General features: G+C 38.5%; 46 protein-coding genes and 1 pseudogene (1 of these 47 running past the window's edge). 32 read left to right on the top strand and 15 right to left on the bottom strand.

Annotated elements, in window-relative coordinates; all coding sequences use genetic code 11:
* From I6E85_RS09770 to I6E85_RS09755, 4 genes are all read left to right on the top strand, one after another.
* A protein-coding gene (locus I6E85_RS09770; protein ID WP_197236896.1) for a nuclease domain-containing protein crosses the window boundary here: on the top strand, window positions 1-495 show its 3' end. It extends 2,079 nt beyond the left edge of the window; the window shows 495 of its 2,574 coding nt (coding positions 2,080-2,574); the start codon falls outside the window, past its left edge; its stop codon occupies window positions 493-495.
* 214 nt (window positions 496-709) lie between these two features.
* Window positions 710-1,942, top strand: coding sequence for a hypothetical protein (locus I6E85_RS09765; RefSeq protein WP_197236895.1), 1,233 nt, complete (start codon window positions 710-712; stop codon window positions 1,940-1,942).
* 124 nt (window positions 1,943-2,066) lie between these two features.
* On the top strand, window positions 2,067-3,041 hold the full coding sequence (locus tag I6E85_RS09760) for a WYL domain-containing protein (RefSeq protein ID WP_231621037.1): 975 nt from the start codon (window positions 2,067-2,069) through the stop codon (window positions 3,039-3,041).
* Between the two features lie 74 nt (window positions 3,042-3,115).
* Entirely contained in the window at window positions 3,116-4,207 is a 1,092-nt protein-coding gene (locus tag I6E85_RS09755) for a cell division protein FtsZ (protein ID WP_197236894.1), read from the top strand.
* A 429-nt stretch (window positions 4,208-4,636) separates the two neighbouring features.
* On the opposite strand, the gene I6E85_RS09750 is transcribed toward I6E85_RS09755, so the two are convergent.
* Entirely contained in the window at window positions 4,637-7,846 is a 3,210-nt protein-coding gene (locus I6E85_RS09750) for an AAA family ATPase (protein ID WP_024590866.1), read from the bottom strand.
* A 259-nt stretch (window positions 7,847-8,105) separates the two neighbouring features.
* Here I6E85_RS09750 and I6E85_RS09745 point away from each other — a divergent pair, with 259 nt between their 5' ends.
* Window positions 8,106-8,513: a hypothetical protein gene (locus I6E85_RS09745; protein ID WP_024590867.1), complete on the top strand. Its 408-nt coding sequence runs from the start codon at window positions 8,106-8,108 to the stop codon at window positions 8,511-8,513.
* 293 nt (window positions 8,514-8,806) lie between these two features.
* A complete protein-coding gene (locus I6E85_RS09740; protein WP_024590868.1) occupies window positions 8,807-10,057 on the top strand; it encodes a sodium:proton antiporter in 1,251 nt (416 codons plus the stop codon).
* 122 nt (window positions 10,058-10,179) lie between these two features.
* Here the strand turns inward: I6E85_RS09740 and I6E85_RS09735 are convergent, their stop codons facing one another.
* The gene (locus I6E85_RS09735) at window positions 10,180-10,710 is read right to left on the bottom strand and encodes a hypothetical protein (RefSeq protein WP_029769897.1); all 531 of its coding nucleotides are present in this window, start codon (window positions 10,708-10,710) and stop codon (window positions 10,180-10,182) included.
* A gap of 379 nt (window positions 10,711-11,089) precedes the next feature.
* On the opposite strand from I6E85_RS09735, the gene I6E85_RS09730 reads away from it, so the two are divergent.
* From I6E85_RS09730 to I6E85_RS09720, 3 genes are all read left to right on the top strand, one after another.
* On the top strand, window positions 11,090-11,497 hold the full coding sequence (locus tag I6E85_RS09730; RefSeq protein WP_024590869.1) for a hypothetical protein: 408 nt from the start codon (window positions 11,090-11,092) through the stop codon (window positions 11,495-11,497).
* Between the two features lie 558 nt (window positions 11,498-12,055).
* Window positions 12,056-13,354: a porin gene (locus I6E85_RS09725; protein ID WP_010553489.1), complete on the top strand. Its 1,299-nt coding sequence runs from the start codon at window positions 12,056-12,058 to the stop codon at window positions 13,352-13,354.
* Window positions 13,355-13,611: 257 nt separating this feature from the next.
* Entirely contained in the window at window positions 13,612-14,538 is a 927-nt protein-coding gene (locus I6E85_RS09720; RefSeq protein WP_010553490.1) for a LysR substrate-binding domain-containing protein, read from the top strand.
* Between the two features lie 116 nt (window positions 14,539-14,654).
* Here I6E85_RS09720 and I6E85_RS09715 read toward each other — a convergent pair whose 3' ends face one another.
* Entirely contained in the window at window positions 14,655-16,340 is a 1,686-nt protein-coding gene (locus I6E85_RS09715) for a BCCT family transporter (protein WP_196812472.1), read from the bottom strand.
* A gap of 371 nt (window positions 16,341-16,711) precedes the next feature.
* Between I6E85_RS09715 and I6E85_RS09710 the strand changes: the two genes are divergently transcribed.
* The 13 genes and pseudogenes from I6E85_RS09710 to I6E85_RS09655 all read left to right on the top strand — a co-directional run bounded on the left by I6E85_RS09710 (window position 16,712) and on the right by I6E85_RS09655 (window position 31,850).
* On the top strand, window positions 16,712-17,902 hold the full coding sequence (locus I6E85_RS09710; RefSeq protein ID WP_010553492.1) for an aromatic ring-hydroxylating dioxygenase subunit alpha: 1,191 nt from the start codon (window positions 16,712-16,714) through the stop codon (window positions 17,900-17,902).
* Window positions 17,902-19,326, top strand: a complete 1,425-nt coding sequence (locus tag I6E85_RS09705; protein WP_024590871.1) for an aldehyde dehydrogenase family protein — start codon at window positions 17,902-17,904, stop codon at window positions 19,324-19,326. The genes I6E85_RS09710 and I6E85_RS09705 overlap by 1 nt, the downstream gene beginning before the upstream one ends.
* Before the next feature lie 99 nt (window positions 19,327-19,425).
* Window positions 19,426-19,587, top strand: a pseudogene (locus I6E85_RS20985) (rubredoxin); the annotation flags it as partial.
* A complete protein-coding gene (locus I6E85_RS09700) occupies window positions 19,576-20,838 on the top strand; it encodes an FAD-dependent oxidoreductase (protein ID WP_306790321.1) in 1,263 nt (420 codons plus the stop codon). The pseudogene I6E85_RS20985 and the gene I6E85_RS09700, both read left to right, overlap by 12 nt.
* Before the next feature lie 3 nt (window positions 20,839-20,841).
* Window positions 20,842-22,164, top strand: a complete 1,323-nt coding sequence (locus I6E85_RS09695) for an FAD-binding oxidoreductase (protein ID WP_010553495.1) — start codon at window positions 20,842-20,844, stop codon at window positions 22,162-22,164.
* Entirely contained in the window at window positions 22,161-22,511 is a 351-nt protein-coding gene (locus I6E85_RS09690; RefSeq protein WP_024590873.1) for an ethanolamine utilization protein EutQ, read from the top strand. Before I6E85_RS09695 ends, I6E85_RS09690 begins: the two co-directional genes overlap by 4 nt.
* A 305-nt stretch (window positions 22,512-22,816) precedes the next feature.
* Window positions 22,817-23,164: a hypothetical protein gene (locus I6E85_RS09685; RefSeq protein ID WP_231621036.1), complete on the top strand. Its 348-nt coding sequence runs from the start codon at window positions 22,817-22,819 to the stop codon at window positions 23,162-23,164.
* 555 nt (window positions 23,165-23,719) lie between these two features.
* Window positions 23,720-26,833, top strand: coding sequence for a pilus assembly protein (locus I6E85_RS09680; protein ID WP_197236893.1), 3,114 nt, complete (start codon window positions 23,720-23,722; stop codon window positions 26,831-26,833).
* 592 nt (window positions 26,834-27,425) lie between these two features.
* Window positions 27,426-28,919 carry a hypothetical protein gene (locus I6E85_RS09675; protein ID WP_024590875.1) on the top strand — a complete coding sequence of 498 codons (1,494 nt, stop codon included), beginning with the start codon at window positions 27,426-27,428 and terminating at the stop codon, window positions 28,917-28,919.
* Window positions 28,920-29,154: 235 nt separating this feature from the next.
* Window positions 29,155-29,493 (top strand): hypothetical protein, encoded by a 339-nt coding sequence (locus tag I6E85_RS09670; protein ID WP_008137861.1) that lies wholly within the window; start codon window positions 29,155-29,157, stop codon window positions 29,491-29,493.
* Window positions 29,486-30,826 carry an SPFH domain-containing protein gene (locus I6E85_RS09665; RefSeq protein ID WP_010553499.1) on the top strand — a complete coding sequence of 447 codons (1,341 nt, stop codon included), beginning with the start codon at window positions 29,486-29,488 and terminating at the stop codon, window positions 30,824-30,826. Before I6E85_RS09670 ends, I6E85_RS09665 begins: the two co-directional genes overlap by 8 nt.
* Before the next feature lie 152 nt (window positions 30,827-30,978).
* Window positions 30,979-31,245: a YrhK family protein gene (locus I6E85_RS09660; RefSeq protein WP_197236892.1), complete on the top strand. Its 267-nt coding sequence runs from the start codon at window positions 30,979-30,981 to the stop codon at window positions 31,243-31,245.
* A gap of 89 nt (window positions 31,246-31,334) precedes the next feature.
* Window positions 31,335-31,850 (top strand): M23 family metallopeptidase, encoded by a 516-nt coding sequence (locus I6E85_RS09655; RefSeq protein WP_024590877.1) that lies wholly within the window; start codon window positions 31,335-31,337, stop codon window positions 31,848-31,850.
* A gap of 111 nt (window positions 31,851-31,961) precedes the next feature.
* Here I6E85_RS09655 and I6E85_RS09650 read toward each other — a convergent pair whose 3' ends face one another.
* Both I6E85_RS09650 and I6E85_RS09645 read right to left on the bottom strand, forming a co-directional pair.
* Window positions 31,962-33,131: an MFS transporter gene (locus I6E85_RS09650; protein ID WP_024590878.1), complete on the bottom strand. Its 1,170-nt coding sequence runs from the start codon at window positions 33,129-33,131 to the stop codon at window positions 31,962-31,964.
* 565 nt (window positions 33,132-33,696) lie between these two features.
* Window positions 33,697-34,644, bottom strand: a complete 948-nt coding sequence (locus I6E85_RS09645; RefSeq protein ID WP_024590879.1) for a sodium-dependent bicarbonate transport family permease — start codon at window positions 34,642-34,644, stop codon at window positions 33,697-33,699.
* A gap of 151 nt (window positions 34,645-34,795) precedes the next feature.
* On the opposite strand from I6E85_RS09645, the gene I6E85_RS09640 reads away from it, so the two are divergent.
* Window positions 34,796-35,740 (top strand): LysR family transcriptional regulator, encoded by a 945-nt coding sequence (locus I6E85_RS09640; RefSeq protein WP_024590880.1) that lies wholly within the window; start codon window positions 34,796-34,798, stop codon window positions 35,738-35,740.
* Window positions 35,741-35,759: 19 nt separating this feature from the next.
* Here the strand turns inward: I6E85_RS09640 and I6E85_RS09635 are convergent, their stop codons facing one another.
* The 3 genes from I6E85_RS09635 to I6E85_RS09625 form a co-directional block, all read right to left on the bottom strand.
* Window positions 35,760-36,761: a LacI family DNA-binding transcriptional regulator gene (locus tag I6E85_RS09635; protein WP_010553502.1), complete on the bottom strand. Its 1,002-nt coding sequence runs from the start codon at window positions 36,759-36,761 to the stop codon at window positions 35,760-35,762.
* 75 nt (window positions 36,762-36,836) lie between these two features.
* Complete coding sequence (locus I6E85_RS09630) at window positions 36,837-38,363, bottom strand: MFS transporter (protein WP_197236891.1); 1,527 nt, start codon at window positions 38,361-38,363, stop codon at window positions 36,837-36,839.
* Window positions 38,364-38,395: 32 nt separating this feature from the next.
* A complete protein-coding gene (locus I6E85_RS09625) occupies window positions 38,396-39,724 on the bottom strand; it encodes a GH1 family beta-glucosidase (RefSeq protein ID WP_024590882.1) in 1,329 nt (442 codons plus the stop codon).
* Window positions 39,725-39,904: 180 nt separating this feature from the next.
* On the opposite strand from I6E85_RS09625, the gene I6E85_RS09620 reads away from it, so the two are divergent.
* On the top strand, window positions 39,905-42,481 hold the full coding sequence (locus I6E85_RS09620; protein ID WP_024590883.1) for an exo 1,3/1,4-beta-D-glucan glucohydrolase: 2,577 nt from the start codon (window positions 39,905-39,907) through the stop codon (window positions 42,479-42,481).
* A gap of 340 nt (window positions 42,482-42,821) precedes the next feature.
* Here I6E85_RS09620 and I6E85_RS09615 read toward each other — a convergent pair whose 3' ends face one another.
* From I6E85_RS09615 to I6E85_RS09605, 3 genes are all read right to left on the bottom strand, one after another.
* Window positions 42,822-44,309, bottom strand: coding sequence for a tryptophan halogenase family protein (locus tag I6E85_RS09615; protein ID WP_197236890.1), 1,488 nt, complete (start codon window positions 44,307-44,309; stop codon window positions 42,822-42,824).
* Complete coding sequence (locus I6E85_RS09610; protein ID WP_197236889.1) at window positions 44,302-45,852, bottom strand: tryptophan halogenase family protein; 1,551 nt, start codon at window positions 45,850-45,852, stop codon at window positions 44,302-44,304. The genes I6E85_RS09615 and I6E85_RS09610 overlap by 8 nt, the downstream gene beginning before the upstream one ends.
* 102 nt (window positions 45,853-45,954) lie before the next feature.
* Window positions 45,955-48,921: a TonB-dependent receptor gene (locus tag I6E85_RS09605; protein ID WP_197236888.1), complete on the bottom strand. Its 2,967-nt coding sequence runs from the start codon at window positions 48,919-48,921 to the stop codon at window positions 45,955-45,957.
* Window positions 48,922-49,354: 433 nt separating this feature from the next.
* Here I6E85_RS09605 and I6E85_RS09600 point away from each other — a divergent pair, with 433 nt between their 5' ends.
* From I6E85_RS09600 to I6E85_RS09565, 8 genes are all read left to right on the top strand, one after another.
* Complete coding sequence (locus I6E85_RS09600) at window positions 49,355-50,263, top strand: MBL fold metallo-hydrolase (protein WP_197236887.1); 909 nt, start codon at window positions 49,355-49,357, stop codon at window positions 50,261-50,263.
* Between the two features lie 76 nt (window positions 50,264-50,339).
* Window positions 50,340-50,999: a hypothetical protein gene (locus tag I6E85_RS09595; RefSeq protein ID WP_231621035.1), complete on the top strand. Its 660-nt coding sequence runs from the start codon at window positions 50,340-50,342 to the stop codon at window positions 50,997-50,999.
* 3 nt (window positions 51,000-51,002) lie between these two features.
* Window positions 51,003-51,677, top strand: coding sequence for a Crp/Fnr family transcriptional regulator (locus tag I6E85_RS09590; RefSeq protein ID WP_197236885.1), 675 nt, complete (start codon window positions 51,003-51,005; stop codon window positions 51,675-51,677).
* A 71-nt stretch (window positions 51,678-51,748) separates the two neighbouring features.
* On the top strand, window positions 51,749-52,156 hold the full coding sequence (locus I6E85_RS09585; RefSeq protein ID WP_197236884.1) for a hypothetical protein: 408 nt from the start codon (window positions 51,749-51,751) through the stop codon (window positions 52,154-52,156).
* Between the two features lie 84 nt (window positions 52,157-52,240).
* The gene (locus I6E85_RS09580) at window positions 52,241-52,744 is read left to right on the top strand and encodes a DUF962 domain-containing protein (RefSeq protein ID WP_002961846.1); all 504 of its coding nucleotides are present in this window, start codon (window positions 52,241-52,243) and stop codon (window positions 52,742-52,744) included.
* Window positions 52,745-52,804: 60 nt separating this feature from the next.
* Complete coding sequence (locus I6E85_RS09575) at window positions 52,805-53,596, top strand: SDR family oxidoreductase (protein WP_197236883.1); 792 nt, start codon at window positions 52,805-52,807, stop codon at window positions 53,594-53,596.
* Between the two features lie 61 nt (window positions 53,597-53,657).
* A complete protein-coding gene (locus I6E85_RS09570) occupies window positions 53,658-54,251 on the top strand; it encodes a DUF2238 domain-containing protein (RefSeq protein WP_007375475.1) in 594 nt (197 codons plus the stop codon).
* Window positions 54,252-54,333: 82 nt separating this feature from the next.
* A complete protein-coding gene (locus I6E85_RS09565) occupies window positions 54,334-54,786 on the top strand; it encodes a GNAT family N-acetyltransferase (protein ID WP_197236882.1) in 453 nt (150 codons plus the stop codon).
* Between the two features lie 56 nt (window positions 54,787-54,842).
* Here I6E85_RS09565 and I6E85_RS09560 read toward each other — a convergent pair whose 3' ends face one another.
* From I6E85_RS09560 to I6E85_RS09545, 4 genes are all read right to left on the bottom strand, one after another.
* Complete coding sequence (locus I6E85_RS09560; protein WP_169060304.1) at window positions 54,843-54,983, bottom strand: hypothetical protein; 141 nt, start codon at window positions 54,981-54,983, stop codon at window positions 54,843-54,845.
* 87 nt (window positions 54,984-55,070) lie between these two features.
* Complete coding sequence (locus I6E85_RS09555; protein WP_197236881.1) at window positions 55,071-56,078, bottom strand: DUF4062 domain-containing protein; 1,008 nt, start codon at window positions 56,076-56,078, stop codon at window positions 55,071-55,073.
* Between the two features lie 643 nt (window positions 56,079-56,721).
* Window positions 56,722-57,009, bottom strand: coding sequence for a hypothetical protein (locus I6E85_RS09550; RefSeq protein ID WP_197236880.1), 288 nt, complete (start codon window positions 57,007-57,009; stop codon window positions 56,722-56,724).
* A 232-nt stretch (window positions 57,010-57,241) separates the two neighbouring features.
* A partial coding sequence (locus I6E85_RS09545; RefSeq protein ID WP_197236879.1) for a transposase occupies window positions 57,242-57,671 on the bottom strand: 430 nt, incomplete at its 5' end.

The raw sequence follows: 57,671 nt of genomic DNA, 5'->3' as shown, positions 1-57,671 counted from the left end.
ACTGTTTTTATTATTCATCCTGTTAAATCAGCAATTACTAAAAAAGTATCTCCGCAGTCATGGGGGAATAATAGTTATTACGGCGAGTTAGCTTTGTTTGATTGGGATAAAAACAGAAAGGAGTATTTTCATCAATACGGTGCTATTTGTGCTAACCCTATTGAAAGGCTGAATTACTTAGATGAATTTCAGCGTATGATAGGGATGTTCCTACAGTACGGTATTGAGAATAATACGTTAAATGGCAAGGTTGATGATGTCGAGTCACTAAACTTTTGTATAGCATGTGGCTCACACGATCTAACGCTAAAAATAAACAACAGAGCAAAATCAGCGTGGTATGAATGTAACCAATGTAAGCACTTTACAACATATAACCACTGTAATAGCTGCGATACTAGATTAATTAAAAATGGGGACTATTGGACTTACCACTCACAAATGCCAATGGAGCCGCTAAATATAAAATGTCCATCATGTGAGAGTTTGTTGTAGTTAGATTGCGAGATATTAGATTTTATCTGAGCACTATTTAAATAAGCTGAGAATGTAGTTGAATATAAAATTATTATTTAAGTTGTTAGTCGTCTTTTCGTTGGCCTTTTCTTTTGTTGTTTTGGCAAAAGAGGCAAGTGGTATCAGCCTACTAATATAAGTGCTTTTCGTAAATACTAATTATTAGGTGAGTTTCAAAATAATAGGGAAATATATGTTAAGAAAATTAACAGCTGTACATTTTATTGAAAAGAAAGATGAAGATAAGAAGCTTAAAGAAATTAACGCAAAAAGCAACTTATGGGAAAGCGGCGATTGGAGTGTTTCAGAAGCTAGAGCCCAAGAACTTGTTGGCGGGAGAATATACATTCATAAGGCGCAAAGGTTACCATCACATAAAGGTGGAACAGTCCAATCCTATGAAAAAGTAAGTGATACAAGATTTAAATTTGTCTTCGTTGCCGAGGAAGGTTGTGAGAATGTGACAGAGGTCAATTGGCCTGCAGGTGAAAAAAAGTTTATATGGAGTGAAGTGCCTAATTATTATGTGATTGGTAGCAAATATGGCGGAAATTCGAACTCATTTAAGGATGTTTTACCTTTAATGATAAAGAGTAATGTTATTGCTGTTGGTTTTAATTTCTCTGAAGACATGAGTGAGTTTTTGGGGAAATCACAGAATGAAATCGTTGAGTATTTGAAAAATAAAAATGAGCCTAAAGAGTCGTACTCTACATTAAAGCACTTCTTGAGTTTAAAGCCTGGAGATCTTATTGCAGTAAAACTACATAGTGCCCCTCAAGGAAATAGACCTAGATTAGTTATTGGTGCTTATGCTGTTGTAAAAGGCATTGAAAAGCCTCTTTACCGTCATTCAGCTGAATTGGGTCATACAATAGAAGTTGACTTTATAGATACTGAAATTAATTATGAAGTTCCGTTTGGATATGGTGGAACAATTCATAAAATAGAGAGCGTCGACCGAATAAATGCTATCTTTTCACATTATTCTGCAGAAGCAGCTACATCAGAGGAAGTAGAAGTATCTGATGTTACAGATATTGATAATGTTTTAATTTCTAGATCAGCAAGATATATATCTCGTAGGGTACACAATAGAATACAAAAAAAATTACTTCATGAATTAAGAAATAAATATGGTATCAGTGCGGTTAAGCCCGAGGTTAATTACATAGATATTCTTGTAGAGCTTGAAGATAAATATATTATTTTTGAAGTTAAATCTTCACTTTCAGCGGAACGATGTATAAGAGAAGCTCTAGGCCAAATTTTGCAATATGGTAGTGAGCTTTCAAAGACTACAAATAAGACTATTGAATATGTTGTAGTTGGACCTAATACAATCGATGATTCTGCAGAATCATATTATAAATTTGTAGTAGAAAATATTTCAATCCCTTTAAGTTATACTTCTTTTAGCGCATAGCGCTTATGATGGTGATAAATTTAAATTTCTCGCCATCATAACTCAATTTATTGGCAAAATTTCATGTTTAGTTTTGCTTTATTAAAGTAGGAAGATTTTAACCTTAAACTTGATTAAGTCATTAATGAATTCAAATCGTCATTTATTTATTCTCGAGCTTGTGCCAATGGGGCCAAGCTCTATCTCGACACAACAATTACAACAGCAATTAATTGAACGAGGTATTGTTTTATCAACTCGGATGCTCCAGCGAGACCTACAATCACTTTATGAGCAAGGTTGCTTTGGGCTTGAAAAAGATGCCCGCAGTAAGCCCTATGGCTGGTCTATCAATGCGCAGTGGCGAGGTGGTAATACAAAAGTAATGAGCAGTGAAATGGCTGAACACTATTTGCTGTTGGAGCAGTTATTACCGCAATCAGTCCCGAGTGACGTTAAGCAGTCAGTGCATATTAAAGCAGAGCAGGCTCTTAAACGTTTTAATGGCCATGTACCTGACTGGCTTTCAATCCTTCCAAAGTCGTCGTTAAAAGTGAATATTGATAATCAGCTAGTTGAGCAAATTGAGCATGTGATTAAGCATAAGCGTGCAGTGAGCGCTGAGCTTTATAGAGTACTTTACGATGAGGCACATTGGTTAAAGTTTGCTGAGTTGAGTTTTTATAACATAGTTGAGCAAGGCGGTGTGTTAATGGCGCAGTTTATGGTGGGGACGCTTCACGATAAGTGTTACCAGATGCCGGTTTACCGCATTCGTAATGTACACATTTTGCAAAAGACACGACGTGAGCCAAGTGCCGAGCAATTAAAATCGTTACGTAGTGCTATTAACAAAGGCATGTCGCAAGAAACTATCGAATTAGTAATAAAAGTACCTACCCATTCGGCTGTTAATCAAGAGTTTATTGAGCTTGGCGAGCTGACTGATAAGCAATATATTGACGATAAAAACGTATTACTTACCTACCAGACTATTGATACCGAGCAATTAACCGATGAGTTATTTAAATGTGCTCATTGGCTGGAAGTTATTAAACCTGAAAAGCTGCGACAAAGAATTGTTAGCAAGCTTAAAGCGGCTACAGCAAACTACCTTTAATTGATTTAAAGCTTAGGTGCGTCAAAAATTGACGCAACCGTTTGCTATGCTCCTTTAAAAGTTAAGGAGTAGTTATGTTTCAATTAATTCAGCAAAATGATGGTTTATCAATCGGTGTATTTGGCATTGGTGGGTGTGGCTGTAATACGCTTAACAGTATTTTTGAACAGCGCGAGTCTGAGCAGGCGCACTTGTACAGCGTTAATACCGACAAAGTGGTACTTGAGCATACGCAAAGTGATGAAGCGGTACTTATAGGTGCAGAGCTCACTCATGGTTACGGTGCTGGAGCAGACCCTAAAGTTGGGCTGCAAGCAGCGGAAGAGAGTAAGGAGCAGCTTTTAACGCTTATTAATGGCTGCGATATAATACTGTGTGCAACAGGGTTGGGTGGCGGTACTGGGACTGGCGCTAGCCCGTATATTGCAGAGCTTGCGAGTGAGCAAGGTAAGCCCATTATATTTGTTGCTACATTGCCATTTAGTAGTGAGGGGCAGTTTAGATGCAATATAGCGCAAACCGGCCTAAATGATCTAAAAGATCATGCTAATGCTGTTATTACACTCCCAAACGATCAACTGATTGAAGTGCTTGGTAACGATATAGGATTATTCGATGCGTTTAAACATTCAAACCAAATACTCCATTCACTGATAAAATCATTAATCGATATGCTGTGTTTTCAAGGACTTATTAATGTTGATTTAAACGATTTTGCGAAAATTATGGATTGCCAGGGTGATGCAGTACTAGGTGTTGGTAAATGCGATGAAGAAAGCGAGCTTACTACTGCACTTGATGGGGCACTTAACAATCCTCTGGTTAATCAAGTTGATATGTCATCTAGTACCGGTGTGATAATACAAGTGAACTGTAAAGATGAAATTTCACTAGGTAGTTATAACCTCATTACCGACACCGTTCGCCAGCAGGTAAGCCCAAACGCGTTAGTTATTTGTGGTGTTTCAAAAATAGAAAGCCTAGCGACTAACTATGAGTTAATGGTAATTGCTACGGGAGCCAGTACTAAAATGGTTACTGATGACTTTAGTAAAGATAAAAAGCCTGAGGAAAAAGCTAACAAAGCTAGGCCAAAGCCATCTGATATTTTTGACATCCCTGCTTATATCAGGACAAAATCGCCAGCCCCACGTAAACAGTTATAAAATTTTCTTATAACTCTTATTTTGTAAAGTTTACAGCTCTAAGTAGCTCTAAAATTGTTAAAAATAATTCTGCGTACAGAAATGTGTGCAGAAATTACGTATGGCCCTTGAGGTGCTTATTTTTATTGGGGGTCTCATAATCGTGCCAATAGATTGTTGCTTGATTTTGCTCTTGATATGCCATGCTGAAAACCCTGAGTAGTTAACTTAAAATCGCCTAAATGCGCGCCAAGTTACTAAAATAATGAATTATTTAGATTATGGCATATGGGCGAGGGAGTTTATAGGTTTGGGAGATAAATGATGTGTTATTGGAGGCTGATTAACTGTAAAGTCAATTTTTTAACTTTACAGTTAATCAGAGCAATTTATCAATACAATTGCTCGTTTATTTATTGCAGAATTATTTCTATGTTTATTAACTGGAAACTAATGTTTTACTCTTTCAAATAATGGTTTCCACTGATTGTTACCTCTTCCTGATGAATGCAAAACGGGTAAAGAGTTGTTAGGGCAGTTTCTAGAAAATACAACTAATAAGCCTTGTTCTTCATATCCTAAAGGTCGTTGTTTATCTATTTCGCTGCCTAATCTCATGCAAAGCTCTTTGGCTTGGAGCATCTCTTCATTATTTTCCCAAATTGTATTATGTTCATTAAAAGCATAGTGTGTGTTAGAGATTGTTTCACATACGATTAGGTCAGAATTTTCATCTAGATCTGTTAATACTTTACGTACTTTATCTTCCCCTTTGGTTGTTGCACATACAACACCAAGGAGAATAGTAGTATTAGCGTCATGCAACACTGAGCCATTCCTTTGATAAAAACTTTTGATATTTTCAGATAAGCTTGTTCCACTACCTATAAAATCATCAACAATTAATATTGTTGATATTTCCTCTGGAACGGCTAATTTTTTTTGTAAAATATGATCAATTTCAGTAATGTCTTTAACACATGTAGAGCTAATTAAATTCTCTTCTGCATAACAGGCTGCGAATTGAGAGCCACTTTTACCAGCACCATCTACGTAAGTAATCCATATATCTTTTCTGCGCTGGGACTTACTTTTTTGGACTACGACGTCTAGCTTCCTACGGACTTTATTGTGTAGATCTTTCAATGAACTTCTTATTTCAGATTCTTTATAGAACCTGGTATGTTTAAGTAACTTAAATAAGAGCCTTTGATGTATGTGACTAGGCACTTGTGAAAGCCAGTCTCTAATTATGTGATTAGAGAATTTAATTCCTCTGTAATCAGGCCATAAATCTAATAGACTATGAATTTCTTCATCCTGAATATAAGCATCATCTTCTTCTATTTGTCTTCTTTCTGCTAATTCGTCACCTAATTTATCAGCGATTAAGCTATTAAATCCATGGTTAACAAGCCATCGCTCAAAAAGAGGTATTATTATTTTATATTCACTATTTAATTCTTCCATAATTCCGCGACGGCAAAAATCGCTTAAAATGGGTAAAATCTCCGCTTCTTGGATTTGTCCAGAATACACTTGGCTCTTAATATGCTCTACATTAGCATCTAAGTTTAATCTTTTCGCTCTTGCGTATCCTACCAGTACCCTACATCGTTTAATTGTAATGATCTCAATTTCATCTAAATCACTAGAAATACCATCTCGCCAGAAGTGTTGAAAAGCATTCACATCTAACTCAGGAATAAGTTTTAGAATCGCTGTTTCCACTTCCGCGTCAGATATTTCAGAGTCTTTAGAGATCACCGCATTATCAAATACTTTTGAGCATATTTGTTTTGTAAAATATGGATGACCATTAGAATAGTAATAAATTCTTCTAATGGCATTGTCTAGCCAAGTAATACTTTCTCCAATATTAGCTTTAATTAGAGCTTCATAATCTTGCCATTCAGTTTCTTGATTAAATTTATCAATTGGCTCTCGTGTAAACTTATTTAGTTTTTCACCTTGTGATGACATAACAAATGACATCCTTTCTGCGCCAATGAGGCAAAAACAAATATTTCTTTTCCTACTTATTGCACGTAAATTTAAGAAAAATGTTTCAGCTATCTCACTGTATCGATATAAATCTTGGTTAATTTCATCAAATTCATCGATAATTATTAAAAACCGCTTTTTAGGGGCAAATCTTTCTAACTGGGTAACTAATCTAGATATAGGGGCTAAAGATCCATTCATTTCTTTCGCTTCCCATTTCGCCTCAATGGGTAAATGTTGAGATAAGAACTCCTCAATTTCATGACCTAAAGCATTTACAGTTTCGACTGCAGATGGGTATTTAAAATCCCCGCATTCAATATTTAGAACAAAACAATCATTATGTGATTTTATAATTTCTTCTTCATATGCCTTAGCTAATGAGCTTTTACCAACTCGGCGTTGACCTGTTATATAACTAGATTGCATTTTACCTGCAGCAATTAGTGAAAATAGGCGAGCAATTTTATCTTTTCTACCGTAAAAATCATTACCCATAGCAATATCTAAATTATATGGACTGATGTCTCTGATCGTTTGCCAATCAATATTAGACGATTGAGAACCTACTCTTACAGTCAATGTATACATTTCTTCTGATGACTGACCAATCACATTCCAAGTGATTAATATTTCGAAAAATATTTCCTTTTGAGGTTCAGTTAATAAAAAAGAAAGTGGAATAACAAAATCTCCCATGGAAACACTTCCAAGATCTATCTCTTCATTTATTAATTCTGCATTAGTGCAGCTTATATGGGCAATGACTCTATCTGCCATTCCAGGTCCAACATTGTGGACTGGAATTACGAGCCTTATTTCCTCATTTACTTTGTGAAGTGGGTATTTTTTATCTAATGTGAATTCATTTCCTTTTCTACTATTAATTTCACATTTAAATTGCTCATAAGCTTTTTCAGCTTCACTTTGTATAATTTCATCAATTGAACATAAAAAAGGTCTAAAATAATTTATTGTAATAATTGTAGGATACAAATCACAATATTGAATTTCATCTGAAATCAGATCTCTTAAGTCTTTCAAACGCCGTGTGAAATTGTTGTTATTAGTTTTTGAGAACTCCAGAACTTGAGTTAATACCGCTTCTACTGATGCTCTAATTCTAGAGTAATCATAAGAAGCGAAATAAGATTTTACAGTGTTATCACCAAGAGCTTTTAATATTAATTGCTTTTCAGCGGATATGGTTTCTATTTTCGCATGAACATTTAATAAGCATTTTAGTTTTTCACAGCAGAAATCATGGACTTCATATAATTTATCCAACTTGAGATAGGTCTGATCTTGTCTATTTATGTCAAAACGTTTGTAAAAATCGGATAATTTTGGTTCTATCAAAGATATAATTTTAGCGTCTGCATTATTCCCACTCGTTTGTTTTGGAAAAAAATGTGGGACAGCTGTTAACCTTAAAATTAAAATAGATATATGTCTTAAACTAGCACTTGCACCATTGTCTGAAATCTCTTGAATTGTTTCAACTAATGTCAGAGATGTGTCTAAATTAACTGCGGAGTATTCTTGCAGTATAGATCTGACGCCTAGTCTTGCTAGTTTTAAACTATCATCAGTTGACGTTGCGGTTATGCTATTTATTATTCTTTCTACAGCTAGTGTAGCCTCAAAGTCATTCAATTTAATATCCCTTTTAAATGTCACTCAGTTCTTTTTATTTAATACAACTACAATCGATGACCATATATTATTTCTTATTTAGATTCAATTGTTTACTAAATTTAGTATAGATACGGACTTTTATTTATTGTTAGACTAAAGTCTATAGGTTAGATTTATTCACTTATTAGGTTTGTTTTAATCGTTTGTCGGTTTTGTGTTAATTCTCTAAAGTTCAGTTGTCGGCAACAAGCACGGCTTAACCAACAGGACTACGACCATGAAACTTACTCTTATCAAAACTATCGCTCTTAGCTCACTACTTACATGTTCAGCTGCTGCAATGGCTGAGCAAAGTGATTACAAATTAATGGTTATTGAAACTGCAACAGCGCCACAGCCACTTGAGCAATCATTTAATAGCTGCGCACTGAATGTTAAGTCAAAAAATTACGCTGAGGCTGAAGCAATTTGTACTAAAGCAATCGCACTTTTAAAAGACGCAGATGGCCCTAAATTTAAAGTACGCCAACTTACATCGTTTGCATTAAGCAACCGTGGTGTTGCACGTTTAAAAGCGAATAACGACACTGCAGGCCTTGCTGATTTATACGAAGCAAACCAAATGTCTACAAGTACAATGGTATCGCACAATTTAACTCGCGCTAAAGAAGATCTTTCTTTATAAGTATTTTATAAATGCTTTTATAAAGTGCTTACCAAAATCATGTTATAAAATAGCGAGAGTAAAAAAACCCATGTTAGGTTAATTCCTAACATGGTTTTTTTTGTTTTATTTAACGCGTAAGTTAATACCTTAAATACGTTAATAGAGTAGGGTGTGTATTTATAATTAATATTTTGGGTATGCTTGTTTAGGCTACGCGAATATAATGCGAGATAACCGTATAAAAAATAATAACCCTTCTGCTTTGCTTATTTTGAGTAAGGCATCATTAAATAAATATTGAGATTTAAACCATGGCACCAGGAACCAGCCTAAGCGTACTTGAAATAAGTGCGATATTTTTATCAATTACCGCGTTACTCACCTATGTAAACCATCGCTTTATTGGCTTGCCAACAACCATTGGCGTTATGGTTATTTCGATGCTTTTATCTATCGGCGCTATATTTTTGGGCTTTTTAGGGTTTGATGATCTTATAGATTACGAAGTGAGCTTGCTCGATCAGTTAGATTTTACTGAAGTTTTGCTCGATGGCATGCTCTCTATGCTGCTTTTTGCTGGGGCGCTACATGTAAATGTTAGCGATTTAAGGCGCTATAAATTGCCAATAGGTATTTTGGCCTGTGTTGGTACGTTGCTATCAACGGTTATTATTGCTGGTGCGCTTTATTTAGTACTTCCTTTGCTTGGTTTTGATTTAGCGTTTATTTGGTGTTTACTATTTGGCGCATTAATTTCGCCAACTGATCCTATTGCGGTAATGGGAATTTTACAATCTGCGGGTGCGCCTAAAAGTATTGAAACCGTGATTGCGGGTGAATCGTTGTTTAACGATGGTATCGGCGTGGTTATTTTTGTGCTTTTATTGGGTGTTTTATCAAGTGGTGATATTCCTACAACCTATTATGTAGCGCACACGCTGGCGGTTGAAGCCGGTGGCGGTATTGTTTTTGGTTTGGTATTAGGTGGTATTTTATATTACTTACTCAAAAGTATTGATAGTTACCAAGAAGAAGTACTACTTACTTTAGCGGGTGTTATTGGTGGTTATGCACTTGCAAGCCATTGGCATTTGTCGGGCCCACTTGCAATGGTAATGATGGGGCTAATGGTGGGCAATCATGGTCGTAGTATGGCTATGAGCGACAAAACACGCCATTACGTTGATTTATTTTGGGAGCTGATTGACGAAATTTTAAATGCCATTTTATTTGTACTCATAGGGCTTGAAGTCGTCATGATTGCATTTTCGAGTAATTTATTTATTGCTGGTGGCTTAACAATTTTAATCGCGTTACTCGCACGTTTAATTGTTGTGGGTATAACAACCACTACATTTAATAAGCAATTAGAGTTGCCATCTGGCGCGTGGAAAGTTTTAACCTGGGGTGGCTTGCGTGGTGGTATTTCGGTTGCACTGGTATTGCAATTACCTGATGGGAACGAGCGCGATATTTTGTTGGCTCTTACTTATGCGGTTGTGGTGTTTTCTATTTTAATTCAGGGTTTGAGTATTGGTAAAGTAGCCAAAACTATCCGTTAAATATAAATTGGTTAGATCAAACCTGTTAAATGTAATTTTTTAAAAAGCGTGTGAAATAGCTGTATCTCACACGCTTTTTATTTTTCTTATAAAACAAAAGGGAGTTAAAACGTAAAACTGAGCTACACACCGCTGTAAATATGTTCTTGTGCTTCCCAGTAGTCGCCATCTATTTGGCGTGCTCGAGTAAATACTTCTATTTTAAATGGCTTAAAGTGATAACCCGCACCTATACCTGCGTAACCGTCTATGTCGTTGTTCGATTTTTCTATTTGGTAGGTGTTATCGCCCCTATCGTTTTTAAAGGCGAGTTCGAACAGATCTAAGCCAAGCTCGGCGTATATAAAAAAGTCATTGAAATAACCAAGCTTCATGCCATTGTCCCACGTTATAAATTCTTCTTGCTCGCCTTGTTTATTATCGATTACTGCCGCGCCAATTGCGCTTGTAAAAACAACACCAAAGTTACTGTAATTTTGCTTAACCATCATTTCTACACCTGTAGATGTAATGCTGCTATCGCCATTGAATTCTGACTTTATAAACATACCGGTGTTAGGCATGTTGTTACCGAGCAAAAGCCTTGCGTTAGCATTTTGGCTAAATGATAAAAGCGTGCTTAATAAAACAAAAAGAGGAAGTATGTGTTTCAAAAAAGTTAACCCATTAATGATGAAAAGTTACCAGAGCCGTAATTATAAATACATAACTTAGTATTGCATGTAATTAAATGTATAAATTTGTTTGATTGTTACTCAGCTATGCAAAAGCAAGGTGCTTAAAATAAAACCGATTAAATAAAAGCATAAATAATTATATGCATTTTAAAATGCAAAGTAGCGATTTTAGGCACGTAAGATAGTGCGTAAGTTATTTAAATATATAGAAAAAGTTTAAACGTATTAGACTAAGGTCTATAGGTTAATTTTTCTCACTTATTAGGTTTGTTTTAATCGTTTGTCGGGGTTGTGGTAATTCACTAAAGTTCAGTTGTCGGCAACAAGCACGGCTTAACTAATCAGGAATATGACCATGAAACTTACACTTATCAAAACTATCGCTCTTAGCTCACTATTAACATGTTCAGCTGCTGCAATGGCTGATCAAAGTGATTACAAATTAATGGTTATTGAAACTGCAACAGCGCCACAGCCACTTGAGCAATCATTTAATAGCTGCGCACTGAATGTTAAGTCAAAAAATTATGCGCAAGCGGAAGAAATTTGTACTAAAGCAATCGCACTTTTAAAAGACGCAGATGGCCCTAAATTTAAAGTACGCCAACTTACGTCATTCGCATTAAGCAACCGTGGTGTTGCACGTTTAAAAGCGCATAACGACACAGCTGCACTTGCTGATTTATACGAGGCATCAAAATTGTCTAACAGCTCAATGGTATCGCACAACTTAACTCGCGCTAAAGAAGAGTTATCGTTATAAAAAACCTTTATAACGCGTTTTATAAAGTACTTACTAAAGCATGATATAAAATAGCGAGAGTAAAAAAGCCGATGTTGGGTTAAACCCCAACATCGGCTTTTTCGTGTTTATAGCATTGATAAAATGCATTACATACATCATCACAATATAAAAGTAACACTCCTCATATAACGCCCAGCATCCCTTGTGTTTTAAATCTGTGCACTTATAGCCTCGCTTAGAATTAATTGATGATTAATTCTCATGGTGACCTATCAAAAAAGTAGTTTGTTTGTTGCTGAAATGTTAAGCAGAATTTGAGAGCTAATTTTAATAAATAATAAATGTGGTTAATAATTATTAGTCATATTTAATATACCGAAAAACATCTGTTTTTATTAGCATTATTGCTTTTACGCGGTTGGTTTTAACGTGTGATTAGGCTTACTTTTTAATGGAATTATTGTTTTTTTTGTAATTGTATTATTGCCTGTTTACGTGAATACAAAGCTAAAAGTAATAAAAAAACGAGTAATGCTACACATAATAAAACATCAACACGGCACACAAGGACACACAATGAGAGCTTTTAAACTATCGGCTTTAGCCGTTGCTATGGGGGTTGTTACCTGTAGTGCTAATGCAAGCGATGATCTAGACACAGTTAAACAGCAATTAAGCGAATTACAGCAACAGGTTGAAAATTTACAGCTTAAGCTTGCAAACGCCAATAAAAATGAAATAAATGCCATAAAACGCAATACTGAAAAACTATCAAATAGTGGCGAGGCGCAAGATGTTGTAGCTGAGCAAAAAGCAGGAGGAATAAAAGTAGGTGGGGCTGTTCGTACTAACTACAGTTATACGTCGTACGAGGATGGCAGTAAAAACAGAGGTGGGGATTTTGATTTTGATATTTTTAGGATAAATTTTACAGGCGATGTAGGCGGTGTAAAACTAAATGCCGAGATCCGTTTTTTTGATTATATGACCGCAGTTAAATATGCTTATGCAGCATATGATTTTGCTGACATTTGGCAAGTACAAGCCGGTATTACAAAGGTACCATTTGGTAATTGGCCTTATAATTCGCACAGCTATTTTTTTAGTACTAATTACTACATTGGGCTCGAGGATGACCACGATTTAGGGGTGATATTTAAACGTAAAATAGCAGATAATTGGCAGCTTGATTTAGGCTTTTTTAAAAATGATGAGCTAGGTGGCATAGATGGCTATGTTGATAACCGTAGTGATCGTTATTCATATGATGTAGTGGGTTTTAGGGGCGCACAGGAGGGGACATACGCAGAGCTTGATAATCCACTTGCTGAATATAATACATTTTCCGCGCGTTATGGCTATCATATTGAACACGATAAAGGGAAGACTGAGGTTGGCTTTTCTGCTTTAAGTGGTGGATTACATGATGGTGTAGACAGAGCGGGTGATTATTATGCGTGGGCAGTGCATGTGAATAGTAATTTAGGGCCGTGGAATTTACAGTTTCAACATGGCGAATACAATTACGATATAGAAAACGCAAACACCATGGCTGTAGGTGCGTACTCGTTTTATGACAGTATTGCTGCTGAGGCGACTACAACCAATGCAAATATTGCTTACAACTTACCTGTAAAATGGGGGCCTGTAACCGCTTTGCAGTTTTATAATGATTACGGAGTAATTTACGATAAATCTGATAGCAGTGCAGATACTTGGATGAACGTAACAGGGTTTTCAGTTGCTGCCGGTGGATTGTTCACCTATTTTGACTTAGTACACGCTAAAAACCAGCCGTTTGTTGGTGGCTCAATTGCTGGTGACAGCGATGAAACTGAGCGCCGTTTTAATATTAATATTGGTTATTATTTTTAAAAAAGAAGAGCATAAGCTTTGCTTGAAATAAGTTTATGCTCTTATATTACTTTTTATAATCGGTTACAGTGAATTAGTCTATTTGAGATGATAGGTTGCTGGCAATCGACTTGGTAGAAAAACTCAAGCGAACAATGAGTTGACCACAACAATTACCTGCAAATTACTCACCTTAATTTATACCTTATAAACGTGTATGTATTCTCAAATTGGTTGGTCAGTCGTTTCTATTGAGTAGAGACAAAGTAGGAAGCTATATGAAAATTAATCCGTTACCGCCGTTAAATAGTTTAGTGGCATTTGAAGCGTCTGCACGACATTCAAGCTTCACTATTGCTGCAAAAGAGTTAAATGTGACGCAAGGGGCAATTAGCCGTCAAATTCGACAATTAGAAGAGTACTTAGGTAAGGCTATTTTTATTAGAGCAAGCCGAAGTATTCATTTAACACCAACGGGGCTTCAATATTATCAGGCAATCAGCCGCTCTTTAGTTGATATTGCAGATATAACTGGGCAAGTTAAAAAATGGCAAGGTGATAAAAAAATAACTGTAGCAACAACAAATGCCATGGCTTCGTTATGGTTGTTACCTAAAGTCGCCGAGTTTCAAAATTTACACGATGATATTGATTTGCGTATTTTAGCCTCCGATAACGAGGTTGATTTAAACCGCTTGGAGTGTGATCTCGCTTTATTTTACTGCAGAACCCAACCTGCCAATATGAATATAACAACGTTGTTTTGCGAAGAAGTTTTTCCGGTGTGTAGCCCTTCTTATTTAGAAAAAATAGGCAGTCCAACTAAACCGGAAGATATTTTTACTAAAACAATTTTACACCTAGATGAAACACAAATGGGCTGGGTTAACTGGGAAGAGTGGTTTGCGGGTGTTGGGCTTGAGCAACTTGAGCCAAGAAACCGTATAAATATTAATAACTACCCAATGCTTTTACAAGCTTCAATTAACGGTCAAGGCATTGCATTAGCGTGGGGGTCACTAGTTGATGAATACTTACAAAGTGGAGTATTGATCCGGCCAACAGAACATGTACTTACTACAGGTTCTAAGTTTTCTATGATAGAACCTAATAATCGTGGTCGTATGCCAACAAGCGTTAAGCACTTTAGAGAATGGTTGTTACAACAAATTCCAGATGAGGTAGGTGAACGAGGACTCGTTTAATTACCCTCTGTTGTAAGGTTAGAATTTGGCGTTTAGATTCTGATATTTAATAGTATGAATGCGCTGCCTTAGAAGCAAACCTAAGAGCAGCGCGTATTTTTTGATCATTTAGCAGATTAGTTGATTGTATTAGTATGCTTTATTGGTTCATCGAGTTGATCTTTACCAGGGCGAACATGTTGTGGAAGCATTGCCCAAGGTTTTGGCTCGCGTCGAATGCTATAAAATAGCGTTACACCCATCATTAAAATAAAAATCGAGATAGGAAAACCAATAATAATGGAGGCAAATTTAATTGCTTGTAATCCACCTGCATAAATTAATACCCATGAAATTACCGCAATTGCAACTCCCCATAAGACACGTATAGATTTAGGTGGTTCTGTATCGCCTGCGGCATCAAGTATGCACAGGACTAACGTTCCTGAATCTGCAGAGGTGATAAAGTAAGTTGCGAGCAATATACACGCTAGAATACTGAGTATCGTCCCTAATAAACCTTCATCTAAGTTATTAAATAATGTAAACAGTGCGCGCGTGCTATCTTCTTTTGTGGCCTTAAGGACTGTTCCACCTATAAATACATCTTGCTTAATTACTTGCTCTGAATTGCTTACTTGAGCTGCAACGTTATTTTGTTCAAAGGCGTTTCGCTCGTCTTGCTCTATTTTTAATGCACTGCCACCAAATACAGATAACCAAAGAAATGCAATGGCTGTCGGTGCTATCAGTGCACCGCCTATAAGTTCACGAATTGTGCGACCTTTAGATATACGGGCAATAAACATGCCTACAAATGGCGCCCAGGTCATCCACCATGGCCAGTAAAAGCTAGTCCACGAACTTTGCCAATTGGTGTCTTTTTGTGTGTCGGTCCATAATCCCATTTGCACAATATTTTGAAGATAGTTACCAGTGCTTTCGAAAAAAATATTAAAGATGTATCGAGTAGGTCCAATCGCTAAAACAATTAATACTAATAATAGAGAAAGCAGCATATTCCACTGCGATAATAAACGAATACCTCGGCCAACCCCTGAAAGCACTGAGCCAACAGCGATGGTACATAAAGTAACAATTAAAATAGTTTGTGTTGTTAGGCTTATATCAATACCAAAAGTTTGTTGTAATCCGGAGTTTATTTGTATAACACCGAGGCTTAAAGTTTGGGCTATACCAAAGGCAGTTACAGCAACGGTAATAATATCGGCAATATGACCAATTGGGCCGTAAATACGTTCCCCTACGATAGGATATAAAATAGATCTAAAAGTGAATGGTAGGCCTTTACGATAAGAAAAGTAAGAAAGGGCTAGTGCGACAATAACAAAAAGTGACCATGGATGAAGACCCCAATGATAAAAAGTTAGCTGCATTGACATTGAGGCTGATTCGTCGGTTAACCCTTCGGTAAATGGATTATCTGCGTAATGCCACATAGGCTCTGCGACTGACCAAAAAACTAAACCTATTCCCATCCCGCCTGAAAACAACATTGAAATCCAAGCCCAAAAACTAAATTCGGGCTTGTCGTTATCGTTTTCGCTTAATCTAATATGGCCATAACGACTAACCATAAGATAAATCAAAAAGGCGACCACGAGCGAAACTAAGCCAATAGAAAACCACTTCATATTATAAAGTAAGAAAGTAGCGAGAGTTTCAAAGTAGTGACCTGCTTTATTAGCGAGTATCACAATAAATAAAATGAAGGCGATTAAAATTACTTTGGAAGCAATGGTAACCGTGGGGTTGAGTCCCTTAAAAATTCCGGACTTAGCTCTTATTGTGGAGTGTGTCATGTGTTGTCCTGTGAGTGTGTGTTTTTATTGCTTTTTGTTAAATAGTGTTTGAAAACTAGAAAATTTACCACCTCATTACAAATTATAAATTCTCATCAATCCATGAGTTTTAGTTATACATGAGATTTAGTGCTATTACTCTAAAGCCTTTTCAGGTGTTAAGTTCAACAATTATGCATGATAAAAACTCATCGATAGGTAGCGCAAAAATCGTTTGTTTAGTGCGCTGTTGTTAATCAAAATCAAGTCAGTTGATAACAAAATGTAGTTATGACCTGAGAGTTTAATTTAAATAAAAACGCTTAATTTGTTTTTCTTAAATTAAAAGTTAGGACTTATCTTTCATCACACACACCGTTTGGAGAAATAGCATGAGCAATGTAAAACAAAAAATAATCCCTATTCAGCAGATTGATCGTGTACTTAATCCTATTCATGAGGCCACAGGGATGCCTAATGAGGCTTATACCAATCCAGAGTATTTTAAATTTGAACGCGATCAGGTTTTTGGCAGCACATGGGTCTGTGTTGGTTTCGCTTCTGATTTGACAAAAAATGGTTACGTAAAGCCAATTAACTTTATGGATTTACCACTTTTACTAATGAAAAACCGCCAAGGCGATGTGCAGGTTTTTCATAATGTATGTAGTCACCGAGGCATGAAGCTGATTCATGAAGAGGGTGAAGTACAAGGCATGATCCGCTGCCCTTATCATTCTTGGACATACGATCTGGACGGTAACTTAAAGGGGACTCCTCATATTGGTGGTATTGCAAAGCATAAAGACGAGCGCTTTAAGTGTGAAAATCATGGGTTAAAAGCACTGCGCTCAGCCATTTGGATGGATATGGTTTTTGTTAACTTGTCGGGCGATGCTGCAAGTTTTGAAGAGCACATTGCACCGCTTGAAAAACGTTGGGAACAATTTATTGGTAATGACGGTTTAGATTTATTGCGTCGCGTAAATATGAGCGGACACATTGAAATAGAAGTAAATAGTAACTGGAAACTAACAATAGAAAACTTTTGTGAAGCCTACCACTTACCTTGGATACACCCCGCTTTAAATAGTTACTCTAAGTTAGAAGATCATTATAACATTATGTTTAATGAGCATTTCTCTGGTCAGGGTAGCTTAGCGTATAACCTTTCTGATACCGCCGGTACACACTTACCTAAATTCCCTAACTGGCCTGAGGACAAGTTACGTCAAGCCGAATATATTGCGCTATTTCCTAATGTTTTAATTGGCATTCAAGCCGACCATGCATTTGCGATGATGATTGACCCGGTAAATACCGATAAAACAGTTGAGCGATTACGCATTTTTTATGTGGGTGACGAGGCAATGAAAGATGAATATGCGGCATGTAGAACGTCGACCGTTGAGTCTTGGCGCGTGGTATTTAGCGAAGACATTATTGCGGTTGAAGGCATGCAGCAAGGACGTTACTCTCCTGGATTTGGTGGTGGTGCTTTTTCTCCGGAAATGGACAAGCCAACTCACTTTTTTCAAACATGGTTAGCAAAACAAGTTAAATCGGCGACGGAGCAAGAGTGATGGCACATTACCTTAATTATATAGGCGGTCAATGGCTTAATGCTGATACCCATATAGATGTAATTAATCCTGCATCTGGGCAGTTATACGCAACAATTGCCAGTGCGACGATTAACGATGCAGATAAAGCGATGGCAGCGGCTAGACAATGCGTTAATAGCGGCGAGTTAAACGATATACGCCCTGCGATGCGCACACACTGGATGCTCAATGCGGCGCAAGCAATAAGAGATATTGCTGATGAAGGGGCGCTCGAGCTATGTCGCGAAAATGGTAAATCTTTGCAAGATGCTAAAGACGAATTTTTAGAATCGGCTCGCTATTTTGAATACTACGCAGGTATGGCGGATAAACTCGAAGGTACCTCTATTCCGCTTGGTAAAGACTACATTGATTTTACTCAATATGTGCCTATGGGTGTATCGGTTCAAATAGTGCCTTGGAATTTTCCAGTGTCTATTTGTGCACGCTCTTTAGCCCCGGCGCTTGCTGCAGGTAATGCCGTAGTTATTAAATCCCCTGAAATATCACCAGTAGGCATGGTGTATTTAATTAGGGCACTTGAAAACTGTGGTTTTCCTAAGGGATCAATAAACTTACTTTGCGGAAAAGGCTCAGTTATAGGTAACCATTTAGTTGAACACGCTGAAGTAAATCAAATTGTTTTTACGGGTTCAGTGCCTACAGGGCAGCATATTCTTAAAGCATCTGCTGCGAGAGCAACACCTTCAGTAATGGAATTAGGCGGTAAATCTGCCGCTATTGTTTTACATGATGCTGACTTACAAAACGTTGTAAGTAGTGTACGCAGCGGGATATTTTTTAATGCTGGACAAGTTTGCTCTGCTATGTCGCGTTTATTAGTACATAAAAGCCGTTATACAGAAGTGAAAGACGCAGTGGTAAAAATGGCTGAAAGCTTATTGATTGGCTCTGGCGAAGAGCAGGCTGATTTAACGCCTGTTGTCTCAAAAGCGCAGCAAATCAGTGTTATGGCAATGATCGAGCAAGCTAAAAAAGAAGGCGCAAAAATCATCACCGGTGGCTATATACCTGATATGCCTGGCTACTTTGTAGCACCAACCATAATTGAAGCAACGCCAGAAATGACAATAGCGCAAGAAGAAGTATTTGGCCCTGTACTTGTTGTTATGCCGTTTGATACAGACACTGAAGCTGTTGCTATTGCTAATGGAACCGACTTTGGTTTAGTTGCGGGTGTGTTTGGTGAGGGCTTAAACCATGTATTTAATGTTGCTCAGCAACTTAGAGGTGGCCAAGTGTTTGTTAATGAATGGTTTGCCGGTGGTATTGAAACCCCTTTTGGTGGTGTGGGCTTGTCTGGCTTTGGGCGAGAAAAAGGCCAAGAAGCAATTTATAGCTATGTTCAAACCCGCAATATTGCGATTCGTTTGCATCATTAAAACAATATTTCGGCTTGTTACTCGCATTCACTTCTTATTTTTTTATTCAATAAAGTGAATGCAACAGGTGTTTTAAATAAAGTCAGTAGGATGAGAGATATGAAAAAATGGCTCTGTATTATTTGTGGTCTTATTTACGATGAGGCTCAAGGCTGGCCAGCTGATGGCATTTTACCAGGCACTCGTTGGGAAGATGTACCAGAAGATTGGGTCTGCCCAGATTGTTTAGTAGGTAAAGCTGATTTTGAAATGATGGAGATCACACAAGACGACGTTCAAGTAGCGAGTCATGTGGAGCTAATCGAGCAGGCTCAACCTATTGCAGCACAAGACCTAAAATCAGACATTACTTTAAAACCGATTGTTATTATTGGCAGTGGGCATAGTGGTTATCAAGTAGCGGCAGCACTTCGTAAGCAATCTTCAACGGTCCCTATTACTGTTATTACTGCTGATAACGGCGCGCTTTATAGTAAACCGGCACTATCTAATTCATTTGCATTAGGTAAAAGTTGTGACGATTTACAAAATGAAAGTGCGTTAGAGTGGGAGCAAAGGCTTAATATTCGTGTCTACCCTCATACTCGAGTAGAAAAGATTGATAGGAATAAGCAGACCCTAAATACTAATATTGGCAGCTATGAATATAGCAAGTTAGTACTAGCCACTGGTGCTTCTGCTATTAAAATCCCGATTGCTGGCGATTGTAGTAATGTATTAAGTATTAATGATTTAACAGACTATCGCTGTTTTAAAAATGAGCTTACAGGAAAAAAACGCATCGCTATTCTAGGTGATGGTTTAATTGGCTGTGAATTTGCCAACGATTTGAGTGCAAGTGGTTATGACGTGAGTGTAATTGGTTTAGGTAAATGGCCAATTGAGCGCTTAATTCCACAAATATTAGGAGAGCGTTTAAAGAAATCATTGACCGATATTGGGGTTTCTTGGTTTTTAGAAGACAGTATTTCTCATATTGACGCTGAGCCTGATGGAAGTTCTCAATTACATTTACAAAGTGGAAAAGTAATTGAAGCTGATTTAGTTATATCGGCCGTTGGCTTAAAAGCAAATACAGCATTAGCAGAGCAAGCTGGCCTTGAAGTTGGCCGAGGTATAAAGGTTAACGACTATGGTCAAACAAGTGATGAAACTATTTTTTCATTGGGTGATTGCGCCGAGACAAGTCAAGGCTGGCAGCCATTTATAGCGCCAATTAATCAGCTTGTGCCTTCATTGGTTTCTTGTTTATTAGGCGACTTGACCAAAGCTATTTTTACATGTTCACCAGTGATAGTGAAAACTCCAATCATGCCTTTATCTATTTATCCTGCGGCAGTAGGGGCACTTGGTGAGTGGCAAATAGAGCAGATTGATGATGGTTTAACTGCTCGGTTTTATTCTGTTGATGGTTTATTACTAGGTTTTGCCCTTTTGGGTAAACAAGCTCAGATAAATAGAAGCCACTTACTTGAGCAGCTTAATACAAAACAGCTTACTGTAGCGGAGTAATAAATGATTCATTTACCAAACGATGATGCTACATGTGGTTGGTATCATGCAATAACTAAAACACCAGAAAAACCTAGACTAACAGGTGAACAAACTGCCGATTACGTTGTACTAGGTGGCGGGTTCGCTGGACTTGCAATGGCTAGGCGACTAGCTTTGCATGCGCCTAATGCACGTATTATATTGATTGATGCGCAGCGTATTGGGCAAGGAGCATCGGGTCGAAACTCAGGCTTTGTAATTGATCTACCGCATAAATTTTCATTAGAGCATCCAGATCCTGCGCATAAGCAAAAGCTACTTAAGCTTAATCGCTCAGCGATAGATCAGCTTTCGAGTTTAGTATCGCAATATAAGATTGATTGCCAATGGTCTGCAGCTGGTAAATATCAAGGTGCAGTCGGTGAGCGTGGTGAAGCTTACTTAGATCATTTTGAACACTTGATGAAAGATTTAGGTGAGCCTTACCAACATATAAATGGAGATGATCTTTCTAAAGTATTGGGTACAAACTATTACAGTCGCGCTATTTATACACCTGGTGGTTATTTAGTTCAGCCTGCGGCTTTAGCATGCGGGTTAGGAGATAACCTTCCTGATAATGTTGAGGTATTAGAAAACTCGCCAATAAATAACTTATCTAAAGAGCATGGGAAGTGGCTACTGCACTCTAAGCATGGTGTAGTTAAAACACCTAAGTTACTACTTGGTACTAGTATATTTACGCGAGAGTTTGGCTTTTTAAAAAATCGATTATTACCTGTCATGACTTTTGCTAGTTGGACCAGGCCTTTAAACGATGATGAAATGAAAGCGTATACCGGGTTGTTAGATTGGGGCTTAACACCTGCAGATCATGCTGGCACAACGATAAGAATGACAGCCGATCGCCGCATATTAATTCGTAATACTTACAAGCATGTCGATAAATACGGTGCTAGTTCCACTGTAAATGAAAATGTGCGTAAACAGATTCAGGATGATCACCGTAAAGTGTTTTTAGCACGTTATCCTCAGTTAATTGACGTTCCTTTTACCCATTCGTGGGGAGGTACTTATGCAATTTCTCGTAATTTTACCAACTTTTTTGGCGAATTAGATGATGGCGTATATGCCAGTGCATGTGATAACGGTGTAGGCATTGCGTGGGGGACAGTATCAGGAACATTATTAGCAGATTTAGTGATGGGCGAACAATCAGAATCCCTCGACGATATTCAACACGTTACAGGTATGCCCAGCCTTAATCCTCCAGAGCCGTTTTTAGGTATTGGTGTTAAAAGCCGAATTAGTTTAGCTAAATGGTTAAGCCGGAGCGAAATATGAAACAAGTTAAATTAGTAGATAGTAAAAATCTAGATTTTAATATTAGAGGGGAGACCCTTGGTATGGCTTATGTGGCACGAGCTTTAAGCACAGAAATATCACCTCACATTGGAGTGGGTTTTGCTAAGTGGGAAGGGGCGAAAGTTGCTTGGACCGTTTTATACGATGAAGTTATTTTTGTAATTGAAGGGTGCTTTGAGCTAACTGCAAATGGAGAAACGCATTTGGTTCATCCGGGTCAAATGTTATGGATACCTGAGAATACAGAATTGGTATACGGCGGGCATGCGTTATTTGGCTATGTGGTACACCCAGGTAATTGGAAAGAAATACATGGAATAGTTTGATTTTTAAATCTACACATAGTTCCTGAGCCCTTAGTGCAACCAAACTAAGGGCTTTTTTAATATATTAGAGGAACTCAATTTTTGTAATTTAGGTAAATTTAAAACCAAATATTAGACTAAAGTCTATAGGTTAGATTTATTCACTTATTAGGTTTGTTTTTATCGTTTGTGGTAATTGAGCTAACACTCTAAAGTTTAGTTGTCGGCAACAAGTACGACTTAACTAATTAGGAATATAATCATGAAATTTACACTTTTTAAAAACCATCGCTCTTGGCTCATTATTAACTTGCTCAGCTGCTGCAATGGCTAATCAAGGTGATTATAAATTAATGGTTATTGAAGACTCTGTAACTGCAGCACCTGCATTTGAAAAATCGTTTAATAGCTGTGCTTTAACTGTTGAATCAAAAAACTACGAAGAAGCAGAAGCTATTTGTACACAAGCAATTGCATTGCTTAAGCAAAGCCATGGTCCGCGTTTAAAAGTACGCGAACTTACATCGTTTGCATTAAGTAACCGTGGTGTAGCGCGTATTAAGGCTCAAAAAGACACTGCGGGTATTTCTGATTTATATGAAGCGGTTCAAATTTCTAAAAACTCACTTGTAACGCATAACTTAACTCGCGCTAAAAAAGAGTTATCTTTATAAGAATGCTTGCATAAAGCGCTTATAATTTAGCGAGAGTATAAAAGCCCATATTAGGTAGCACCTAATATGGGCTTTTTTGTATGTTTTAATAACCGTAGTTACCTATAAACAGACTTCTTTTGATAAAACAGTTTTACTGAATAATAGTGTTTTTAAAGGTGATTTTTAGAGCCTTACGTTATTAATTTATATTGGTAAGTACTTGTTACCTAAAACATAGATCTATAAATATAGAAACATAGGTAAAAATATTATTTTTTGACGTGACTAAACTGTGCAGTAAAACGGGATTGTTTTATTTAAGTTGTTGTTTTTAATTAATAATAAAGCCTAATGTCTTTGACTTTAGTCTGTTTTTATTTAAAATCGAAGTAATATATATTTTATAGCATTGACGACACGTGGATGCTAATCACTGTTTTGTGATAAATAGCTAGATATTATCTTGGTTTTAATTTTTAGTCCCACCTCCATATTACTAATAATTAAACACGGAATAGAGTAGTTATTAACTTGCGCAATAAAAATAAAAAGCGCAAATAAAGGGATTTAAAAATGCAATTCAAACTAAAAAAAATAGCTGCCTTGTTATTCGGAGTAGGTATAAGCCTTTCTGTATTTGCCGAAGATATAGAACTATACGTAAACCATAATGTTGAAACCGACGAAAACCCTCGCGTGCTTATTATATTTGATACTTCAGGAAGTATGGGAACATACATTGATTATCCAAATGAGACACGTTTAACTGCTGCAAAAGGCGCTATGAAGCAATTAGTAACTGATAACGCGACTATTGATTTTGGGTTAATGCGTTTCAATTATTACTCTGGTGGGTATGTTATGGCTGGTTTAGGGACTGAGCACTCCTCTGTAAAAACTCAACTACAAAATTTGCCAGCGAATGGCCATACGCCCGTTACAGAAACTTTATGGGAAGCTTACTTATACTTAACAGGCCAAAAAGTACATTATGGGTATAGCTCAACTATTTATAACCGCGATTACAAGCGTGACTTAAGTGCTGAAACTGCCACTGATTATAGCCAAAGTAGTTCTTCTTATATCTCTCCTTTTAAACAAGTAATAGGTGCCGATGAGCGCTGTGATAACTCTATTAATTTGATTTTAATGACAGATGGCGACCCCGTAAGTGATAACGAAAGCGATAGTTCTATAAAGGGTTTATACAAATCTACTTTTGGCTCAAACCCAGCTAAAACAAGTGGCAGTTATTTAGCCGCTTTAGCTCAGATAATACATGGTACAAGAGATGTAGAGGTGGATTTGTACGACACTACGCCGGAGGTTGCCGATACCGGACGCGTTTTTACTATCGGTTTTGGTAGTGGTATGAGTACAAATGGTAAAAAGTTATTAGAAAAAACCGCTTTATTGGGAGGAGGCGAGTACTTACATGCAGATACATCGACTGAACTTTCTGAAGCGCTTAATAATACAATATCGAAAATACGCGAAGTTAACGATAGTTTTTCATCCCCTACGGTAGCTAGTAATAATGTTGACCAAACACGTAGCCGAGAGTCAATTTACTTTGCGATGTTTTACCCAGAAACTGGCGCACGTTGGAGTGGGAATTTAAAAAAGCTTAAAGTGTCTGGTGCAAATATAGTCGATTCAACTGATAAAATAGCCCTTGATGAAAATGGGTTAATTGATGAGAAAGCGCGAACATTTTGGTTGCCAACTAATAAGCCTGCAGATGGGAATTTAGTAGCTCAGGGTGGCGTAAATTTACTTTTATCAACTTTAGACCCCGATAGCCGTAAAATTTATATAGATAAAACGGGCAGTATTATTGATTTTACTTTTGATAAAGTACAAACCATTTTAAATTTAGCGACAAGTACAGTTACCGATCTTGCCCCTGATTTGATTCCTAATATTGGGTTAACTTTAGAGGAAGATGATATTAGCTGGGCACGAGGGGTTGATGTTGATAATGAAGATGGAGATGACTCATCAGTAGATCAGCGAATCAATATTTTTGGCGACCCTTTGCATTCAAAACCGGTATCTATAGATTACGGCGATGGAAGTATTCATATACTTGTTGGTACCAATGCCGGCTTTTTACATATGTTCGAAGACAAAGGCGATACTGTTGAAGAAAGGTGGGCTTTTACACCTGCTGCCTTATTAAAAAACATTCCGGCTTTGCGAAGTAATCTTGCAAATACAAAAGTGTATGGCATGGATGGCCCTATAAGTGTGTTCTTTAATAATAAAAGTTTAAACACTGATGGTTTAAATGATGGCGTTGTTAAAGCAAGTGAGGGCGATGAAGTTTGGGCATTTACAGGCATGCGCCGAGGCGGTAAAAATTACTACGGCCTGGATATAAGTGACCCAAAAAAACCTAAAAAATTATGGAATAAGCCAATTGTTGGTGGCTCTGAAGAATTTAAATATTTAGCACAAACATGGTCTAAACCTCAAATTGCTTACATTAAAGCGTTTGGTGAGGATCCATTGCTGATATTTGGCGCAGGCTACGATACAAACAAAGATAATGCGATTAGAACAACAGATGAAACCGGGCTAGGTATTTACATTGTTAATGCTAAAACTGGCGAAAAGGTATGGGCGCTCACTCCAGATGAACATGGTTTTACCGGAGAGCACAGTATTGCAGCGGATGTAACTACGCTTGACTCAGATTACGACGGGTATATTGACCGAATTTATGCAACCGATACTGGCGGTAATATTTGGCGTGTAGATATTCCTAGTGACGATGAAAGTGAGATTACTCACTTTAAACTTGCTGAACTTGGCAGTACATTAGCGTCACAAGACAGACGTTTCTTTTATAAACCGTTAGTTGCTAGAACGCTGTTTAGTAAAGTTACTAAGACCAATTATGGTGGTGAAATGATCACGACTCGTTTAGACACCCCGTACGACGCAATTGTGATAGGCAGCGGAAATCGCTCAAACCCACTTGCTACTAATGAGCAAGATCAGCTGTATATGATCCGTGATGAAAACACCTTAACAAAAATATTTACTGAATTTCCAGCCCCAATAGTGCCAGATGATTTAATGAAAATGAATGAAGACCCATTTGGTAACGCACTTGATGACGTTGATAAATTTGTTAATCTTGAAGTTAAGTTAGCCGAATTTAAAGGGTGGCGATACGAATTAGGGACGGGCGAAAAGTCCCTTGCTGCAGCAACAGTCGTTGGTGGGGTTGCTTACTTTACTTCCTTTACGCCTGCATCTTCATCATCAACTCAAAACCAATGTTCGTTAACGGGTGGCGGTGGTTCGCTTTATGCCTTTCATTTGCATTACGGAACGAAGGTTTATGACGATGTGAAATTTGCAACAAGTAATGATGTACCAGATACACCGAAACTATTTTTTGGGGAAGGCCCGTCGTGTGCAGATAATGATGCGGATGGTAAGTGCGATTGGGATGATGAAACGGATGTAACGCAAGTTAGTCAGTTTTATTTAATAGGCCCTGGGGTTAAAGGTTCTGATAAGCCGATAAAAGCTATTGAAATACTTGGACCAAATTTAAATGTTGAAGGTGGAAAAGTTAAGCTAGTAAATGGCGCTCAACCAATTGGTTTTGGCTTTAAAACCCAACAAACATATATTTATAAACGCGAAGAAAACGATAGTCAGGCACATTAAAAACACGATGTTATAGACATAAGCCACCTTAATTAGGTGGCTTTTTAATTTTAAGAACGAATCAAAAATGCTGATGGTTTGCTTATATAATTGGTTTAGAGTTTTCGAAGCGCTCTAAACCAACCCATGTATGATACACATTCGTTTACAAAATACTGCCTATCACTCAAGCCCTTTATTTTAGGTACCTGTAGTCCATATTAGTCAACAATAGCTGGTCTTAGTTATATTTAATTAACAAATGTAAGAGCTAAATTTAACATGGCGTGTCACTATATAGGTACAGGGCATGTTAACTTGTTGCCATCCCCCCATAAAAATTCAATAAATTTCTGTTGTTTAAATTTATACCAAGCTGCATAAATCTTTGAGTAATTAACGAATTAAATTGCACTATAACGTCGTTAAAAATTTTTATTTAGAACAACTAGATACAAAAATTTTTGCCTAGCTCTAGCGTAACTTTCTTAACGTTAAATAGATCCCATATATAAGCAGATTGGTATTACTTATTTTGTATTAAAGTAACTTATATAATTTATAACAATATGATTTTTAATAATAATTAAAGTGCAAAAAAGGAAGTATTTGTATGTTTTTTAAAAAAAGTCAGTTAGCTATTTCATTAGCGTTTACGCTAGGCCTTGTTGGATGTGGCGGCGGTGGCGATGATAAAGTGGTCGTTGTAGAGCCAGTTGTAGCCAAGCCTGACCCTATAAAAGTAGACCCCGTAGAAGTTAACACTATCTCTCTTACTGGAAAGGTCATTGATGGTTATGTATCTGGTGCAATAGTATGGCTAGATATTGATGGCGATGGTACTTTTGATGAGCAAACAGAACCTTCTGTAGTCTCTGAAGAATCGGGTAATTATAGTTTTAATTTTACAGAAGAGCAGGCGCTGTGTGTGCCGTATTCAACTATGTATGTTGATGTACCGGTTGGCGCAATTGACGAGGATTTAGGAGAGGTAACACAAGCGTATCAAATGTCATTTCCACCCTCAATTGAGGCTTTGACTGATGAAGATATTCGAAATATATCCCCTTTAACAACCGTTATTTGGGAACAGTTGAGCCTTCAATTACAAAAAAGTGGTAACAATAATTTAAGTTGTGATGCACTTAAAGAAAATACTGAGCTACTTGCAAACCTTCAAAGCGAAATAACAAATGTTATGCAAAACTTGGTTGCGCATTATAATTTGTCGACAGAGCAAATTTACTCAGATTTTATCGCTACTAACGACAGCGACGCTTACGACAGAGCACAAGCAATTGTTAAGGGACTAAAAGCGGCCTATAAATTCAAGCAAGAGCTAGATGCTCAGTATCCTGATGCAGAAGAAGTAAGAGCAGTGATTTACCAGGACACAGCAAAAGATGCAGAGTATGGATTTGAAAATGCATGGTACCGCGATAAAGTTATTTTTGCAGGCGCTGAACTTATTTATGAGCAAGTAAAGCTTCAAAATACAGACGAACTCGACAAAATTGACGTTATTTTGTCTCGATTGGATTCAACAGATACGCCTTGGGGTGAAGAATCGTTAAATGGAAAATTAACAGTTAGAGACGATATTTACATTAACGCCGATCGTACTTACCGATGCTCTAGCATTGAGAACGTTAGTTTTGAGCAAAGCAATGTGCTTTATGGCGTTGATAATACAAGCCCATCGGTTAACTTCCCAACAGCAGATGAATGCGTTAGTGCTAATTTAGATACACCGTTCGAGCGAGGTTTTAGCATTAGCTATACTGAGTCGGGATCGTTTTACCAAACTGACTTTGCCTTTAGAGAGGAAAATGCCGACTTTCAAACATTATCTAATTGGGTAAATGTTAAAGACAAAGCTGCTGATTTAGAAACTCAAGATTTAGTTACTGTACTCGCTGCTATGCCTTATAAGTTTGATGACGAAACATCTATTGATGCTAGCTTTTGGCGTAAATATAAAACCACAGACAACGTACGTATTATTAAAACGATTGAAGGGAAATGGTTTAGAGATACTCGCCAAGAAGATGGAACAATGCTGCATGAGTGCGGTGAAAATGGTATTGATTGGGTGCAATGCGAATAATGTAAAAAGCACTTTAATAAATATTAGTTTAATGCCAGTCAGTAAATAACTGACTGGCATTTTTTTGTTTGAAAAGCTTACTTTTACGTGCGGTTTTTACTGTATACCTGATGAACACTATTTTTAATCTGTTTTTTACTTGGGTTTGCTGTAAAATTACTGGGTTAACATTTGTTAAGTAATACTTACAATTGTTATTGCTCATTAAGTATTTAAACTAATTTAAGTAGAGCTTATGATTTTTTATATTATAGGGTTAAGTTTACTTGTTATTATTTTATGCGTTGCGCTTTATGTAATTTACAGCAACGTACATAAAAGTCGGGTAAGAAAATCCAAAGAATACAACGTACTGTTTGATAAAGACACGATAGTGGATGATTTAATCACTCAACTAACAGAAAAAAATCAAACACAAGAAAACCAAGATAAAACAGCTAAAGGTAAAGAAGAAATCCTTGCAACATTTGTTGAGTTACATCGCTCTGGTAGCTTTTGCGCACATTTGAGTGAACAGGAAATTATTTACTTTGTTAAAAAGAAATTAAACATGGAGAGTAATAAAAATGGATAGCGAAAAAGCAGTCCCAGCAGTTAAAAGTGACTCATTTATGAGTCGATTTGGTCGTCGTAATGTAATTGTTGTTTCATCAATTGTTGTTGTATTAGCCGTAATTGCAACGCTTACATCGCAAGTTGTTTCGTGGAATGAAGCAGATGAGCGTTTAGTACATCAATCGGCTTTTACAGGTAACTTAACCGTAATAAATCAAGCCGGCCCTTACTTAAAAGCGTTTGGTACTACATCGGCTTATAAAAAAGTAATTTCGATTAACTTTACGGGCGATGCCGGTGCAACAGCAAGCGCAATTGTACCGCTAATACCAATTCGATTTTTAGATACTACAACGGGTGGCGCACGAGGTGTTTCTCGTTTTAGATTACCAGGCAATGTACCAGCAGCTGAATCGGGTGCTTTACGTGGTTTACTTAAAATACACGAAGAGTTTGGTTCACAAGAAACATTAATATCTAATTTATTAATGCGTGCAACCACTGAAAATGTAAAAGCGTCGGCGCGTATGATGTCGGTAGAGCAGCATTACTCTGGTGGTAATGGTCAATTAAGCCAAGATTTTGCTGATCAATTAACAAACGGTATTTTTGTTACTGAACAAATTATTAGTACGGGTGAGCGCGATAAATCTGACGATTTAGGTAATTTAAGTAAACAGCAGCGCGTCACTATTAATATTAAAATGGATGATGAGGGTAATACACTGCGTAACGCACCTATTTTAGGCGCTTACGGTATTACAGTAGTTGATGCCAGCATTATTGATATTGACTACGAAAGCAAAGTAAATGCTCGTCTTGAAGCCCAAAAGCAAGCTGCTGCTGATGAAGCGCTAGCGCGTCAAAACCTTAAAAAAGCTGAGCAACAAGCACGTACTGAAGTGGCTTTAGGTGAACAAGCAATTGCTAAGCAACGTGCTGAATCTGAAAAGCTTAAAATTAAAGAGCAAATTGATGCTGAACGAATTAAGGCAAATGCTATTATTTCTGCGCAGCAACGAGTGGCTGTAAAAGCGGAGCTTGCAAAAGAGCAAGAAGAGATTTTAAAGCAACAACGCTTAGAAGCATTAGGTATGGACGTTTTAGCTGAGGCTCGTTTAAGAGCTAAGTCTGCTGCACTTGATCCTAAGTATGTATTTGATGAAACGCTAAAAGCAGAAGTTAAAATTCAAACTGCTTTATTTACAAGCTTAGGTAATAGCCGTTTAGTGCCTGAAATTGTAATAGGCGCAGGCCAAGGCGAGCAAAGTAATGGCTCTGAATTTATGCGTTTATTAGCCGCTGACGCTGCATTAAGTCTTAAAAAGCGTTTAGAAAAAGATAAAAAATAAACGATTAGTTAAGTATTGCACAAACAATAAAAACGTTGGCTGATTCGCATCGGCCAGCGTTTTTTATTGCGTAAATTTTGTTATTGTATGGTGCGGTTTAGCTTGTGAAAACAAGCTTTTTAAATTATGAAATAAAAGAGTGAGCAGTACTTATGGACCCCAGTAATCAGTTTATTTTAGATTTAGGGCAAGAGCATATTACTATTCAGCGTCGATATGAAGCGCTGGGAGCGTTTAACGATTTTTTAATTGCAGTGTGGTTTTTAATTGGCAGTTTTTTCTTTTTAAATGATGCATTAGTGCAAAGTGGCACATGGTTGTTTATAGCGGGCAGTGCTCAATTACTTATAAAACCTGTTTTGAAATTGATCAGCTTAGTGCATGTTAGTCGGGTATTTCATTCAAATAAAACTCCATAAATAAAACCATAAATACGACTCATGATGAGTTCAGTTATTATGGCTAATAATTTACCAGTATAAGTTATTTAAATATCAAGGATTGAAAAGTGAAAGTACTTAAGTGGATTGCAATTGGAATAGCTACTTTATTAATTATAGGCTTACTAATTCCCGAAAAAATAATGATTCCGGTACAAGGTGCCACAAGTAAAGATTGGAACCATAATACGTTTTGGTACGAGCCTTGGGGTAGGTCGGGTGTGCACAAAGGAATTGATATTTTTGGCACAAAAAATACCCCCGTAGTTGCCTCAACAAGCGGTGTTGTTATATTTGCAGGTGAGTTAACTCGCGGTGGTAAAGTGGTTGCGGTGCTTGGGCCTAAATGGCGCGTGCATTACTTTGCACATTTAAATGACTACTCTGTAAGTACAGGTGATGTAGTAAGCATAAACAGTCAAATTGGATTACTGGGCGATACCGGAAATGCAGCAGGAAAACAGCCTCATGTGCATTATTCTATTTTATCGTTAGTGCCCATGCCGTGGCTTTTTACAACGCAAAACCAAGGGTGGAAAAAGATGTTTTTTTTGAGCCCACATAAAAAACTCACTGCTAAATAATTACTTCATTATTTATAAATGACCTTTGTGTAAATAATAGCTTTAGCTGTTAAAGCAAGGTATTTAACAGCTAGAATTAGTTAATAAGTAAGCGTGTATTTAAGCTAGAGGTTAGCCTGCAACAGGTGTTTTACCTGCGCGAATATTTTTAATGCTTTTAATAAACATATAAATACAGGTAGTGATTAAACAGCCTGCTAAATAAAACACAATACCGTTGGGTGCATCAGATAAATTTGCGGCGAGCATAGGGCCAAATACCGAACCAATACTGTAACTCAAAAGCATTACCTCAGTTGCCGATACTATTTTTGCCATTGGCAATGAGTCGCACGCAAGTGTTATAGCAATCGGGTAAAGTGCAAAGCTGCACGCGCCTAGTATTAAGTAGCTCACTATTAATCCTGCTAAAGTGTTTGCTTGTAATATACCCACAGCACCGGCTGCGCCTACTAAACAAAACATACCCATCAATAAGCTTTTTTCAAGCCGAATAGATAAGTAACTTACAAGCGGCTGCACGACCATGCCGCCTAAAATAATAACCGCCATAAGTGTCCCTGTGTACTGAGCTTGATCAGTCTGCGCTGAAATATAAACCGGCATTAAGCCGTAAATAGGGCCCAGTAATAAGCCTGATGCCAAGCATCCGAGCATTGCAGGGTGGCTTAGTGTTTTTATTTCTTTTAGTGGTAGTTTTTCAAGATGCTGTTTTTCGGGCTGACCTTTGGTTATTAATAAAGGCGCTAAAATAGCTAAAAATAATAGCGAGGCTACAAATAAATAAGGCGTTGAACCTTCGGTGCCAAGCGGCCCTATAGCAAGCTGGCCTACGGCGCTGCCCCCATAAAGTGAGGTCATGTATAAGCCCAAACGTTTAGCACGCGACTTTGCTGTGTTGGTCATTAATAACCAAGACTCAACAACTACAAACACACCGGCAACAGCAATGCCCGCTACAAACCGAGCAATTAACCAGTTAACGGTATTTGGCAGTGCAAGTTGTGCAAGCACACTTACTATTAATAAACTTAAAAATAATATAAATGCGAAGCGATGACCAATTTTTACCACAATGCGCTCTATTGTGGTTGCACCAATAAGTAAGCCAAAGTAAAAAATGCTCGCAAGCCAAGGCGCTAGATTTTCATCAAGTTTAAATGCGGGTAACGACAGCGGAATAAGGCTCATTAAAAAGCCGGATGCGATAGCAAAAAATGACAGCCCGATAACGGGTGCTAAAGGGTTATTAGAGGTGCTTGTGGCGGCTAATTCGGCCATTTGTGTTTATCGACTCTTGAAGGTAAATAACCACTGTTTTAAAGTTTGAGAGGTTACTTTAATAAAAAAATTTGCGCGAATTTAGAGCCAAATTAAAAATAAGTAAAGTGATATTTTATTAAACAATATAAATAAACTTTAAAACGATCGTTTTGGTAAATTATCGGATCTATTATGCTTTTTATTGTAGTGTTTTTATGTAGATATTGTTTTATATTTGTGAGCATTTATTAGGGCGTGTTGATCTTTGTGGATTGAAATTTGTTCAATCTAGGGGCGATTTAATCGCGGCGCGAGGTTTGTAACCTAGCGGGCTAAGTAAAAACCGAGCAACAAAGAGTTAATCGTCCCTAGAAAGAACCCAAAGGGCAGCGCATGTTTGGCATTTATGCTGCGTTATCGCCTATTTATGGGGAATAACCACACTACATAGGCTCTGCCTTGCTTAAATACCAGACAGTCTGCTGCAAAATCAATCACGAAAGGTCAACACGCCCTAATGTTAAACCCTATGTAGAATAGGGTTTAACAGGTTTTTAAAGTGATAAAATTAGCACTTATTTGTTTATTGCATTACTAGTGCAAGGTGGTGATATAAACCAATACCAACAATCACATTAAACGGAAAAGTTACACCGAGAGAGCTCAGCATAGCAAGACCAATATCGGCTTTAGGTATTGCCGCTTTTATTGCAGCGGGCGCGGCTATGTAAGAGGCGCTGGCCACTAAACTGCCCAATATAACTACCGAGCCTAATTCTAAATTTAAAAGTGTGCCTACTGCTGTGCCAATCGTGCCTAGAAATAGCGGGGTGACAATAGCAAATACCGCTAGTTTCCAATGTTTCCAAGGGATAGGACGAAGAGTTTGCGCGGCGACTAAACCCATTTCTAGTAAAAATAATGCCAGTACAACTTTAAAGCTACTTGTTAAAAGGCTCGTTACTTGGCTACCTTGCACCGTGCCGTACATCATACCGATAACCACGCCGCCAACGAGTAAAATCACACTTTTGTTCGTGAGAGTTTCGTGCCAAAGCGCCTTTAACGACAGCTCATTGTTTTGGCTGTTTTCTTTATCAAGCTTTCGGTAAAGCAATAAACCAACAATGATTGCAGGAAGTTCTAGCATCACTAAATACAAGGTGACTTCTGCGCCTACTACCAACTTAGCTGACTCGGCATAGGCGAGTGCAACAGCAAATGTACCTGCACTCACTGAGCCGTAATGTGCGGCAATACTGGCGCTATTAGCAACAGAGAGTTTAATCACGTATTTTAAAATAGGGTAAAGCATGAGGGGTATAAGTGCGCCAAGTAGCATTACCGATCCCATTTCGGGCAGTAGTTGCCAGCTTAAGTTCCCATGGAGCACCATACCGCCTTTTAAGCCGATGGTTAACATGAGCAATAAGCTTAATGTGTCGTAGGTGGCTTTTGGAATGGCAAGATCAGAGCGCAAAATACCCGCGACTAATCCTAAAATAAAAAACATAACAACAATATCTGGCACTGGCTTTCCTTACTAGGTGGTAAATTAAGTGGCGCTATTGTAGATAAAACTTTGTATAGTAAATAATAAAATAAATACGCGTTACATATAGGTATTTATCTATGGATCGTTTGCTATGTAGCTATTATTAGATAAAGATTATGAGGTTGGTATGGATTTACGACATATATCGTTTAGGTTGCTAGAAGTATTTATGAGCGTGGTTAAAACGGGTTCAATAAGCGAAACCGCAAGGCGCTTACACCTAACGCAGCCAACGGTATCGCTACAAATAAAGCGGCTGCAAGAAGCAGTAGGCGAGCCATTACTCCTTATACAACAGCAAAAGTTACACGTGACCGATGCAGGGCTTGAGCTATTTAAAACATGCCAACAGGTATTTGGGCATTTTGACGATTACCAAGATTTTTTAACCGAGCTTAATGGCGGAGCACGCGGCCGTTGTAAAATTGCCATGGTTAATACCGCGCAATATATTTTACCAAAACTGCTTGGCCCTTATAGTAATTTACATCCCCATGTTGAGCTTCCGCTTGAGATTGGTAACAGGGCAGAGGTGCTTGATAGGTTTGAGCGAGGGGAGGACGATATTTATGTATTTAGCCACCCGCCGTCGCTTGAACACGCACAAGCTGCGCGCTTTTTGCATAATCCACTGGAATTTATAGTGCCGCTAAATCATCCGTTAGCTCACGTAAAAGCCGTTAAATTAACTGATTTAATGCAGTATCGCTTTTTACTACGAGAAAATGGCTCAGCAACACGTATGTTATTTGAAAGCGAGTTGCAAAGCCGAGGCTTAGTGCTGAGCGATAGCGTACAAATGGCGAGTAATGAAGCAATACGTGTCGCGGTTGCATCGGGGATGGGCATTGCGGTTTTATCACGCCATGTACTTGCAACAGACGATACAAGTTTTAAAATTTTAAACGTAACCGATACTCATTTAGCGAGTCATTGGTATTTTGTAATGCGAACAGATAGGCACATATCGCATGCTGCACGTAACTTTTTAAAGTTTGCGCAGCAGCACGTAGAGCAATATTTAGGTACGCAGTGGGTGCGTAATGAGTTACATAACTTAGATTTAAACTAGGTTTAAATTAGGTTTAAAGTTAATTAATGTCGGGTGTTGAGTCTCTTAAAATAAGCTTTGGCTGAAACACGTGCTTTACTGTTATGCCGCTTTTTTTGTAAATGTCTTTAAGCACTAAGTTAGCCGCAGCTCGGCCCATTTCGGGAACTGGGTTATCTATTGTAGTCAGTGTTGGGTAGAGATAATTGGTAAAAATTACGTTATCGAACCCAATAATGGCTAAATCTTTTGGCAGGTTAAAACCGTGTTCGCGGGCGTATTTCATAGCACCCGATGCCATTTCGTCATTGGCGCATACAAGCGCGGTTATTTGCGCTTTATTTTGAATAAAATGCCTTAAGCCGTCGCTTCCGCCGGTTTCTTTAAAGTCGCCTATGTAAAATAGCTTTTCGTCAAAGGTTAGGTTGTACTCTGCTAGGGCTTGTTTGTGACCTTTTAAACGATTTGACGCGTCTTCTTTAAACTGCGGGCCTGCTATGTACGCAATGTTTTTATGACCTTTGTTGATCATGGCTTTAGTGGCTAAGTAGCCGCCCATTACGTTGTCGAGGCTAATGCAGTTTTCTTCAATTTCTTTAACGTAGCGGCTCATTAGGTAAATAGGGGTTTTACCTTTACTTAACTCAATTAGGTACTCGTTTGATACCGCTTCTACGTGGGCAATAATAGCGTCGCAATTACGGCCTATTAAAAACTCAAAGCCGCTTTTTTCTTTTTTCTCGTCACTGTGCCCAGGCGTAATAATAACGTGTTTACCCGCAATACGAAGATGCTCTTCAATGGCTGACATCATTTGACCAAAAAACGGACCATCCAACTCAGAAACTAAAATACCGACGCTGTTTGTAGTGCTAGACGCCAAAGAGCGTGCAATAGAACTTGGCTGATAGCCTAGCTCTTTCATTGCTTCTAATACCTTTTTTTTAGTTTTTTTGCTTACGTAATCGTTGTCGTTAAGTACCCTTGAAACAGTTGATAAAGACACACCTGCCATTTCTGATACTTGATAAATTGTCGCCATTGATGTCCTAGCTTATATGTGTTTTTACTCGCGCTTTATAAAAATATAAAGCGCGAAGGGTCATTAAAAGTTAATTTACACATTACTGCGTCTAATTGCTAAGTCTTCTGTTATTTTTTGCGTCATCGCTGAGGTTAGTGGATAAATAAGCATCAATGCGGCGCCTAAAAAAGCAAATGCGGCAGGTATCCAGCTCATAAGTAACTGCATACCAGGTAGGGCTTGCGTAATTGTTAGCTCATCCATACCGTTATAGCCGTAGCCTGCAAGTACCACTAATACTAATGCACCTGCAAAACCACCACCGGTTTTTTGTACAAATGTACCTGCAGAATAAATAAGGCCTGTAGCGCGGCGTTTGTTTTTCCACTCTGAATAATTGGCTGAATCACCAAGCATACTAAAAAATAATGTTGGCATCATCGCGGCAAAAAATTCAGCAGCGCAACCAAAGGTAAATACAGCAATAAGGTTATCACTAGGTACCCAGTAAAATGCAGTAGTGAGTATGCCGCTTAGCATTAATGATGCTATAAATAGGTTTCGTTTACCCATAATTTCGGCCAGTTTACCTGTGGCAAGTGCGCCTAATATAGATACAACCAATAAGGCTATAAAGTATTGCCCAGCCATGAGTTCATTGGCTACGTGGTACTTAAAGTAGTACGCAATTACACCGTATTTTATGCCATTAAACATCATGGTTAAAAAACCAATGCCAAGTAATACCAACCAAGGTTTGTTGGTCAGAAGATCAACCATGTCGCGCTGTGATCCCGTTAAGCTTTGCTTATCTTTATTGAGCAATTTTTTAATAACGAATGTCATTGCAGCCATAACAAGGGCAAAAAATATGCCGCTGTATAAATCGCGGTAATAAAAAAACAGGGTAGTAGCAAGCAAAGGTAGGATTATAAATGGCAGGTTTTTGGTTAAATCAAACAACTCTGATTTTAAATTGCCTTCATTTGAGGCGTGCGGTGTTACACGCTCTTTGGTGGTCGCAAACGTTATAATCATTAAAATAATAAGTAAGCTGGCAAATAGGTACATAGTAAGCTGATAGCCTTTGGCATCGTCGCCGCCACCAAAAAAAGCTACTAGCTCAGGTAAAAAACCCATAACCAATAAGCCACCAGTAAACGCACCTGCAAACCTAAAACCAGAGAGCTTTGTGCGCTCTGTATCGTCTGGTGTCATTACGCCCATAAGTGCCGAGTAGGGCACGTTACTTACGGTGTAAGCAAGCGTTAAACCTATATAAGTTACGTAGGCATAAATAAGTTTGTTGGTGGTGCTAAAGTCGGGTGTAGTAAAACACAACACCATAAACAAGCCCAAAAACGGTGCCGAGTAGAGTATCCACGGGCGAAATTTACCAAAGCGCGACTGCGTTCTGTCGGCAATCATACCCATAATAATGTCGGTTACGCCATCAGATAGCCTTACCACCAAAAACAACATGGCAGCGGCGGCTCCCGATATGCCAAATGTATCGGTGTAAAACACCGCTAAATAAGCAAGCGCGCCGCGCCATACTAAGTTAGCGCCGGCATCGCCCATGGCGTAACCGACTTTTTCGTATAAAGGGAGTTTGTTCACAGTGTGTGTTCTTATTGTTATAAGCCGATAAATTATCGGCTTGTTATTAGTTTACTGTACGCTTTACCGCTGGCTTTAACAGTTCGTTTTTGTGTGTTGTAGTCTACGTGTACTATTCCAAAACGTTTTAAATATCCTTCAGCCCATTCAAAGTTATCCATTAGGCTCCACGCAAAGTAACCATCTACTTTAACGCCTTGCTCTGCTGCGTTATGCAGGGCATTTAAATGTTCGTGGTAATATTCAATACGGTCGATATCTTTTACTTCACCGTCTTTAAATTCGTCAGCCATGGCTGCACCGTTTTCGGTAATATAAATAGGTGGTAGGGTGTATTTTTCGTTTAACGATACAAGTAATTCTGTAAGCGCTTTAGGGTAAATTTCCCAGCCAATATCGGTCATTGGCGCTTTATGTGGCAGCTCATGGTAAAAGTCGGTTTCGCTTGCTTGATAATGCATGCGGGTATAAAAGTTAACCCCTAGGTAATCTAGCGGTTGAGCAATTATTTCCATATCGCCATCTAAAATATCAGGGCGGTGGGCTTTAGGTAATTGCTTAATAATATCAGGGTATTTACCTTGCATTACAGGCTGCATGTACCATTGGTTTATATAGTCATCAGCAAATGCAGTGGCTTTTAAATCATCTTCACTTTGGGTAACGGAGTAACAAGGCGTAAAGTTAAGTACAATACCGTTTAGCGTATTTGGGCTATTTTTAGCAAGTACTTGCATAGCTAAACCGTGACCTAGTAATAAGTGGTGCGCGGCTTTACGACCAAATTCACGACCTACAATGCCAGGCGCATGTACGCCAATTTCGTAACCTAAGTAAGAGCTACAAAACGGTTCGTTTAAGGTGGCGTAAGAGTGCACACGTCCCCCAAATGCTTTGGTAATTAAATCTGCGTAATGGGCAAATTCGTAAGCGGTGTTACGGTTTAGCCAGCCACCTTCGTCTTCAATGTGTTGTGGTAAATCCCAGTGGTATAGCGTTACAAAAGCTTTAATGTTACGGCGTTTTAATTCATCTAAAATGTCGGTATAAAACTTAACGCCTGTCGGGTTTAAGTGACCGCTTTTAGTCATTACGCGTGGCCACGAAATAGAAAGTCTGTAAGCGTCTACACCTAATGATTCAATTAAGTTTATATCGTCTTTCCAGCGAGTGTAGTGCTCGCAGGCTACATCGCCATTTGAATTATCGACTATTTTGCCTTCTTTACTGCAAAAGGTATCCCAAATACATGGCAAGCGATCAGCTGCGCCGCCTTCAATTTGAAATGAGGCCGTAGCTACACCATAAGTAAAATTTTTGGCTAAAAGTGGTGAGCCACTAGGTAAAGATAATTGTTTCATTAAGAGAAAACCTCTGCTTCTTTGTAGTAAATTTTGCTTTTATTTATAGTTTATAAATTGCATTGATGGAAGCGCTTCCATATTTAGGTTAGTGGCTATTGTTAAGCAGGTCAATAGTTAAATTTAAATAACAAATAGGCGTTTCACAAAAACACACTGACACAACACAGGGCTATAAAAATGAAAAAAATCTTAAACATTAACAGGTTACGCATGCTCCCTATCTTAATAGGAGGATTATGCGTTTTAAGTGCGTGTAATAAACAAGAGGTTACCGCTAATAATAGCCAAGGCGCCTTAGCCAAAAAGGCTGAGCATGAGCAAGGTGATTTATCACTTTGGCCAACGCTTAAAAGTAAGGTAGTGAAAACGCCTGAAATTGAAAATACGATTGCACAGTATTTAAAAACAATGACGCTTGAGCAAAAAGTAGCGCAGATGATCCAACCTGAAATTCGCGATATAACTGCTGCAGACATGCGCAAATATGGTTTTGGTTCGTATTTAAATGGCGGTGGCTCGTTCCCGAATGCTAATAAGCATGCAACGCCTGCAGATTGGATAACGCTTGCTGAAAGCATGTATCAGGCATCAGTTGATGACTCAATTGATGGCAGTAAAATTCCGACCATGTGGGGCACCGATGCAGTACATGGCCATAATAATGTGATTGGGGCGACGTTATTCCCTCACAATATTGGTTTAGGTGCTGCTAATAACCCCGCATTAATTGAGCGAATTGCAGCAGCTACTGCAATAGAAGTAATGGCAACAGGGATAGATTGGGTATTTGCACCGACTGTTGCGGTTGTGCGCGATGACCGATGGGGCAGAACGTACGAAGGCTACTCAGAAGACCCTGCAATTGTACGTGAGTATTCAGCCGCAATTGTAAACGGATTGCAAGGCAGAGCCGATGAGGACTTTTTAAGTGATAAACGCGTAATTAGTACCGTTAAGCACTTTTTAGGCGATGGCGGGACAGTAGATGGTGACGATCAAGGCGATAATATTGATAGCGAAGAGGTGTTATATAACATTCATGCGCAAGGTTATATAGGTGGCTTAACAGCAGGTAGTCAGTCGGTTATGGCATCGTTTAATAGCTGGAATGGTAAAAAAAATCACGGCAATAAATACTTACTTACCGATGTGTTAAAAACAAAAATGGGTTTTGATGGCTTTGTTGTAGGAGATTGGAACGGGCACGGACAAGTTGCCGGCTGTACAAATGAAAGCTGCCCGCAAGCTGTTAATGCCGGGCTTGATATTTTTATGGTACCAACGGGTGCTTGGAAACCACTTTATGAAAATACAATTAAACAAGTAAAAGCGGGCACAATAACAATGGCGAGAATAGATGACGCCGTGGCACGTATTTTACGCGTTAAATTACGTGCGGGTTTATTTGATAAACCAAGCCCCGCAAATCGAAAATATTCAGGTAAATTAGAACTAATAGGTGCGCCAGCACATCGCGATATTGCCCGCCAAGCCGTACAAGAGTCGTTAGTACTGCTTAAAAACAACAATCATTTATTACCGCTTAACCCATCAAGCAACATACTTATAGCAGGCGATGCGGCCGATAACATAGGCAAGCAATCGGGCGGTTGGAGTCTTACGTGGCAGGGAACTAATAATCAAAATGCAGATTTTCCCGGAGCAACGTCTATTTATGCGGGCTTGAAAGCGCAAATAGAGGCTGCTGGCGGTAACGCTATTTTAAGCCCAGCGGGTGAGTTTAATACCAAACCCGATGTAGCCATTGTTGTATTTGGTGAAGAACCATACGCAGAGGGGCATGGTGATAAAGACAACCTTGAGTTTGAACGTAACAATAAACGCTCTCTTAAAATATTAAAAACATTAAAGCAGCAAGGTATTGCGGTGGTATCGGTGTTTATATCGGGCAGACCAATGTGGGTTAACAGCGAGCTAAACGCGTCAGATGCATTTGTAGCAGCATGGCTTCCTGGCACTGAAGGGCAAGGCATTGCTGATGTTTTATTATCGGATGAAAATGGGCAAGTACAGTATGACTTTAAAGGTAAGTTGTCGTTCTCGTGGCCTAAATCGCCACTACAAACCGCAGTAAATAAGGGTGATGCTGATTACTCACCACTATTACCCTACGGCTTTGGCTTAACGTATAAAGACGAAAGTACGCTTGGCAATAATCTAAATGAAGACTCAGGTGTTGATATTAGTAACCTTGCGCCGCTATCTATATTTAATGGCAGCTTTAAAACACCGTGGCGTTTGTTTTTAAACTCAAACAGCGAGCAGCACCAAGTAGCAAGTAACAGTGTAAAGCTCGGCGGCATTACTTATCGCACTGAAGACAAAGCGATTCAAGAAGATGCGATGCAATTTAATTTTGATGGTACTGCAGCCAGCTACATTGAAATCAATAGTAACTTTACCGAAGACAAAGTGGCCTACATTGAAGCAAATTCAGCCCTTAGCTTTAGCTATAAAGTAAACCAAATACCTAGCTCACAGACATACCTTGCAATGAAATGCGAACAAGGTTGTGGTGGCGAGCTTGATATTACCAATGAGCTTAAAAATGCTGATTTAAATACATGGCAAACCATGAGTATAGATTTAACGTGTTTTGCTAAAAAGGGCGTTGATTTTGCCAGAGTAACCAGCCCTTTTATTATTAAAACAGCAGGAGAACTTAGCGTTTCAGTTGCAGATATTAGCTTTGAACCACAAAGCGCTAAAACAGCAAAAATAAAGTGTGAGTAGTAGAGTGTTGATAAGTTAAGTTTATTGTGTGTTGTCTCAAAGCCCTAAGGGCGTGTTGATCTTTGTGGATTGAAATTTGTTCAATCTAGGGGCAATTTAATCGCGGCGCGAGGTTTGTAACCTAGTGGGCTAAGTAAAAACCGAGCAACAAAGAGTAAATTGCCTCTAGGCAGAACCCTACGGGCAGCGCATGTTTGGCATTTATGCTACGTTATCGCCTATTTATGGGGAATAACCACACTACATAGGCTTTGCCTTGCCTAAAAACCAAATATGCTGCTGCAAATTCAACCACCAAAGAACAACACGCCCTAGTAAGGGCTTTTTTTATAAAAAATATTTATGCTTGGCAATACTGCTTTAAAAACTCATGGTGAGGCGGTAATTGGCTGACGCGTTGCTCTATTTGTTGCTTAATACCGTGTAAAAAACGGGTGAGTTCTTCGCCGCTCATCATGCTGGCTATTAAGTGATGTTGATTAGGCTCAATGCCTTGACCAAGCATAACTTGGACCCACGAGTCGACTCTAAAAATGTCGCCATCGTCTAAAAATACACGGCCGGTTTGTTTAAACAAATCAATTTTATGCTGAAGTGTTTTTGGCACTTCCATGGCGCTACAGTGTTGCCAAAACTCGCTGTCATCGCGATTAGTTACTTTGTAGTGCAGCACAATAAAGTCGCGAATATTTTCAATTTCGCTTTTAAGCTGTTTGTTGTATTCGTCAATTGCGTGATTGGTAATGCCATTAAACGGAAATAAACGCATAAAGCGAATAATACCCGACATAATTAAGTGAATGCTGGTGGACTCAAGTGGCTCTACAAAACCGCTAGCGAGGCCAAGGGCTAAGCAGTTTTTGTTCCACCCTTTTAAGCGCCGCCCTGTTTTAAATTTAATAATACGCGGCTCTGTAAGCGGCTCACCTTCAATGTTATTTAATAATAGCGCTTTGGCTTGTTCGTCATCCATATATTGGCTGCAATAAACTAATCCGTTGCCTACACGGTTTTGCAGCGGTATACGCCATTGCCAGCCGCTTTTGTGGGCAATAGAGCGGGTAAGTGGCAATACTGTATCGCTGGTTGATTTTGTTTGCACCGCAATGGCGCTGTTACACGGTAGTAAATGCGACCAGTCTTCGTAGCCAGTATGTAATGCTTGCTCTATTAATAAGCCTCTAAAGCCGGTGCAATCAATAAAAAAGTCGCCGTTAATGTGCTCGCCATTATTTAAAGTAAGTGATTTTATATGGCCCGTTTTAGGGTTTTTTATTACTTTTTGTATTTTACCTTCAATGCGTTTTACACCTAATGGCTCTGAAAATTCACGTAAAAACTGCGCGTAACGTGTGGCATCCATATGGTAGGCATAGTTAATAGGGTTTTGCTGATTAAACGCAAATTTACCGCTTTTAGCCGCTTGCAACTCGTAGCAGTAATCGCCAAATGGGTTGTTTATTCCTAAAGTTTTACCTTGTAGCCAAAAGTGATGAAATTCACCCGCCCAACATTCTTTGCCCGTTGCGCCAAATGAGTGAATATAATGCGTGTTTTCATCGCCCCAGTTTTCAAAGCTAATACCTAATTTAAAGCTTGCTTGAGTGGCTTTCATAAATGCTTGCTCGTTTATACCCAGCAATTTATGAAATGTACGAATAGGCGGAATTGTTGCTTCGCCAACACCTACAGTGCCAATATCGTCAGATTCAACAAGGGTTATGTTTATATTGTTACCAACTAGTTTAGCAAGTGCCGCTGCGGCCATCCAACCTGCAGTGCCGCCTCCAGCAATTACTACGTTTTTAACAGCGTTTGTTTTAGTCATTATGTGGCTGCCCATTATTTGATAAAAGGTGATTTAAAAGCGTGCGATTACTTGGTAGTCCATTTAAGCACTGTGCTATTTTTTCGCGGTTTTGTTGATAATAGTAATCCCCAGTGCGTGGGTCGTTAAATGTATTTTGTGCAGATACTGTTTGTGTATTAAAGCCCATGCCATATAAAACGTATTGATAACTGCTTGATGAAAACACTTCTTCGTTTTCAATAAAATCAAAGCGGCTAGGGGGCTGAAATTGCCAAAGTTTAAGTAAGTTTTGCAGGCGCTCGGGCGCGGTATTTAAATTACTAATATCTTGCCAATAAGGAGTATCGTCGCGCTCGCTTAGCACATAATGAAGTTTTAAAAACTCAATAACGCGCTGCCAACGAGTGCTAAAACGGTCATTAAAACGCGTTTCAAGCTGGCTCATGTGGGTGCGGTTTTGCGGGAGTTGCTCGCTTATCATGCTAATTGAAAGCTCAACCATGGCAAGTGCTGACGCTTCAAGCGGCTCTAAAAATCCAGCAGACATACCCACGGCAACACAGTTTTTAATCCAAAATTTTTGCCTGTTACCAGGGCTGAATTTTAATACGCGGTAGTTAAGTTGCTCAGCTTGTTGCTCACTGGTACTTTTAGCTATGTAGCTTTTTAGAGTATTTGTTGCGCTTTCATCGCTTTGATATTTACTACTAAATACATAACCTGTACCACGGCGCGTTGGCAGGGCTATATCCCAAATCCAACCGTTACTTTGCGCTGTAGATAACGTAGCAGAGGCAACTGGCTGATCGGCGTGTGCATTAGGTATTTGCGCCGCAACAGCGCTGTTATTAAATAAAATATGATCTTGCGCTATAAACTCACTATTAAAATGCTCACCAATTAAACGAGCACGAGAGCCTGAGCAATCTATAAATAAATCACCTATTATATTGCCATTATTATTTGTTTTTAATGAAGCAATATAGCCATGTTCGTCGTTAATAACCTCGGTTACATCGTCAATAATATGCGTAACGTTTAGGTTTTTAACGCAGTAATTTTTTAAAAATTCAGCAAATTTACCCGCATCTAAATGATAGCCATAGTTGGTAACTGCTGCATATTCGGGTGTTTGTAATTGCTTTGGTGCTAGTGCTGCTTGGCATACAAAGCTTTGCATATTAACAACGTCGGCAAATTTTTGATTAGGTGCAATACGTTGCCAGCTGGCGTGTAAATTAGTGTGCTCGTAGCCTTGTGGATTCATAAAAGGGTGGTAGTAGTTTTCTCCCTCGCTGAGGTTGCGCCAATTTATAAATTTAGAACCTTGCTTAAATGACGCGTCGCACTGGGTTATAAAATCACTTTCTTTAATGCCAATGCGCTGTAGGGTGTTGCGCATTGACGGCCACGTGCCTTCGCCCACACCCAATATAGGCACATTTGCCGACTCCACTAACGTTACATTAAGGTGCGGGTGTTCGGCGGCTAATAAGCCTGCGCTTAGCCAGCCGGCAGTACCACCACCTAAAACGACTATTTTTGTTATTGGTTTGGTCATGAGTTAACACCCTAAAGTTGATAACAATTAAACTAGCATTAATACTGTTTTAAATACAAAAAAGCCGCTAGTAAAAACTAACGGCTTTACTTTGTATTACCTTTAGAAGTTGTAACGCATACCAATATTGTAACGTGCACCTAGCTGTTGTAGGTTCCACAATTGTACTGACGTACGGCCATGTTCGCGGCTGTTTTGTTCAGTAATATTAAGGCCTTCAACAAAAAACGATAGTTGCTCGCTGTAGTTGTACGCAACATTAAAGTCGATTTGATAATATTCTTCAGTAAAGCCTGGCTCATTTACGTATCGAGCTGCGCTATTTAAAAACTTATCACGCCAGTTGTAAGCAATACGTGCTTGAAAATCATCGTTTTCGTACATTGCAATAAAGTTAGCTGTATCGCTTAAACCCACTAGTGCAAATTGTGTAGTAGTAGGGTCAGCGTTTACATCAAAGTCTATGTCGCCATTAACAGTGGTGTAGTTTGCTTGCACACCAAAACCGCTTTCACCAAAAAAGTGCTGAAAGGCAATTTCGAAACCATCAATTGTGGCATTTTTATTGTTGGTAGGTACTTGCGCTGTAAATTCTAGTAATGGGTCATCGCTGTTAGCAATTACATCGTAAGCGGCTTCAAACTCTTCGTAGGTCATAGAGTCAAAATCAACATTGTTTTCTGTGGCGGCAACCATTTGAAATAAGTTTGAATCGGTTACTGCAAGTCCGCGAGATTCTAGCTCAGCAATGGCAGCTTGAGCGCGAGGGCCCGCTGTTGCATCGCGTAATCCGTAGTAGTTTTGCGTCATGGGTGTTAAACCAATAAAGTTTTCGATGTCTTTAGTGTAATAACCTACCGACACATAACTTGTTTCTGCAAAGTACCACTCAGCCGATACATCAATATTATCTGATTCAAGCGGTACTAAACCAGGATTACCCGTTGACGCTGTAGCCGGTGATGAACCCGCTAAAAGAGTAGGGGCGCCTGGTACACCAACCGTCGCTGCTGAACTTAAGTTGTCGTAAGTTGGGCGAGCAATTGTAGTGCTATAAGAAAAACGCGCTTTTACGTTTTCAATTACTTCTATGTCAAAGTCAAAGCTTGGTAAAAAGTGATCGTAGCTAGATTTAAGCGTGAAATCTTCTTTAGCCGAGCCAAAACGAACATTAAAGTCGTTATTACCTTCCCACGCTACTGCGTTAGGTAAGTCGATATTAGCCGTTGAGGTAATGTCGGTAGACTCTTGGCGTGCGCCAATAACAATGTTGTATGGCATATCGCCAATGTAACCATTGTAAGTAAATTGCACAAACGCTGCGGTTATGTCTTCTTCAATGGTGCGGTTAGTTGCAAATGCGCCATCGGCTGCAAAGTTAAAGCCGTATTCTTCACCTGCCCAGTAACCAATTTGCGATGCGCTGCCGGTATAGCCTTGGTTGAACGAGCCCGATGTATCGTAGTCGTCAAACTCAGCTAAAAAGTTTGTTGGGTTTAGGTAGCCATCAGGTAGTTCGCCTGGGTTTTCGATACCCCAGTTACCCATTGTATTACGTGTAAGTGATTGCAGTGAATGGCTTTCCATAGAGCGAGACTCTATACCAAAGTCAATTGCACCGTTTTCAATTTCGTATTTACCATGGATTCTAAATTCTGTGATTTCAGACTCTTGGCGAGCAAAGTTAGAATCTAAAATAGACGTACCCACATCAGAGGCATCTAACGTGTTATTACAATTTAGGTTGTCTCGGCGGCAATCATCAAAATCGATACTCATTGATGGCAGTTCGCGGCTAAAATCAACTTCTTGTGCGTTAACTACGTTTGCGCCCAAGCCTGCGTTTACCCAGCTGCCGTAAGGTGCATCTGGTTTGCTAGTGGCTTTTGAATTGTGCGCATCAAACATAAAGCTCAATTCTGAATTGAAATAGTACTCAACGTTTAAACCAATAGAGTCGTTTTGGTTAACTTGGTTTAGCTCTTGAAACGCTAAACCTAAATCGCGTGTTTGCTGATCGCGACGTTCTTCTCGGTAGTAAATAGGGGTTTTTACCGTGTTATCGTCAAACGTTAGCGCGCTTTTGTAGTTATCCATCCATATTGATTGCTCAGCACGGGCTTCGAACAAATCTTGCTTAGAATACGTGTAATCAAGCGTGGCTGTTAAATCGTCAATTGGGCTGTACTGCAGCGTTAATTGTGCGTTTGTACGAGTACGTTCTCTGTCGGCAATGGTGTAGCGCAAATCTGATGGCATTGAATAAAGCTGACCAACAGCGGGTGCATTAGTTAAAACAATATCGTCTGCTGCTTGTGGGATTGTGCCGTCAAAAGCAGATGTATTCCATTGATTTACAAACGCACCAGTTGATGAGCTATCGCGCTGTTGCATGCTTGCAGTTAACGAGGCACCAAATTTAGCTTCACTGTCGGTCCAGCTAATTAAGCCCGAAAGCTCTGGTGTTATGTCATCACCAATGCGGTTTGTTGAGTCGTGTAATGCTTTTACGCCAATGCTTGAAACAAAGCCTGGATTGTCGAGTGGGCGAGCCGTATTAATATTAATTGTTGCGCCAATACCACCTGATGCAATACTTGCTTTACCTGTTTTATATATTTCAACCGATTTAACGCTATCAGACGCTAAGTTTGCAAAGTCAAAAGCACGAGAGCTGGGTGTACCACCGCCTGAAGGCAATGAAGCTGCCGGCATAGTACGACCGTTTAGGGTTACCATATTGTAGTCGGGGCCAAAACCACGAACAGTTACTTTAGAGCCTTCACCATTTGAGCGATCAATCGACACACCTGTAATACGCTGTAGCGACTCGGCTAAGTTGGTATCAGGAAATTTACCAATATCTTCAGCTGATATTGCATCTACAACACCTGCGGCGTCGCGTTTTAACCGAGTTGACTCTTTAATACTGTTTTTAAAACCAGTAACTTGAATTACTTCAACATCTGTATTTGCTTCTTGTGCATATACAGGTAAAGAGATTGATGCGCCTAAAATCAGAGATAGGCTGGTCGCTATCTTTGTTTTTCTTACAATATGGTTGGACATTCGGTTTCCCTCGCACTTTTATCATTATTATTAACAGCTGTATGGGGCTGTTATTGTGTAATTATAAACATTGTCAAATGTATGGAAGCGCTTCCAGAAATGCTAGTTTAAATTTTAAATAGGGTCAACTATTGTTTTAATAAAATGAGACTAAATTGTTTTTAAAATGTATTTTTTTAGATTTAAATTATAAATTACAGTCGGTTATAAAAAACCGTTTTAAATAGTTGTGTAACAACATTTTATTATAAGAAAACCGGTTATTGATTCATTTAGTTATTTAAACACTTTTATAAGGTGTTTAAATCAGCTTTTAGTAAGGGCTAAAATTAATAAGTATGCCGTTGGTCACTCAACTAGGACAAAACTTAAATTAGTTATTACACTCAGCCATAGACTCAACTGAAAACACTATTTATAGGTATTAATAATTATGAGCAATGTAAAACAAGGACTAGCTGCAACCGCTTTAATTATAGCGTCGTTTAGTAGTATTGGCGCGCAGCAATGTAGTGATGTAAGTTTGCAAATTTTAGGCTCGGGCGGCCCTGAGCTTGACGATGGTCGCGCAGCAACAAGTTACCTTATATGGCACGAAAATAAAGCCAGAGTGTTAGTTGACGTAGGCTCTGGTGCCAGTATTGGGTTTGATAAAGCAGGTGCAAAATTTAGTGATGTTGATGCCATTTTATTAAGCCATTTACACACTGATCATGCTGGCGATTTACCTAGTTTTATAAAAGGCAGTTACTTTACATCACGCGATAAAGCACTTGCGATATTTGGCCCCCAGGGCAACCGTGTAATGGCTTCTACTAACGAATATGCACAAGCGTTACTAGGTAAGCAGGGCGCATTTAGATACTTAAGTGATTACGTAGAAGGTAATGAAAACTACAAATTAGATATTCGTTCTGTTGCACCAACAAAACAAAATGAATTTAAACAATCACTACAAAGTGATTTGACTGTTAATGCAATGACAGTTAACCATGGACCTATTCCGGCTTTAGCGTGGAAAGTGAGTATAGCAGGATGTGAACTTGTGTTTGCAGGCGACATGACCGACAAGTTAGGCACATTTACTGACTTTGCTAAAAATGCCGATGTAGTGGTTATGCACAACGCAATTGATGAAAACGCATCGGGCGGGGCTAAAAATTTACACATTACCCCAAGTCAAATCACTAAGGTACTAATTGAGGCTGCACCTAAAACGGCGGTTCTATCTCATTTTATGAATCGGTCATTAAAAAATCAGCAATTGTTTAAAAAATCGTTAATTAAATCACTAAAAAGTAACGTAGTTTTTGCAGAAGATGGTTTAAAAATAAACTTATAAAGTATTGCGCATAAGAGTGTTGCGGGTCGCTAGTTTTATCGCTATTTTAAAGGCTCTCTCATAGATGGATTTTATTATGCGCATTAAATTTTTAGCGAGCTTTTATTCTTTCTTCTTGTTTGCACTGTTTGGTTGTGACGACCAAAGCATGGCAATGCAAGATAGCCCTCAGCTAAATAGTAATGCAAGTAACTTACCCACTAATAACAAAGTAAACACACCTCCAGCAGCTCAAACAAACGAACCCGCTTTAGTGGTCGGTATGCTTGCAACACATTGTAAAAGTAATGAAGCAGCCTACATTAACGCAAAAATGCATAAAGTTGTGCGTAACCCAGATGAAAGTACAGCCTACAAGTTAGAGCCTACCGATAAAGTGCTTTCTATTTGTGTTGCAAAAGATGACTCATCGCTTAGTTATCGATTTGGTAGAGTTAATGACATAGGGCTTGAAAAAGAAGCTATACCAGATGCACCATTTGGTAGTTACTACAGGCAAGTAGGGCGTATTGGCGAGAGTATTTTATTTTTTAGTAACGGCGAATATCATTATTATATTATTAACTCAGGCGGTATGGGCAGCGGTGTAACCGTTAATGTTTATAAAAACGATACATTAATAACTGAGCTGTTTTCGGGTAATGATCCTTACGATGATTTTGTTATAGCAACCGATTTAAATTTCCCTAAAAAATTGGTTATCGAAAAACAGCCATTTAATAAGCAAATGCAGTAAATAATGACTCCACAGCAGCAAAACGTTATAGAGCAAGGGCATTGGTTTAAAAACCGTAGCCCTTACTTAAAAAGCTTTTTATTAACGCAGGGCAAAACGCTCTCGCTAAAAGCTCAGCAATCATTATTTTTGCGAGGTGATAAGCACGATGGAATTTATGCAGTGCTTAGCGGCGTGGTGCGTATTAGTGGCGTAAGTAACGAAGGCAAAGAAGCCGTATTGAGCTTTATTGATTCATCACTGTGGTTTGGCGAAGTTACCTTGTTTGATGGTGGCCTGCGTACTCATGACGTATATGCACAAACTGATGTTGTGCTTTTTTACGTGCCCCAACGCGAGCTTGAACAGCTATTAAACGAACAGCCACAATATTGGCAAGAGTTTGGTTTATTGCTGGCACAAAAGTTACGCCTAATGTTTACCTCAATGGAAGATCACGCATTACTAAGCGCTGAGCAAAAAGTATGCAATCGACTTTTAATGCTTAGCGAACATACAGAGCACTTAACACCGCTTGTTTTATCTCAGCAGCAACTTGCTGATATGACCTGCCTAACGCGCCAAACTATTAATCAAATACTGCAACAGCTTGTTAGCCTACAAGCCATTAGTTTGGGGTATCAACGCATAACTGTTTTAGATAAACAAAAGCTACAAGCGCGTGCTACACAAGCTTAAATAGAGACCGCTTTATTTAGTTGGAACCAAAATTGCTAAAGATAATGTAACGCAACAATGGATTTGAGCTAATGACTACAATAACCTTTAAAAATCAATATAGTAATTATAACTCTCCTACAGTAAATAAAGCGGCAGGTCCAAGCGAAGTTGCGGCAACTAATACCCTCCCTAATGAAAAAACAAGTGATGCTAAAGGCATTACCTCAGCCCCTAAAGAACCAACGTTTTTAGAACGTGATCAAGAAGCGTTGGTTTATCAGCGCTTAGGTGTAAACAAAAACAAAATAGACGAGCTAAAAGCGACAATAGAAGAGCTAATTAAAGAACAGCAAAGTGAGGGCGCAGACCCTAGCGCAATTACTGATAAAATAGAGGAACTTCAAAAAATGCTTGAGCAAGAGTATCAAAAAGGGCGCGAGCGAACGGATATGAAAGGTGAGCATGAGCCGGGTAAAATAATTTCTGCATTTGTTTAATTTACAAAATGTCGGATACCTGACATTGTTGTTGTGTCTACTTTTGCTAAAGTAAGTTTTATATATAAAAATAAAGGCAAAACAATGAAAACACTTCAACAGCAACTTGGTAAATATGGTTTGTATCATCGTTCTAAGCGTAATGTACTAACGCACTTTATTGGTATTCCGCTCATTGTATTTGCAGCGTTGTGTTTACTAGCGCGTATTCAAATACCCCTTGGTAGCTTTGTAATTGATGGCGCACAACTTTTTGTATTAGCGTCGGTTGTTTATTATTTTATGCTGAGCTTTTCGCTTGGCTTTATTATGGCCGTGATATTCACTTTACTCCTTGTTGGTGCTCAGCCTATTGCGGCAATGGCGTTTTGGCCTTGGTTGAGTATTGGCGTAGGTGTGTTTGTATTTGGCTGGGTATTACAGTTTATTGGGCACTATTACGAAGGTAAAAAACCGGCGTTTGTAGATGACCTAATTGGTTTAATTATTGGCCCTTTGTACGTAACTGTTGAACTACTATTTTTAATGGGTTTTTACAAAACATTAGAAGATGAAGTAAACGCAATAGCGGGTCCTACAAAGGCGTAAAATACTTTTCTAAGTACCTTTATAAAACTTAATAAATAACAATAAAAGGGCAGATAACGCATGCAATATAATAATAAAACCGTGTGGATCACCGGGGCATCGTCAGGTATTGGTAAAGAGCTTGCTATACAATTTGCCCAGCTTGGTGCACGCGTTATTTTATCGGCGCGCAATCTAGATAAACTAAACGATTTAAAAGCAACGCTTAAAGGCGAAGGGCACTTAGTTATGCCGCTGGACTTAGCACAGCCAGAGCATGTACTGAGTACAATAACAGCAAAAATGAGCGAGCTTCCTGCAATTGATATTTTAATTAATAACGGCGGCGTATCGCAGCGCAGTTTATTTTTAGAAAACGACTTTAACGTGTACCGCCAATTAATGGAGATTAATTACTTTGGCTTAATTGCACTTACTAAAGCTATATTGCCTACTATGGTGGCAAGGCGCAGTGGCTCAATTGTGTCTATTAGTAGTGTGGCGGGTAAAGTTGGTTCAAAATTTAGAACAGGTTATTCGGGTTCTAAATATGCGGTTGTTGGTTTTATGGATTGCCTACGTGCAGAAGTAGCACAACATAACATTCATTGTTTAACAATTTGCCCGGGCTCTATTAAAACAGCAATTGCGCATAACTCACTAAACGAGCAAGGCATAGCGCAAAATAAACCAGAAGAGTCGATAGAAAATGGGATGGATGTAAGCGTAGCGGCTTCAAAAATGATTCGTGCCATTAGTAATAAAAAAGACGAAGTGATTATTGGCAAAGGTTTAAGTGGTTGGGCGCCTACAATTAAGCGCTTTTTTCCTACTTTGTTTAATCGCATTACCGCAAAAACAAACTATAGGTAGCGTCGTTTATTTCAAAGGCGTAAAATGCCGTAAATTTGATCAATTTAGAAAAGGATTCTAAATGAAGTATTTATGGCTGAGCCTGTTTTTTATTGTATTAATTTGGTCTGGTATTAACCCAAAAGATCAATTTACATGGCTGCTTGAAGTTATCCCCGCAATTATTGGTTTAGTGCTGCTAGCAAGTACCTATAGCCACTTTAAACTTACCCCTATTTTATATACATTTATTTTAGCGCATTGCATTGTGCTGATGATTGGCGGGCATTACACCTACGCCGAAGTCCCTTTTTTCGACAACCTATTTGGTAGTGAGCGTAATAACTACGACAAAGTAGGGCACTTTTTTCAAGGGTTTGTACCTGCACTACTAGCTCGCGAAATTTTACTGCGCAAAAAAGTAGTAAATGGTCGAGGCTGGTTAATCACCTTTGTTATTTCGGTATGTTTAGCATTTAGCGCGTTTTACGAATTAATAGAATGGTGGGTTGCAGTATTAAGCGGCGAAAACGCAGAAGCGTTTTTAGGCACGCAAGGTTACGTGTGGGATACCCAATCAGATATGGGACTGGCGTTATTTGGGGCTATTTGCTCATTGTTAGTGCTTTCAAGAGTACACGACAAACAGCTTAAAAACGTTAAAGATTATTTATAGACTATAGGAACGTTAAAGACTATTTATAGGAACGTTCTATAGAAATGTTTATAAAAACATTGATAAAAAAGACTATTAACTTATGACCGCAAACACTAGTGATTACTCAATTAGCACAGACAAAAGCAAACTTAACTTTAACGTTATTTATAACTTTCTTGCTAATAGCTATTGGGCCAAAGGCATTCCTAAAAGCGTGATGCAATCAGCTATTGATAACTCAATGTGCTTTGGTGTTTACAGCGCTCATAACGAGCAAGTTGGCTTTGCCCGAGTAGTGACCGATAATGCAACCTTTGCCTATTTAGCCGATGTATTTATTGCCCCGCACTTGCAAGGTAATGGGCTGAGTAAGTTACTTATTAAAACGATAGTAGAGCACCCTGAGCTACAAGGGCTCAGGCGCTTTTTATTAGCGACATCGGATGCCCACGGGCTTTATGCGCAATACGGATTTAAACCGATAGATAACCCCGCACTGCTAATGCAAATAAACCCTGAGGATATGTATGATCAAAACAATCGTAAGAGCTAATAAACGAGGGCGAAGAACAAATTCCGTCTAGTGTTCTTGTTAGGTTTTGATTGCACCTAGCTACTTGATTTGCCGATATTAAGCTCTAGATTATCAGGCTTAATTGATACATTTGGCAATTCAATTTCATCTAAGTGTTTGTGGTAGCCATCTACATCACAATTAGCTACCTCAATTAATTTTGAAACTAAAGCCAACAAACCGCCTTTGTCACCTGACAAATAAACCGTGTTGTTATTAACATCTATCTCGATGCAACCAGCATGTTCCGTTTAAAGCGCTTGTTAGGCCCCTGTTCTCACAACCCTGCTTTCTAACATTAATTGCTCTCCACGCTCAGTTAATGACCAAAACAAAGCCATACCACCATTAGTCGTTTTTAAATATTTAGTATTTATTAAACCGTAAGCCTTTAACTGAATTGATATAGTTTTAAATTGTTGGTCATTAATACTAAATGAGTAACCATTAGACTTGTTTGTTGCAATTTGTTTAAGGCTTGAGGCTATCTTTTTTTTAACGATAGCGTCGTTAGGGTGTTCAATAAGGTAAGGTGAAATAAGAGAAAATATGTTCCTCCAACTGGTTTCGCAATTAAATGAATGATTTTGTGGCTGATGACCAGTTTGCTGAGTTTTATAAGTACCATCAATTGAAACTATCGAATCTAGATCTGCTATTCCCTCAATTGCTGGCTTCTGCTGCAACTCAGCCTTAGATAGCGAATCTTTCAATTGAGTGTTTAGTTTTCTTAATTCATTAATTTCGCCTAATACATCTTCATTTGCTACATTATTTGCTCTAACCCAGCCTATTGCAGGATACATTTTTATAGTTTTTGTTAGGTTTAATGCTACAAGCCCTGGAAGTTCTTTTGCATTTTCCCAAAAGCGCACTAAACGACCATCCATTACCTTGTCTTTAAATCCAAGTAATTTTTCACGTAAAACAGGATCTTGCTCTGATTTACCAAATGGAATATCGTCGGGTGCACCATGTATCAATGCTATGACCTTCAATCCATTAGCAACAGCATAATCAAACTCTTTTTCAGTATAACTAATGCCATCGTCAGTTACGGAGCCATACCGTCCACCAACAATTAATAAATAGTAATCACAGTCATCTATTATTTTTTTAATGAACTCCCACTGCTCTTCGTCAGTGGCAGGAAATAGCTCCATCCCTGCAGGAATGCAGTCCATTTCCATTAAAGCTTGAAGAACGTGTTGCCTTTCATCTTTTAAGTCTGCATATGTTGAGCTGACGAATACTTGATATCGCTTTTCCATTTATTTCCCTATAGCATGATAGTTTCTGATGACTCTAGTGGCGCCTAACGAGCTTGTAGATTAATTCGTTTTTAAATTTGTTTTTATTGATAAACAAACCATAGCTGAGTTCCTATTTTCGTTCAATTGATTACTGTATTTTTACGCAGAATATTGAAGTGTTTGATATTGTTTTAATTGGCGTTTTGGAAGGGATTACGGGTGTTTGAGTGGCTTTTATTTAGAGTAAGAGGGCTTACCCTTCTTAATGCATCGTGTTTTGCAGCTTTTCTATATTATGAACAAGGCAATACAGTTGCCGCAGCGTGAAGTAAGGTATTCACTTTCATTTGACCCCGTAAGGTCAATTTATTCATATCTTTGTTCACTGTAATGTACCGCTTTTTATTTAAAGGGGAAGTCGGTTCAAGGTAATTAGGATGGGTGTCACTATAATTCTTTGATGCGTTTGTTAGTGTTCCGATAGCCATTTTTTAGATTTTTCTTGCATCAGAACACTTATTTCAACAACACCATCATTGTCATTTACATCCAAATCATCTCTTGCGTAATACAACCCATAAAGATGTTCGATTCCTACATTATCTCCAACATACTTAGCCACGTTTTCATACAGATCAAAATTATTAATATCATTTAGCAACTACCGAAATTGAATGAATGGGTCTACTTTTTCACTAGCAATCAACTTTAAGTGATATTTAATTATTAAATTAATTGAATCCTCAAATGAAGGTAGTTGAGCAATAAGTCTTTCAAAAAGAGGTGAAACAATTCCCCAACACTTAGGTTCTGCATCAATAATATCCAGTAGCTCGTCAGAATAAACGCCATTGTTTAACTTATAATTTGCATAATTGATCAAATCATCAGTTTCACAAGCACCTGCTACATACTTTGCTATAAAGTAATTTTCATTCTCTTCATTCATCCTAAATTTGAAAACCCATTGTTAAGGACCACTAACGAGCCTGTAGATTAACTCGTTTTTAAATTTGTTTTTTATTGATAAACAAACCATAGCTGAGTTCCTATTTTGGTTCAATTGATTACTGTATTTTTACGCAGAATATAGAAGTGTTTGATATTGTTTTAATTGGCGTTTTGGAAGGGATTACGGGTGTTTGAGTGGCTTTTATTTAGAGTAAGAGGGCTTACCCTTCTTAATGCATCGTGTTCTGCAGCTTTTCTATATTATGAACAAGGCAATACAGTTGCCATTGGGCGTTCACTTTCGTTTGACCCCGTAAGGTCAATTTATTCATCCCTTTATTCACTGTAATGTTTCCGAACACTGGCTCAATACAGCCTAATCGCTTACTGTATTGTCGTCGCCCTATGGGGCTATCTATTTTTACTTTCATCTTATCGACATAGCTCAGCTTTTTGCGCGATTCATTATTTATAAACTGCACTTGTCGTCCTCTTTCTATCGGTGGTTTTCGCATGCATTGCTGCTGTAGCGGGCATGTTTTACAGTCTTTTAAGTAACCACAGAATCGCGTGTATTGCTGGTTATGGCTGTTTACATTGACCCCGCTTCGCCACATGGCATTGCCTGCAGGGCAGCGGCATGTTTGCGTTGTCTCATCA

This window comes from Pseudoalteromonas sp. NZS71, assembly GCF_015864715.1.
Taxonomy (GTDB): Bacteria; Pseudomonadota; Gammaproteobacteria; order Enterobacterales; family Alteromonadaceae; genus Pseudoalteromonas; species Pseudoalteromonas arctica.
Note: the sequence above shows the minus strand (reverse complement) of the source record. Positions and strands in the feature narration are given on the sequence as shown.

Excerpts from the sequence above, each read along its gene's own strand:
- I6E85_RS09640 (WP_024590880.1), top strand. The coding sequence starts at position 34,796 with ATGGATTTACGACATATATCGTTTAGGTTGCTAGAAGTATTTATGAGC.
- I6E85_RS09590 (WP_197236885.1), top strand. The coding sequence starts at position 51,003 with ATGACTCCACAGCAGCAAAACGTTATAGAGCAAGGGCATTGGTTTAAA.
- I6E85_RS09690 (WP_024590873.1), top strand. The coding sequence starts at position 22,161 with ATGAAACAAGTTAAATTAGTAGATAGTAAAAATCTAGATTTTAATATT.
- I6E85_RS09570 (WP_007375475.1), top strand. The coding sequence starts at position 53,658 with ATGAAGTATTTATGGCTGAGCCTGTTTTTTATTGTATTAATTTGGTCT.
- I6E85_RS09740 (WP_024590868.1), top strand. The coding sequence starts at position 8,807 with ATGGCACCAGGAACCAGCCTAAGCGTACTTGAAATAAGTGCGATATTT.
- I6E85_RS09660 (WP_197236892.1), top strand. The coding sequence starts at position 30,979 with ATGGACCCCAGTAATCAGTTTATTTTAGATTTAGGGCAAGAGCATATT.
- I6E85_RS09615 (WP_197236890.1), bottom strand. The coding sequence starts at position 44,309 with ATGACTAAAACAAACGCTGTTAAAAACGTAGTAATTGCTGGAGGCGGC.
- I6E85_RS09600 (WP_197236887.1), top strand. The coding sequence starts at position 49,355 with ATGAGCAATGTAAAACAAGGACTAGCTGCAACCGCTTTAATTATAGCG.
- I6E85_RS09625 (WP_024590882.1), bottom strand. The coding sequence starts at position 39,724 with ATGAAACAATTATCTTTACCTAGTGGCTCACCACTTTTAGCCAAAAAT.
- I6E85_RS09720 (WP_010553490.1), top strand. The coding sequence starts at position 13,612 with ATGAAAATTAATCCGTTACCGCCGTTAAATAGTTTAGTGGCATTTGAA.
- I6E85_RS09715 (WP_196812472.1), bottom strand. The coding sequence starts at position 16,340 with ATGACACACTCCACAATAAGAGCTAAGTCCGGAATTTTTAAGGGACTC.
- I6E85_RS09610 (WP_197236889.1), bottom strand. The coding sequence starts at position 45,852 with ATGACCAAACCAATAACAAAAATAGTCGTTTTAGGTGGTGGTACTGCC.
- I6E85_RS09620 (WP_024590883.1), top strand. The coding sequence starts at position 39,905 with ATGAAAAAAATCTTAAACATTAACAGGTTACGCATGCTCCCTATCTTA.
- I6E85_RS09705 (WP_024590871.1), top strand. The coding sequence starts at position 17,902 with ATGGCACATTACCTTAATTATATAGGCGGTCAATGGCTTAATGCTGAT.
- I6E85_RS09685 (WP_231621036.1), top strand. The coding sequence starts at position 22,817 with ATGGCTAATCAAGGTGATTATAAATTAATGGTTATTGAAGACTCTGTA.
- I6E85_RS09550 (WP_197236880.1), bottom strand. The coding sequence starts at position 57,009 with ATGAATGAAGAGAATGAAAATTACTTTATAGCAAAGTATGTAGCAGGT.
- I6E85_RS09585 (WP_197236884.1), top strand. The coding sequence starts at position 51,749 with ATGACTACAATAACCTTTAAAAATCAATATAGTAATTATAACTCTCCT.
- I6E85_RS09580 (WP_002961846.1), top strand. The coding sequence starts at position 52,241 with ATGAAAACACTTCAACAGCAACTTGGTAAATATGGTTTGTATCATCGT.
- I6E85_RS09670 (WP_008137861.1), top strand. The coding sequence starts at position 29,155 with ATGATTTTTTATATTATAGGGTTAAGTTTACTTGTTATTATTTTATGC.
- I6E85_RS09710 (WP_010553492.1), top strand. The coding sequence starts at position 16,712 with ATGAGCAATGTAAAACAAAAAATAATCCCTATTCAGCAGATTGATCGT.
- I6E85_RS09565 (WP_197236882.1), top strand. The coding sequence starts at position 54,334 with ATGACCGCAAACACTAGTGATTACTCAATTAGCACAGACAAAAGCAAA.
- I6E85_RS09650 (WP_024590878.1), bottom strand. The coding sequence starts at position 33,131 with ATGGCCGAATTAGCCGCCACAAGCACCTCTAATAACCCTTTAGCACCC.
- I6E85_RS09725 (WP_010553489.1), top strand. The coding sequence starts at position 12,056 with ATGAGAGCTTTTAAACTATCGGCTTTAGCCGTTGCTATGGGGGTTGTT.
- I6E85_RS09700 (WP_306790321.1), top strand. The coding sequence starts at position 19,576 with ATGATGGAGATCACACAAGACGACGTTCAAGTAGCGAGTCATGTGGAG.
- I6E85_RS09730 (WP_024590869.1), top strand. The coding sequence starts at position 11,090 with ATGAAACTTACACTTATCAAAACTATCGCTCTTAGCTCACTATTAACA.
- I6E85_RS09635 (WP_010553502.1), bottom strand. The coding sequence starts at position 36,761 with ATGGCGACAATTTATCAAGTATCAGAAATGGCAGGTGTGTCTTTATCA.
- I6E85_RS09665 (WP_010553499.1), top strand. The coding sequence starts at position 29,486 with ATGGATAGCGAAAAAGCAGTCCCAGCAGTTAAAAGTGACTCATTTATG.
- I6E85_RS09760 (WP_231621037.1), top strand. The coding sequence starts at position 2,067 with ATGAATTCAAATCGTCATTTATTTATTCTCGAGCTTGTGCCAATGGGG.
- I6E85_RS09680 (WP_197236893.1), top strand. The coding sequence starts at position 23,720 with ATGCAATTCAAACTAAAAAAAATAGCTGCCTTGTTATTCGGAGTAGGT.
- I6E85_RS09745 (WP_024590867.1), top strand. The coding sequence starts at position 8,106 with ATGAAACTTACTCTTATCAAAACTATCGCTCTTAGCTCACTACTTACA.
- I6E85_RS09695 (WP_010553495.1), top strand. The coding sequence starts at position 20,842 with ATGATTCATTTACCAAACGATGATGCTACATGTGGTTGGTATCATGCA.
- I6E85_RS09555 (WP_197236881.1), bottom strand. The coding sequence starts at position 56,078 with ATGGAAAAGCGATATCAAGTATTCGTCAGCTCAACATATGCAGACTTA.
- I6E85_RS09755 (WP_197236894.1), top strand. The coding sequence starts at position 3,116 with ATGTTTCAATTAATTCAGCAAAATGATGGTTTATCAATCGGTGTATTT.
- I6E85_RS09605 (WP_197236888.1), bottom strand. The coding sequence starts at position 48,921 with ATGTCCAACCATATTGTAAGAAAAACAAAGATAGCGACCAGCCTATCT.
- I6E85_RS09765 (WP_197236895.1), top strand. The coding sequence starts at position 710 with ATGTTAAGAAAATTAACAGCTGTACATTTTATTGAAAAGAAAGATGAA.
- I6E85_RS09675 (WP_024590875.1), top strand. The coding sequence starts at position 27,426 with ATGTTTTTTAAAAAAAGTCAGTTAGCTATTTCATTAGCGTTTACGCTA.
- I6E85_RS09595 (WP_231621035.1), top strand. The coding sequence starts at position 50,340 with ATGCGCATTAAATTTTTAGCGAGCTTTTATTCTTTCTTCTTGTTTGCA.
- I6E85_RS09575 (WP_197236883.1), top strand. The coding sequence starts at position 52,805 with ATGCAATATAATAATAAAACCGTGTGGATCACCGGGGCATCGTCAGGT.